The sequence below is a fragment of the Shewanella sp. BJSY2023SW005 genome, from assembly GCF_047314585.1.
Classification (GTDB): Bacteria; Pseudomonadota; Gammaproteobacteria; order Enterobacterales; family Shewanellaceae; genus Shewanella; species Shewanella algae.
Genome location: NZ_JBKORJ010000012.1, coordinates 1 through 57,671, shown reverse-complemented (window position 1 = coordinate 57,671; position 57,671 = coordinate 1). Strand labels below are relative to the sequence as shown.

Below are 57,671 nucleotides of genomic sequence, written 5' to 3'. Positions count from 1 at the left end.
CAGCCTGCCGGAGATCCGCTCTTTTCTGACGGCGATGCAGAAAGATATGCTCGGTAACCTGGATATCTTCCTCGAGGAGAGTGAAGACCAACTGGCGCTGGCCTATGCCTCGCTGGAAAAGAAAATGCCCAGGCGTTATCAGGTCAACCTGCTGGTGGGTCAAGAGGAGCAGAAATTCCCTGTGGTGGTAGAGGAAAACCCCACCTATCACGGCCTATTCGGTTATGTGGAAAACGCCACTTACCGCGGCACCGTCTTTACCGACTTTTCGCTGATCCGCCCCGGCAGCCTGCACAAGGCCAATGGCGGGGTGCTGCTGATGGATGCGGTCAAGGTGCTGGAGCGGCCCTACGTTTGGGACGGGCTCAAACGGGCACTGCGTTCCCGCAGTCTGGATCTCAGCTCGCTGGAGCGTGAAGTCTCCCTGTCCGGCACAGTTTCACTGGCGCCGGAGCCTATCCCTCTGGATGTCAAAATCGTGCTCTTCGGTGACAACCAGACCTACCAGTTACTGCAGCATTATGATCCCGACTTCAGCGAGCTGTTTCGGGTGACCGCCGACTTTGAAGATGTGATGCCAAGAAGTCCGAAGGCCGAATGTTTCTATGCCAGATTTATCTCCTCGATAGTGCACGACAACCAGATGCTGCACTGCGATCGCAGCGCCATTGCGCGGATAATCGAATTCAGCTCGCGCCAGGCCGATGACCAAACCCAGCTGTCACTGCATTCGGCCAATATCGCCAATCTGCTGCGGGAGACCCACTACTGCGCCAAGGCGGCCAACGCCCGCAGTATTCGCCTCGCCCATGTAGAGCAGGCATTGGCGCAGCAGGAGCAAAGGGTATCGCGTCTCAGGGACCAACTGATGCAGAGCTTTCACAAGGGCACCACCCTCATTGATGTGCACGGCAAAGTCTGCGGCCAGGTCAACGCCCTGTCGGTCATCGCCACCACAGATCATCAGTTTGGCCTGCCCAACCGTATCAGCGCGACCACAGCTTTTGGCAAGGGCGAAGTGTTGGACATTGAACACAAGGTGCGCCTCGGCGGCCGTATTCACTCCAAGGGGGTGTGGATCCTCTCGGCCTATATCAAAACCCTGTTGGGACGCGAGGCCGATATTCCGCTGACCACCTCCCTGACCTTCGAGCAATCTTATTCCGGGGTCGATGGCGACAGTGCCTCCATGGCCGAATGCTGCGCCATTATCTCTACAATCGCCCAGGTTCCCCTGCGCCAGGATATTGCCATAACAGGTTCAATGAACCAGTTCGGTGAAGCCCAGCCCATAGGCGGGGTCAATGAAAAGATTGAAGGCTTTTTCGATGTCTGTGCCATCAAGGGGCGCAGACATACCCAAGGGGTGATCATTCCCGCGGCCAACGCCCACAACCTGATGCTGAAAAAGCCTGTGGTGGACGCCATCAGCAAGGGCAAGTTCCATATCTGGACGGTCGAGCATGTGACCGAGGCGATGGCATTGCTGTGCGATATGGAAACCGGCAAGGCCGACAAGCGCGGTCATTACCCGAATGGCAGTTTACTGGGACTGGCCTCGGCCAGGCTGTCAGCTTTAAAAGCCAAAGATAAAGCGTAATCCAACGCTAAAGTAAGCAGCGCCGCTCAAGGGCGGCGTTTGATTATCCCAAAGGGGTTGAACACCCCAACCGCTGCCGACATGTGCTGACAGAAGAACGCTCCGGGATACGTTTCACCTCTTCCAGAATAGACTGATAGATCAGCGCAGTAGATTCATGTTGCATCCGCTCGAAGGTGCTGACCAGATGATATGAAGGCGATTTGTGCTCAGGCATGCGGATCTCAAACGGGATCACCAAACGCTGTTTCTCCAGCTCCTTTTCCACCAGCAAGCGGTTGACATAGGCAATTCCCGCGCCCAAGACCGCGGCTTCTATGGCCTGAACTGAATTTTGAAATACCAGCCTCGACTGTTGTGCTCGCCGTTCAATGCCAAAGTACTGTAATACTATATCCCACTGTACCAATCTATTATTGGTATATATCAAGGTCATATTATCGACGGCATTTTGTGTTAAAGAATCATAATTAACCGCACAGTATTCAGGGTGACAAACGGCCACCATTTCCTCATCAAAGAGATGAACGGAATAATAATTATCCCAGGAGTCATAACCGTATCTAATAGCCAGATCCAGACCAGTACTTCCAAAATCAAGATATTCCAGGGTATCGATAAACTCGATACTGATCCCCTTATGATAAATATGACTCTGGCTCATTCTTGGCAATAGCCAGTTTTTCAGCAGTGACGGCGGCACAGCCAGTTTCAATGAGGGGCTATGTCCCTGCACCCCAAGGTCTATGGTGGCTTCTTCCATATTTTGTAGAATAATCGCGACTCTGGCGAAATATTTTCGGCCGCTGTGAGTGAGCTCCAATTGCCTGTGACTACGGTCAAACAATTCTTTACCGACAAAGTTTTCCAATGCGGCGATTTGGTGACTGATTGCGCCCGGCGTCACATTCAGTTCAACCGCTGCCAATTTAAAACTCTTGAGTCTTGCGGCCGCTTCAAAACAAATCACCGCCTTCATTGGTGGAATTATTCTCATATTTTCTCTTAACACTTTAGTTTTTTTAACGTCACAGACGAAAACGATTGGTTTGATAACTCACCCATGCATTAACAATATTATCAAGGCATAACAAAACCATGTGTGAGGATATTCATGAAAAGAATAATGTTATTGGCCGGTACTGCATTTCTGTATACCGGCATGGTATCTGCTGCGGGTCTGGCCGAGCACCATATCAAACAGGCCGGGGCCGATTGTCAGTCCTGCCACAGTCAGCCCATAGAGGTAAAAGACAATGAGGCTCGGGAAAACCAGGCTTGTATCAGTTGCCACGGCTCGCTGCAGGAGTTGGCTCAGCAGGCAAAACAACCGCTTTCGCCCCACCACAGTCATCTTATTGACCTGTCCTGCACCAGTTGCCACTCGGGCCACAAGGAGCCTGTGATGGTGTGTCAGACCTGCCATGACAGTTTCAAGAGCAGTTTTCATATTCCCTTCTCCGCGAGTGATAAGGTAGCGGATACCTATGTCTTCCCCGAAGTATCTCAGCAAGCCATAGACAAGGCGCTGGCCGCAGGTCCGGTGGAAAGGCATGAGCTTCTGGTCATTGGCGCCGGCGCCGCCGGACACGCCGCCGCCGTATCGGCCCGCCAGCACGGTATCAAAGATGTGGTATTACTTGAGAAACAACCCTACATAGGTGGCAATGGCATGCTGGCCGCCGGTGGCATGGCTTCGGCAGAGACCCTGACCCAGGCGTTTCGTGGTTATCAGGACAGCAAGGCGCTCTGGTATCAGGACACAATGAAGGGTGGCCACCAGCTCAATAACCCGGATCTGGTGCATACCCTGGTCAACAACGGCAGTGCCGGTATCGATTGGTTGATGGCCTTGGGCGCAGATATGACTTCCGCGGCCAGTGCCGGTGGCCACAGTGCCGAACGTCTGCACCGGCCCAGCGGCGGTGCTAAGTCCGGCCCGGAAATAATCAAGACCTTGAAAAATGCGGCCGAAAAACTCGGAGTTGAAACCCGCACCAACAGCAAGGTGATACGCTTAGTGCAAGATAAACAAGGCAAAATCACCGGAGTACTGGTGCAAGGGAAACACAGTGGGGTGAACCTGTTGGCAGCCAAGGCCGTGGTGATCGCCTCCGGCGGCTTTGCCCGCAACAATGCCTTGGTCGCCAAATACAGACCGGATCTCAAGGGCGTGGACTCTACCAATAACCCGGGCAATGTCGGCGATGCACTCACCTTTGCCACCGCCATTGGCGTGGATACTGTGGATGTCGACCAAATCCAGGCCTTCCCCACAGCAGCGGCCGGTAAAATGGTTATTTCAGGCACAGCACGCGGCGCCGGTGCCATATTGCTGAACCGCGATGGTGCCAGATTCTGTGACGAGATGGGCCCCAGGGACAAAGTCTCCGAGTGCATCTGGGCTCAACCCGGAAAAGACGCCTGGCTGGTATTTGATGAAACCGTGTTTGAACGTCTGGGGCAACTGCGGGGCATGCTGGAGCTGGGTATCATCTACAAAGCCGCCGATGCCAAAGAGCTGGCCGCCAAAACCCAAATGAATGCCGAAACGGCGGCAGCCGCCGTCAAACGCTATAACGGTTTTCAGGCCAGTGGCAAGGACAGCGATTTTGGCCGCAAGAATATGGCCGACGATCTGCATTTCCCGCTCTATGCCGTGCAGGTTAAGCCTGCGGTTCACCACACTATGGGCGGCCTTAAAATCGCCACTGATACCCGGGCATTGAATAAAGACGGCAAGCCTATTGCCGGCCTTTATGCCGCCGGTGAAGTAACAGGTGGCGTCCACGGTGCCAATCGGCTGGCGGGTAATGCGATAGCCGATACCATAGTATTTGGTCGCATAGCCGGTGAAAATGTCGCCGAATTTATCAAACAAACAGCAACCGATAACCAGTAATCTGTATCGCCCCTTGGGAAGATTCGCAAGGGGCGTTGTTTAAGCCATATTTCCAGCAGCCCCAGTTAGAATATGGCGCAGGAAAGCCTTATTGGTTCACATTTATTAAACATCCTCAGTTAAAACTCCTCGGCTTGCACTATTCTTGTTAAACAAATGTACTAGATTGTCCCGGTCGCAATGGCCGCTGGGTAGATTTATGTCTATATATTTATGGGATACGTCAACATTATCAGAGGATAAACAATGAAGTTCAGCCATAAGATTGTCGCCGCCTCCTCTGCATTGCTTTTGGTAACAGTTGCACTGCTTTCCACCAAGCAATACTTTGCGGTACAGGAACAGATGCAGGCTCAGGTAGGAGCCAGCGTGACCGAAATCATGGATGGACTCAAAAACACGGTTTCTTCTGAGCTGGACTCGCGCAAGAAACTGGCCGCTTATTCAACCAGTATGTTGGAAACCGATCTTTCGCCCGCACACATCCGCGATGTGATCACCCGTCCAGTAATAAAAAACAGCTTCCTTCTGGTCGGCTTCGGTTATGAAAGCGATGGCTCGAATATCAACAACAATCCCGCCTGGGATCCCGGAGCCGGTTGGGACCCCAGGGTGCGCCCCTGGTACAAGGACGCCAAACAAGCCGACGCTTTGATTATCACAGCGCCCTATGCCGACTCGGCGTCAGGGGAAATCCTGGTTTCCATCGCCACTCCAGTCAAAGACAGCGGCCGTTTTATCGGCGCCATTTTTTATGATGTCAGCCTAGTCGGCTTGGCCGAGTTGGTCAATCAAGTCAAACTCTTCAATGCTGGCTATGTGTTTATCGTCTCGGGCGATGGCACCACCATAGCCCACCCCAAGTCAGAGCTGAACGGCAAACCCATGAGCAACTTCCTGCCCAAGGTGTCGTTAAGTGAAGATCCGCAGCAGGTAATGCTGGACGGTAAACCTTATACCCTGGATTTTGCCAAGGTCAGTGGTGAGAACTGGTACGTCGGCGCCCTACTGGATGAAGATATCGCCTATGCCGCCGTCAGCGAACTGCGCAACAGCTCTGTCCTGTACGCCATTATCGCCGTCATAGTCAGCATCACACTGCTGCTGATGCTGATCAAGACCCTGATGCGGCCTCTGGAAACCCTCAATAAGGCGATTCAAGATGTCGCCTCGGGCGAAGGGGATCTGACCCAGAGGCTGGATACGGACACTGACGCCGAATTCTCGGCACTGGCATCTGGCTTCAACAGCTTTACCGCCAGTCTGCAACAGCTCATCACCCAGTCCAAGGCCATAGGGCAGCAGATATTGCAGAGTTCTGAAATGACCTCGGCCGAGCTGCAGCAATCCACAGACGCCATGAAATCCCAGTTGCATGAGCTGGAACAGTTGGCCACCGCCATGCACGAAATGGCCACCACCTCGTCGGATGTTGCCCGTAATGCCCAGGGCGCCGCTACCGCAGCCAAAGACGCCGATAGCGCCACCAGTGTAGGCACTCAGGTGGTCAGCGCCACTACAGATGCAATCAATGCCCTGTCAGAGCGGATTGATATGGCAGTGCAAGAGGTCAAAGAGCTGGAAACCGCCACCAGCAATATCGCGACGATTCTGAGTGTTATCAATGATATTGCCGATCAAACCAATCTGCTTGCACTCAACGCCGCCATTGAGGCCGCCAGAGCCGGTGATTCGGGCCGAGGTTTTGCCGTGGTGGCTGATGAAGTGCGCACTCTGGCACAGCGCACCCAGGAATCCACCACAGAAATTCGCGCCATGATAGAGCAGTTGCAGGCCGGATCCCGCGCCGTGGCCGACGTGATGAATCAGAGTAAGGACACCACCCAGGAAGCCGTTACCAAGGCAGAAGGTGCCAATGAGGCGCTGAACCGTATCCGCGATGCCATTCAGCAAATCACCGATATGAATCTGCAAATCGCCTCGGCCGCCGAAGAGCAGAGCCTGGTGGCCGAAGAGATCAATAACAACACGGTCAGGATCAAGGATCTGTCGGTGCAGGTATCGGATTCGGCGACTCAGGCCAACTCAGCCATGCATACCCAAACCGAACAGGTACGGCAGCAGGACGCCATACTCAACAAGTTTATTGTCTGAAACCGCCAGTGCGCCCAGGTACCAAGCCCGGGCGCACCGTATCCACAGCTACCGGAGAGTCGATATGAAAGGCAAACTCCTGATATTGAGCGCCTGTCTGCTGCCGCTGCTGGCGAATGCCGAAGACAGCAGCCAAGAGCAACGCATCAAGGCATTGGAACAAAGAGTCATGGAACTGGAGCAGCTACTGCAAGCCCAGCTGCAACAATCCGGCACTCACTCGCCAATGATGGCCCAAGACACAAGCCAAACCTCAGCATCGTCGCAACAAGCCAGCAAGCCTGAGCCTGCCGCCAGTCAAACGATGCAGGATAAGTCTCCTTCTATGACCTCCTCCCTTGGCGCTAGCCAATTCACTCTGTACGGCTCGCTGCGCCCAACACTGGAATACAGGGATCGCGGCAAAGATCAGTGGGACATAGGCGATGCGCTGTCGCGAATTGGAGTCAAGGCAGAAACCGAGTTTCTTCCCGGCTGGCGTGCTCTGGCGCAAGGGGAATGGAAAATCCGTATCGATGATAATGGCCGCTTCGGTGAGGCGAGACTGGCGTTTGCCGGAGTCGACTCGCCATACGGCAAGCTGACTCTGGGGCGGCAACGCCCGGTGCAATATACCCTGGTGGCGGAATACACTGACATTTTCAACAATGCCAACAGCCCCTTTGGCTACAATCAGGAAAGCCCCTTCTTTGTCGACAACGCTTTAATTTATCAAGTTAACATTGAGCTTTTCACCCTGATGGCTTCGGCAGTATTTGATGACAGTGAATACAATAGCGGCGCCGATATCATCAACCTGGGGGCGGGATTCGATTGGCAGCAGTTGCATCTGGGGCTGACCTGGCTGGCCCAGGATAAATATGCAGGCGATATCAAGCAGGGTGACGAGCAAGTGTGGGGCGCGGTAGCAGCCTATACCTGGCACAACGGCATCTATGCCGCCGCCAGTTACCAACGCAAGGAGTATGACTTTGTCAGTGCTAACAATCGAGATGGCGATACCTTTGATGGCGCGCTGGCACTGCCGCTTGGCAAGGACTACAAACTCAAGCTGGGTTACTTCTGGTTCAAAGATGGCATAGAAGATTTCAGCAGCCTGGACTATGACGGTTACAACCTGACACTGGAATGGCAGCCGCTGAATAATGTACGTTTGCACCTTGAATATCTGGCGCAAAACTATGACAACCGAGAGGATGAGTCGATAGTGGCTGCCGGTATCCGCTATGACTTCGATCTCAATTGGCGTCTTCCTTAGGGAAGGTGCCAATAAGTCCTCGTGGCCTTCTCTTTTGTAGAGAGAGGCTTACACAACAATTGGTGTTCAAGGCTGCTGACTGAAGGCATGCCGGGGCCTGTCGAAGTCAATCTGTATCAATCGTGATGATTAGCCCTGTAAATAACTACTTTGAATGAACCCTGGCAATAAAAATCCCCGCTGATGCAACCTGCGGGGATTTTTTTATCTGCTTTGTCAGCAGTTTTTGGCAGCTGGCCCAAGTAAGAACCCAGACTCAGGTTTGGCTTTGGATCTAGCTTTGGCTTTTGTTTAGCTCAGCCTCAGCGCTTGCGCCGCAACAAGCCAAGAGACAAGAGCGCCAGCAGACTCCAGCCGAGCGAACCACCCGAGTCTGGCTCCTCCAGCGGCGGCTCTGGAGGACTCACAGGGTCAACCCCGTCGGACTCCACCTTCAGCATAAAGCTGGTGCTAGCGGCATCGCCACTGTTGAGGCTATCACGTACAGTTACCGTGACCTGGGTTTCACCGTGGAAATCTGCCTCGGGGATCAAGTTGAAGCTGTCACCATCAATCTCGGCGCTGATGTGTTCACCACTGATCTCCAACAGATTCGGCACCTTATCGGCATCGACATAGGTCACGGCAATACCGTCTATACGGCCATTTTCGGCAACACTCATGTCACTGAGTGGCGCCAGCTGGATATTGCCTTTAACCGCAATCTGATGGCTCAAAGTGCCCGGCTCGCCGCCTTCGAGATCGTAATTAAGCGTTATGGCAAGCGCCTTCCCGGTAGCGCCGGGTTGAATCGCCGCCTTGAAGCTCAGCTCGACCCGGCTCTGCTCAGGCCCTGTGTAATCAAAGCAGATCACCAGATCGTCCTTAAGCAAGGTATCCAGGTTATCGAAGCCCAGCATCTCATAAAGATAGCCATTCTTCGGCCCCGCGCCGCTGGACCAAGTACTGTCAAAGCCTTCGACAAACACAGCCCCGTCGGCCACATCGGCCCCCAGGTTCTGGTAGGCATAGATGATCTCGTACATGCCGGGATGATCGTCGATACCGCTGCGCAGTATGGTCTGGAAGTCAAACTCCTGGCCTGTCTGGCGGTCGGTAACATTATCAAACTCGAGGAACAACAAGTCCCCCAAATCCGGACGCTCTTCCTTGTACTGAGTGGCTATGGTCAAGCCCCAAGGCTCTTCCCAATGGCGGCGGTACTTCATCTCAAAACTGCCACGCCAGAAGGGGGCCAGCGCCTCGTAGAGGAAACCAGGGCCGCGGTGCGCGCCCATATACCAGTAGGCAGTGTTAAACTGCAACGCGCCCACAGTATGCATCCGCATATAACCGGCATTGGCCTGGTTGTACACCTTGAACTCGGCGCCCTCTTTATAGAACAGCCAATCGATAGGCACATCGACACTGGCTTGAGAGTCGCCGGCCAACCAGTCGGCGTTGGGCTGCATGCCAAACTCGCCGAAGAGATCTATGTAGCCACCGGTAGAGTACTCATCAATCATAGGCGTGCGACACATGGCATCGTTGAGGTTGGTACTGACCTTGTATTGCCGCTCCACCAATCGAGTGCTGGGCTGCTGGCCTGTCAGCGTCAGGCCGCTTTCATCGGCAACAATCGCTTCGGCAACCGCAGGATTATTGCTCTTGATGGTCGCCGGTGCCAAACGCATGCCTTCGGGTAACTTGAGCTGCAACTCATAGTTACGATCGCGGGATTCCAGGTTGGCCGCCAGTTTAACGGTAACATCCACCACATCTTCGCTCAGCGCCTTGTCCTGACTGACTGACCAGCTTACGGCATCCTCGCCGCGGCGGATATTGAGGGCACTGAAACCGAAAGAACCTTCAGCGCCGGGGCCGGCACCGAGATCCATACCGCCATAGAAGACATCCCCTTGCTTGGCATCGGGAATATTCCAGTTGAGGGTCAACTGATAGTCACCATTGCCATCATGCGACGCCGGACCATCCAGGCTCAACATACCGAAATCGTCATCGGCCATGATCACCGCATGGCCGGTCACAGCTTCCACTTCCCCCTTGCCATAGGCCATGGCGGTGGCAAACCAATAGGTACCAGGGGCCGGGTTTTCCAGACTACAGAGGTTGTGCTCGGCTTGGCTGGAAGAGAAACACACCAGCTCGGCATCGTATTCTGCCTTGAGCGCCCTGTCATCCTGCTCCATCTCCTCTTGCGAAGGGATAAAGCCGTTATTGCCGTTGGCATCCCGCCCCAGGATCACAAAGGGGAACACCCCTGAATAACGGGGGTTCATCTCCTCAAGCGTGCTGGTGCGCTTGGCGCTCTGCACTTCCACCACCAAACGCTTGGCGCCTTCGGGAACCGTGACGGTTTGAATATCCCAGCCCTTCTCTATGTATTCCAGATCAAGGAATGGCGCCACGGCTTCCAGGGTGGCAGTTTTTAGCTCAGGCTGCACCGGGCCGTAGAAACGAGGCGTCAGTTGAGCATAGGCCGAGGTATTCATCTTCAGGGTTTCACTGCCCTGAGCCCGGCTGATCTCCAGGTCCATGGATACCGGCATCTGATCAGCCTTACTGGCCACGACTACCGGCATATGCAACTCAGGGGAAGTGCCTGACGCTTCAGTGAGTCTGAGCTCACCGTTGAAGAAGGCGTCCTTGTTTTGTACCTGCTGCCAAGGCGCTCCCGGCTCACCCGGATTGACGTTGGACTCAATCAACGGTGGCACTTTGGCCTTGATCACCAGAGTCTGACTTTCGCCCTTGGCCAGGGTAAAGTTCTCGGGAGAAACACTGAGCTCAAAGCCCTGCTCCTTACCCAAAGCCTCGGCACTCCAACTGCCGTCGCGGGTGGCAGTAACTGTGCGCATCCAGCTGCAACTTTGCTCACAGGCCATTTCCACCATGGAAGGCAAGTTGAGCCAATTGACTATCCCGCCGTTCTCCGGATTGGCATTGCGGTAATTTTCTATGGTCTCATCCATCACCAGGCCGGTATCGGCCGCGCGGGCAACATTGATGGCACCGGCGCCGGCCATAAAGTGATAGAAAGGCTCCAGCAACTCATAACCTGTGTTGAGATACACAGGCCCGGCTGTCATCATCAGCGCCGACTGCACTTCGGCAGGGGTCCACTCGGGATGCAGCTGCATCAGCAGTGTCATGGCACCTGTCACATGAGGCGCCGCCATTGAGGTGCCGCTCATAAAGGTCCAGTCGGAGGCATCCGGCGCGCCGGTAAAGGGTTGATCATCGGCGTTGGCAGCGTAAATCTGTACCCCGGGAGCGCTGAGATCCGGCACCAAGGTGTTGTTGGTGCGGCTCGGGCCCATTGAGCTGAAAGGCGCCAGGTTATTGGCCAGGGCATCATCAAACAGATACTCGTTGCTGAAGTCCGAGATAGTCGCTATGGCCGTGCCGGGATCACTGTATCTGACCCAGTTTTTCAGCTTGTATCTGTCGCTCTGCTTTACCTGGATCCCAGGGATCACAAAGCTATCGGCCACCAGATTGTCGACCTGATAGTCCACGTTTTGCAGAATAAAACCACCGGCGCCGCCAGCCGCCACATTCTTGGCCTTGTCCACTCTGGGAATGTCACCGCGCTCACAGATGACTATCTGGTCATCGCGGAAGGTTCCGGCGGGGAAAGGTGCGTTACAGGAAGCGGCGTTGAAATCATCGCTGGGGTCAGGGTCGGCATAGTTTTCAGCCAGCACCACTTCGCCGGTAATGCCGCCGGAGAAGCTCTTGCCCACAATAGGCTCAGACGGGCGATAGCGTTCGTTACCGCCGAAATTGTCGATATGCTTGTTACCGGCTTCCAGCACCCTGTCGTGGGTGGTGGCGCCAACTGTCGTCACCCAGGGAGAGCTGTGATCCGCACTCCAATAAGCACCGGCATTGCCGGCGGCGACAGCCACAGAAATCCCCGCCTCACGGGCGGCCAGAAACGCCAGCTCCATGGGGTCGGCCCAGGGCAAAGATTCGGCACCACCGATGGAGAAGTTTATCGCATCGACCCCGTCGGCAATGGCATCTTCAAAGGCCGCCAGAATCGCCGACTCGGGACAACCGGCATAGGGATCACCACCGTTGCCGGGCCAACACACCTGGTAAGAGATGATATGAGCCCGCGGCGCGACACCGCTGGTAGCCGGGAAGTTAAAGGGCACATTGACCCCATCACTGGTGGCATCACCGGTTGCAGCCTGCAAAGGCGTATTGTCCAGATGGTTACCTGCTACTGTGCTGGCAGTGTGGGAGCCATGGCCGTTATAGTCCTCACCATTGGCCGGGCGCAACATGACAGGTGTGCCCCAGGGGTTGGCCCGAAATTCCGGCGCCCCGTAAACATCTGTGATCTCGGGGTAGGAATGTACCCCCACCAGTTTGTTGTTACACAACTCAGGGCTGTCGACACAATCACCGGTAAACTTGTTGCTGCCGAGCGGGTTCAAACGCACATAGTCTTGATCCTCGGCAAAGGCAGGGTGATCTGTGTTAACCCCGGTATCTATGATCCCGACCAACATGCCCTCGCCCTTGGCGGCCAGGCCTGTACTCGGGTCCTGGCCGAGCCAGATCCGATCGGCGCCGATAAACTCAGGCCCTCTGTCGGTACGCAGTTGGAAAATGCGGTTGGGGGTTATCCGCTTGACGCCGCTCTGGCGGGCAAGAATTTTGGCATCTTCCTGAGTCATCTCCACCACCATGGCATTACTGGCAATGGTGAAGCGCTGTTTCAACTGCAGATTGGCACCGGCCTGACGGGCGCGGTTTACGAAACTGTCCTGACGCTTTTCCAGGAAACGGCTGTAAGCCCTGGCATCAGTCGTATTGACACTGACCCGACCTTTGGCGATCAGCGAGCGATTTTTCGGTGCCTTGGTGGCCGCCAGCCCGGAAATACTGCCGTCGTAGGTTGCCAGAGGTTCTTCGTTAAGCTGCACTATATAGCTCTGAACGCCGCTGACAGATGGATCCGGCTGAAATATCTGTTCCGGCGTCCGCTGGCGCAATAGCTGGTTGAGCACACCCGGCTGACCGGCATAGATGTCGCCTTCAAGGCTCGCCTTACGAGCCTTGTCTGCCGCCAACACCTGTTCTTTGGTAAAACTCGGCTGATAGAAATTGCCTTTGCCCACGGGTTGCATCTGAACCTGGGCGGTGGCGCTCATCATGCCCCCGAAATAGAGCGCGGTCAGACTGGCCAGCGCCGTCTGCCGGAACCGCGTTCCAAGCTGATTATTTGTTATAGTCATAGGTCCTCTTTAAGACTCTTGCTTTCAATTACGCAGAAAATCTGCACTACAGATATAACAAACAAAAACAAACAACTTCGTAGCATTTAGTAACCTTGCAATTACATGCGGATTTATGGGATGCTGATGAAACCTGCAACTTTCTTTCGCCGCTTTTGGATTACAAGCCTCTGATATGAAGGTTAAATATGAAACTGACTTGGGTAATTGCTCTGTTGTTTCTACTACAGCCATGGCCGACCAGCGCCAACTGTAATCCAGCAGCCCCTTTAACTTCTGAACCGGCATTGCAGCTGCATCTAACACTGACCAATGATCCCTGGCCCCCTTTTATTGAGGCCGATGGCAAAGCCGGTTTGGCACTGGAAATAGTTCAGAGCGCGCTGGCGGTTCACTGTTATCGCTTGCAGGTGGAGTTAAAGCCCTGGGCCAGGGCACTGAGATCGGTTAAAGAGGCCAAAACCGATCTGCTGCTGGCCACCTGGCATACACCGGAGCGAGAGCAAGTGCTGCTGTTTTCCGAGCCCTATCTGCAAAATCGCCAGCGTTTCATCAAGCGCAGTGGTGATCCCTTTGAATACACAGATCTCGACAGCCTCAAGGGGAAAAGAATCGGCGTGGTACGCGGATACAGCTATCAAACCGGTTTTCGCGCCGCGAGCGATTTTATTCGCGTGCCCAACAACAGTCTGGAGTCCAATCTGAAGATGTTGGCAGTGGGTCGTCTGGATTTGACTCTGGAGGATGAGATTGTCGCCACAGATACATTCTGGCGTCTGCAACAGGAAGATAGCTTCGACTTTACCGGTCCGCCATTGGATATCCGCAACCTGCACCTGAGCACCAGTCGCCTTCATCCCCATGGCGCTAAGTTGATAGCCGAGTTCAATCAAGGGCTGGAGACAATCAAAAAAAACGGCGAGTATGCCAAAATACTCGCCAAATATGGGGCAATTCTACAAGGACGCCAGGCACCGCCAATACTGCATCTCGATGGCGCCATGGCTAAGCGGGTTAAGGGGGCTCTGGTCGGGATGCCCTGTTTCAGTCGAGAGTGGCCAGCATCTCATCCGAGTAATCCTGCAGGCTCTCGCCGCTGCGAACCTTGGCGATATAGTCAGGGTTAGCAATAAAGGGGCGGCCTATGGCGACCAGATCAAAACGCCCGGCAGCAATCGCATCGGCAGCCGTTTCCGGGCTGTAACCACCCACACCCACCAGATTTCCCTGGTAGTGGCGGCGCATGTAGTCCGATACCCGGCCATCAAGGAAGTCAAAGCGCATGCTGTCGTCAAACATGCCCTCATGCAGATAGGCCAATCGGCGGCAGCCAAGCTCGGCGAGCAGATAATCGAACACCTGGCGGTCACGGGGATCGGCACTCATATTGAAGTATGCCCCGGGTGACAAACGCAGCGCCGTGCGATCTGCACCTATGGCGGCTATGGTGGCATCCACCACTTCCAGGGCAAAGCGGCTCATATTTTCAGGCGTTTGACCGTACTCATCTTCACGTCGGTTGCTGTCGTAATGCAGGAACTGATCGATGAGATAACCGTTGGCACCGTGGATCTCCACACCATCGAAACCGGCCTCAATTGCGTTTTCTGCCGCCTTGGCGTAATCACGCACCAGTTCAGCAATCTCGGCCTTGCTGGCCGCCTTTGGAGTTTGGTAGCTCAGCTCGCGCATTCTCGGCACTGTACCTTCAACGCCCACGGCTGATGGTGCCAACACATGTTCACCATTAAAGAAGTGCGGATGCGCGACCCTGCCTGTGTGCCACAGCTGGGCAAAAATCTTACCGCCCTTTTCATGCACGGCATCTGTCACCCGGCGCCAACCGGCAATCTGAGCCTGGGTGAAGAGCCCAGGAGTGTTGGGATAGCCCTGCCCATCCGGGCGAATGATGGTGGCTTCACTGATGATCAGCCCAGCCTCGGCGCGGCGGGCGTAGTAAGCCAACATGGCATCGGTCGGCACCAAATCGGCATCGGCCATACAACGGGTGAGCGGCGCCATCATAAAGCGGTTATTGAGTGTGATGCTGTCATTGAGACGATACTGTTCAAACAAGTTCTGGTACATGGTTCCTGCCCTTGGCGAGTTAACGGCTCAGTCACTGGCATTCGCCTTATTCAGAGCCTGAGGAGCTGAGCCCCTATTTGAATGTTCGTTCAAGATAAAGGTTGTTGAATGATCATTCAAGACTTTTTTGAACAAATATTCAAATTGCAGTAAACTCGGCGCATCAAAGTGGGAAATCATCTTATGAGAAACGCCGAATTCGATCGCGAGAAAGTGCTGCGCAGCGCCATGAATGCCTTTATGGCCAAGGGTTACAGCAAGACGAGTATGCAGGATCTGACCCGGGCAACCGGCTTGCATCCGGGGTCTATCTATTGTGCCTTCGACAATAAGCACGGGCTGTTTCTGGCGGCGATTGACCAGTACCATGCCGATCGCGAGCAGCAGCTACAGGGCTTTTTCCCGGCCGAGGGTTCACGGCTCGAATGCCTGCGGCATTATCTGGACAACATAGTCAGCGAGTGCCTCAGCTGTGATTCCAGCCAGGCCTGCCTTTTGGTCAAAGCCTTGAGCGAAGTGGGTGAGCAAGATCTGGCTGTACAACAGAGAGTGAGCCAACATCTACAGCAATGGCAAACGGCGTTGCAGCAGATACTACAGCAGGCCCAGGTGCAAGGTGAACTGGCCGCCGATAAAGATCCGGCGCAGCTGACCCGGTTTCTGATGATGGGTATTTATGGCCTGCGCACTTATGCCCACACTCACCCGAGCGCCGATGAACTCAGTGCCCTGGCCACAGAGCTGTTTGAGCACCTGAGTCTCTGAGCCGGCCGCAAGCTTTGAGCGCCCAAGGCGCCTCCGCACTGCAGCATCACTGGGCCTTGAAGCCTATCCGAAAGCCACCCCAGTGTTTGCCCTTAACATAAATGGGCACAGAGAGATCGTGCATCACCTCACCCGTGTCACGCTTGTAGGTCTGCAGCAGCACCGGCTCTGTGTGCTGGCCGCAGCGGATCCCAGTTGGGTCGTTGAACAATCTCTTGGTGCGGTTTTGCAGCATATCCCGCTCCCTATCACCGGTCAGCGGCTGGCAAAAACGCTGATTGTGAGTCGGAAAGTAGCCCTTCTTATCGACCGCACCGGCGTAAATCACCTCCCGGTGACGCTCCAGTATCGGCTCCTGCAAGGCCGGAAAGTGCTTGTCGGTAAAACCGTCAAAGGCGGTGTTGTATTTGGGTGGCTCTGTCGCTGCTATCGGCCGATATTGCGGCGAAAACAACTGCTGCTCAGTAAACTTGCCTTCCGCCAACCCTTGCTCCAACGCTTGGCCGCAAGCCTTGGCGGCCTGCTGCGCTTCTTTGAGAATAAGCTGATCGAAACTGCCGGTATCCCAATGCGAAAGCGCCCGGAACATACCCTCTGTGGTCTGCGACAGCCCAAAGGCCTGACGGGAGATCTGCTCGCTGCGATGACCTGTATCTGTCAGCGACTCGCTGATATGGGTAATGGCATTGGAAATATCCGCCGTAGTGCCGCGATATTCACGTAAAGCCGCCTCAATCTGCTCCAACGCCTGCGCCGAATCCTCGACACCCGAAGCGATACTGTCAAACCTCTGCTCCAGTGAATTCATGGCATCCACGGCGCCGGCCGTTTGGCTAACCACCTGATTCATTAGCTGTGAGGTGCCATCGGTCAGCTCTCTTATCTGGGTCAACATGGCGGCAATATTCTGGGTAGCCTCTGCGGTCTTGGCCGCCAAACTGCGCACCTCATCGGCCACCACGGCAAAGCCCCTGCCCGCCTCTCCGGCCCTGGCGGCTTCAATGGCGGCATTGAGCGCCAACAGATTGGTCTGGGCGGCAACACTGTCAATCACTTCGGTGATTTTGCCTATGGCATCGGCCTGCGCCTTGAGTTGTCCCACGCCGGAGGCGGCCTTGTCAACATCCAGGCTCAAGGCTTCAACCGCACGAAAACCACTGGCAGCATACTGACGCCCTTCCATGCTGACACTGCGCGATGCCTGTGCCTGATTGAGCACCACTTCGGCATGTTCACTCAAAGCCACGGTAGTATGACTCAGCTGATTGGCCGCCACGGCAATTTGCCCGGCTTGCTGGCCGCTGGAGTCCAGAGTGAGCTTGAGCTGGTCAACAAAGTGGGACACTTCGGCAGCGCCGATAGCAATACGACTGGCATCCCGGCCCAGTTGCTGCGCCGCCTTGTCATCACTTGCGCCCTCACTGGATGCCTGCTTGGCGCTTTGAGCCACAGGGCGGGAAGCCCAGCCCAGTGCCAATACAGGGCCAATAAGCGCAAGACACCATCCAAGCAGTGAAAGTAATAGATTGTCAGCACTTAAAGCCAGCTGAGCGCAACCCAGTGCCAGCGCCCCGAGCAGCAACCCCGCCAGCATAGGCAAAATACGGTTTTTCTCAGACATGCAGCCTCCCTTCCTATCCTTATTGTTGGTTTGTACCAAATAAGGGATCCTTGAGTTTTCAGCATAACCCAAAGCACGGCGCTCTGCCGAATTGGACATAAGTCTATAGCGAGGTAATGAGCTTCTGCGGCCGGAGACGGTAAGCATGATCAGGCGTGGCTTCACACTGCCGGCAGCCCGATGGGCCGACAGGTGCATTTAGTGCGGGAAAGCTGCTAGAATCTGCCACTCTTTTTCAACGCATTGATGAGACATTGCAAAGATGGGCAGAGCATATCAAAACCGCAAGGAATCCATGGCCAAAACGGCTGCACAGAAGACCAAGGTCTACTCCCGTTACGGGAAAGAGATCTACGTGTGTGCCAAGGGTGGCGGTGTCGATCCCGACGGTAACCTGGCACTGCGGCGCCTGATTGAGCGCGCCAAGAAAGATCAGGTACCGGCACACGTCATCGACCGGGCCATCGACAAGGCCAAAGGTGGTGGCGGTGAAGACTATGATACTGCCCGTTATGAAGGTTTCGGCCCGGGTAACTGCATGGTGATTGTCGACTGTCTGACCGACAACGGCAAGCGCACCTTCACCGAGGTTCGTCAGGCCTTTGTGAAGAATGATGCCAAGCTGGGTGGCCCAGGCACTGTGGCCCACATGTTCGATCACCAGGCAGTATTTGTCTTCCCCGGTGAAGACGATGAAGTGGTGCTCGAAGCCCTGATGATGGCCGATGTCGATGTTGCCGATGTCGAGTTGGAAGACGGCATGATCAGTGTCTACGCCCCCAACACCGAATTCTACAAGGCCAAGACGGCATTGCTGGAAGCCTTCCCCGAGGTCAACTTTGAGATGGAAGAGATCACTTTCGTACCACAGAACATGGTGGAAGTGTCCGGTGAAGATGTCGCCCTGTTCGACAAGTTTATTGCCGCGCTGGAAGACTGTGATGACGTGCAAAATGTCTATCACAACGCCGAGATCATCGAATAATCTCAAAGATTTAGAATATGAAAAAGGGACCAGATGGTCCCTTTTTCATTTCTGCATCAAAGTTAAGTCCTTGAATTAACGCAGTTCCATTTCCTGGATGATCTCGTGGGCTATTTCCGGGGTGGTCACCTCGGGCTTTTCATGAAGATCGGCTTTGAGCTGTCCCTTTCTGTGCTTGAGCGCCGCTTCCAGTTTTTTGCCTGCCTCGGCGATAGCCGGATACATGACTTCGTTCTTGCCGGAGGCCGCGACCGCCACCCCCTCGTAATTGGTTCGAATATCAACCTGATGTACGCCATGCTCTTTGGCAATAATGATGTCCAAGCCAATCAGGCTGGGAAAATGCTTGGCGATTTTGGAAAACTTCTCTTCGATATGGCTACGTACTGCTGCTGTAACTTCAACATGATGACCTGAAAGCTGAATTTTCATAGGTTTTCCTTTTTTCTGCTGATTCACTTATAGAGCTTGGGGCTTTCAGCGTAAAACACAAGGGCCAATGTTCAAATAAGTGTCTTATTCCGCTCTTATGTGGTCAAAATTAATCCAGAGTTCATCATACTCCCTGTTTAGTGCTGTTTTTATCGCCTGTAATTAGCTCGATTTAATTCAGTTCAATATTTTCAGCCCCTTCATTATCAAACCCTGGCCAACTTGATACAGGCATCATTTACAAGCAAAACACGAATGCCAATGTTTATCATTAAGCATTATTAAGATAGAATCAGCGCATCTGTTTCCCTTGGTGGTCAATGACTATCCGCAGCAATCATGAAATCTCTATCTCTGTTACAGTTTCCCAGGCGCTATCCCCAAGCCCTGACCATTATCAGCCGGGCGCTGGCATCTATTGTTGGCGGTTATCTTATCGCGTCTTTGGCCTGTGCCCTGTTGGCTGTGAGCCTGCCTATGAGCCGTATCGACAGTACAGTGAGTGCCATGATGCTGTCTTTTCTGATCTACGCCATGGTGGTTATCAGGGTATTTTGCGTCAAACGCAGTTTGCGGGCCTGGCAAGAACTCCTGCTGCTGGCAGCCGCCTTGTTTGGCATGCTGAAACTGCTGGGGGTTTGAGATGAAAGACAGTTTTTTCCGAACCATGACCTGGCTCCACACCTGGGTGGGCCTGCTGGTATGTTGGGTGCTGCTACTGGTGTTTTTTGCCGGAACCCTGAGCTACTATCGCCATGAAATCAGCCTGTGGAATCAGCCCGAGCTACACAAGGAGGTGTTCCAATCCTACGATAACACCCGCCTTGCTGAGCAATTGAGTCAGGGTGAGGATTATCTCAGGCAGAATGCGGTCAACGCCCAGCGCTGGCTGATTGAATTCCCCACAGAGCGCCACCCCATGTTGAGTTATGGCTGGCAACAGCCGCCGGAGCCGGGGCAGCGCCGCGGCGCCTTCAGTGAACATCTAGTCAAGGCCGATAATAGCGGCTATGTGACTGAAGTGCGGGAGAGCCGCGGCGGCAACTTCTTTTACCGCCTGCATTTCGATCTGCACTATATCTCTGCCATCACGGCACGCTGGATTGTCGGTTTCTGCACCATGTTTATGTTGCTGGCGATCATCTCAGGAATAGTGATCCATAAGCGCATCTTCAAGGACTTTTTCAGCTTCCGTCCCGGCAAGGGTAGCCGTTCCTGGCTCGATGCCCATAATGTCAGCTCGGTACTGGCGCTGCCGTTCCATCTGATGATCACTTATACCGGGCTTATCACCCTGATGATCATCTATATGCCTTGGGGCATATTGGTCAACTATGACAGTGACCGCCGGGAATTTATCAATGAAGCCCGTCCCGGCAGCAGCTTTACCCGCATAGCTGCCGCCAATGAAGCCGCGCCTCAATTGCCACTGGCAAGCTTCCTGCCCAAGGTGCAGCAAACCTTTGCCGAACTGCCGCTCAAGTCGGTGTCAGTGATCAACCCGGATGATGCCAACAGCCGGGTCATGGTCACTTTCAACACAGGCGAGCAGGTCACAGAACGGGAGCTGTTTATAGTGTTCAGCGGTACTGATGGCGAGCTTCTCTACAGCACAGACAATGACATCAGCGCCGCCAAGGCGACTCACGACGCCATGATGTCCTTGCACACAGCCCGTTTCTCCGGCCCCGCACTGCGGGGGCTCTTCTTCCTTCTGGGGCTGAGCGGCTGCGTGATGATAGCCAGCGGCACCTTGATGTGGGCGGTAAAGATTCGCCAGAAACAACAAAAAGCCATCAGTCAGGGCGCCAAGCCCAGCCTGGGTCTGCGCCTGGTGGAAACGCTGAACCTGATGTTTATCCTCGGTCTGCCCCTGGGTACAGTGGCCTTTTTTTATGCCAATCGCCTGCTGCCTGCCTCTTTGCCTGGCCGCAGTCAATGGGAGGTTCACAGCTTCTTTATTCTGCTGCTGATCAGCGGCTTGCTGGCTATCTGGCGCAGAGACAGAGCCATGTGGCGCGCTCAACTGGCGGCGCTGACAGCTGCACTCGCGTTCTTGCCGCTGCTGAACGCCCTGACCTCGCCAGCCAACCTGCTGAGCAACCTCGCGGCCGGTCAGTGGCAATTGGCGGGATTTGATCTGCTGGCGCTGGCCTTCGCAGCCCTTGGCTTATTTGCCTTCAAGCGTTTGGGGAGGCAGCCAATGAAACAAACGGCCAAGGCCCAAAAACTTCAGGCGGTGCGCGGATGATGATTGCACTTATTGCGTTGACTTATCTCGCCTTTGGCCTGCTGGCCATGTCCATGTTTGGTCATTTCCGTGAGGCCATGGGGCGCGCTCCCAAAACTCTGGAAAGCCGCCTGCTGTATGCGGGCGGTTGGTTGGCCCTGCTGGCAAGCTTTGTGCTTTGTGGCATGGGGTATGGCTGGGGTTATGGCAGCATACTGTTTTTCGGCCTGATGACGCTGGCTGCCCTACCTGTGGTTTTGCAGCTCAGCTATCTCGGTCGCAGTCTGCCTAAAGCGCTTATGTTGGCGCCGGTTGTTTTTGTTGTGGGTTGGTTTATCTAACCAATTTTGGCTCAAACTCTGCCATGAAAAAGCGCTGCAACTGCAGCGCTTTTTAGTGCGTATCTCAAAATAGATCCAGCAATCAGCGAGGATTTTTAGGGCTCTTACAGCCTTTGCCCTTACAACCACCAGTGTCACCGCCACCGCCGGTACCACCGCCTGAGCAACCGTTGGCGGTCAGGTAATCCACTGCATCCTTGGCCTGCACCAGACCATAACCTGTCTCATCATCACGGCCGACAGCACCGAGATCTTCGGCGGTGGCACGCAATGCCGCACGAATGTCACTGTTGCTGCACTGAGGGAAATGACTCCACACCAAGGCCGCAACCCCTGCCACATGAGGTGTCGCCATCGAAGTACCGTCGAAGTAAGCATAGTTACCCGCGCCGATATCAACGCTGGCATTGCTGCCAACTGCCGCCAACATGGCCGCACCATCAGTATCACTCACACCCACAGACGGAATGGCGGTAACCACCTCACCCAGAGTCCCGTTTAAGGCCCCCGGCTCATTGTTGTAGATAATGGCCGCAACACCACCGCCATTTTCGCAGGCGAGCACCTTGTCGGAGAAGGCGATATTACCGCGTTGAATTAAACACACTTTACCGGCGGCATCACACTGGCTCTCACCTGTGCCGCAGTCCGCCAGAGTACCGGCGGCACTACCTGTAGGTGAGCCTTCCATACCTATGGCTTCGTAACCATTGCCGGCCACTGAGGCCGCAGCCACCAACGCAGTGCCCATAGGCACGGAGGAAAGCACGCCAACACCCGGGCCTGAGAGTTCAACCTGACTGGTACGTTGTGAGAAATCCGCATGCTGCTTGTTGGCATCCACTGCGGCAACCGACACCACAGAGTTATAAGATGCCGGATAAGAGTGACGAGTATTACCGTCGTTACCGGCGGCGGCAATACTCAAAATGCCACGGCTGTCGGCGGCGGCAAAGGCACGGTCCTCGGTGCGGCTCTTCAAGCTGCCACCCAGACTCATGTTGATTACCTTGGCGCCCGCCTGCTCACACTTGTCCAGTGCGGCAACCAGGCTGGATGAATAACCCCAGCCATCGGCATTAAACACCTTGATAATGTGCAGGTTAAGATTGCCGTTGGGGTTTACACCAACCACACCAACCCCATTGTTAAGTGCGGCAATAGTCCCGGCCACATGGGTACCATGATGGTTTTCATCTGTATACCAGTTGCCGGTACCGGGGTCATTAGTGCCATCGACATTGTTGCCCGACAGATCTTCATGGGCCAATTGGTAACCTGAGTCTATGATACAGACCTTCATATTACCGGTCTGGGCGTCACTGAGTTGGTCGGCCTGTACCATGGGAATACCATAAGGCACTACCTGTGAAAGCGGGAAACGTTTCACATCCGCTTCGACATATTCCACGTTGGGATTGTTGGCCAGGCCCTTGAGAGCCTGAGCCGGGATGGAAAAGGCGGCGTTGTGGGCCGACAGATCCAGTTCCATTTTGGCGCCCATAGCCTTCATCTGCGCCATAGTGCCGGGGCCTTTCCCCTCCTTGAACTTAACGATGTAACGTTCGTTATCTGCAGCCTGTGCACCGACGCACAGCACCAGGGTAACCGCTGCCGCGAGGGGCTTGTAAAATGCCTGCCTAATGTTCTCCTGCAATTTGTCTTTGATCAGTATTTCGAACCATCTCGAAATATCATTTTTATCAACACTTGAAACATTGCGTTTACACACTCTGTTGTTATAGCGCCGCCAGACGACAGATGCAAGACTAAAGTAGGTGGAATGACCAAAGAGATAAGACCAAAGCATTAAAGTTAAAAAACACAAATATTCAATTTAAAACAATTAGTTAATAAAAAACAGCTCTTGGCTGTACTGAGAAAAATCGAGCAGGGTGGAATCGTGATGACCTGTGGCAGACAAGGGTTTGGCAAATAGGCTATAGTGGCCGCTACTTTGCAAACCGTCTCAAGGAGCATCCAATTGAGTTTTCATCTGACCGTATCCTGGCAAACCAGCCCGGCGCCCGAGGGAGAGTTCAATCGCGATCATCAAATAGACTTTGGTACAGGCCAACAACTGCTGGCATCAGCAGCCCCCGAATACAAAGGCAATGAAGCCAAGGTCAATCCGGAAGAGAGTCTGCTGGCGGCATTATCGTCCTGCCATATGCTGACCTTCCTGACCATAGCTCACTTGAAGCGCTTACCGGTAGAGAGCTACCGGGATAACGCCACCGCAGAAATCGGCAAGAAGGAGTCTGGTAAAATTGCCGTGACCCGCATGAGCCTCAACCCTGAAGTCACTTTTGCCGAAGGCACTGAGATAGATAGGGAAACACTGGAAAAGATCCACGAAAAGGCACATGCCAACTGCTTTATCGCCAACTCACTGGCGGCCGATACCGAAGTAGAAATTAATTTCTGAGCAATAAAAACGGGTGCTACCGGCCTGGGAACCACTTGGCCGATAACACCCTAACACCTGCACAGGGGATGCAAAATGCATCCCCTGTTTTTTATCACTGCTTACTTAATATCGTCCGCTTCACCCTTGGGAGGCATGGGGCGAGCATTCAATGCCGGTATGGGTTCGCGTACCAGTTCATCCTTGAGATAACTGATAGCCCGCTCGAGCTGGGCGTCTTTGCCTTTGAAGGTTGCCAGCGGCAGGTTGTCTACCTCGATATCCGGGCTGACACCTCGGCCTTCAAGCACCCAGCGACCATCGATGGCATACTGAGGGTACTCGGCAACCCGAGCCATGCCCCAATCGGTGAGGCTGTTGCGCCCCGAGAGCCAAACCCCGGCACCCGCCGTCTGTTTACCCACCAAGGGCGCCAGTCCCAGCGCCTTTATGCCGGCGGAGAAGGTTTCACCATCGGAATAGGTCAACTGATCCGTCAGTACCACCAGGTGGCCGCGGAACGTCTGTTGCATGTTGACATAAGGCGCGCCTGTTGTAGGTTGCCAGAAGGCCCATGCCTTACGCAGCAGCTTTTCAATGATCCAGCTGTCGATATTACCGCCACGATTGCGGCGCACATCGATAACCAGACCATCCTTGTCGTAGTTGGCGTAAAACTCGCGGGCAAAGCTCTCAATATCACCACTGCCCATGGCATACAGATGCAGATAACCTATCTTGCCGTCGCTGGCCTTGGCCACCTTATCGGCATTGGCATTGACCCAATCGAGATACCTGAGTTTGGCATTGTCACGGTTGCTGATAGCCTGCACTATTACCTTGTGCTGCTTGCTGCCGCGCTTGAGTCCCAAAAGCACCTGTTTGTCGGCCTGATTACGCAGCAGGGAGGTGAGCTGCGCCAGGGTAGCCAACTTACGGCCATTGATATGGGTGATGATGTCGCCATCACGGACATCGACCCCGGGGCGCGCCAGCGGTGAGGCCTGCATAGGCAATTCAGGGTCGGTGCGATAGATATGGCTGACCTTGACACCATCTTTCACCTGACTCAGACGTGCACCCAGCTCGGCGGCCTTGGGCATGTCGGGATCCTTGGCAAAGTCACCGCCGCGCACTTGAGAGTGCAGCGCATCCAGTTCACCCATCATCTGAGTGAAGATGTCATTCAGCTCATGTCTGTCGGTGAGCCGGTCCAGCAATGGCTGATATTTGGCCTTGGCGGCTTGCCAATCGACACCGCGCATCTTCTTGTCGAAAAAGGAGTCTCTGTGCATCAGCCAGGCATCTTCAAAGATCTGCTGCCACTCCTGACGCGGTTGAATGGCAAGTTGCCACTGGGATGTTTGCACCACGGCATTGCTGAGATCGCCCGGCAGTTTGTCACCCACTGGCACTATCACCATCTCTTTGGGATTGCTCTGCTTACGCAGCAATACCTTGCTCTGATCGGCCGAGAGTTGATAATCGCGCACATCATCAGCGAAGGTTTCCAACTTGGGGCTCAAAGGGTCAAACTTCACCAGCTTGAGCGCCGACTGTTTGCCTGTGATATCCCTATCGAGCAGATAGAGACCCGGGCCCAATACCTGCAGTTTCTGGTAGTTGCCCGCCTCGATGGGGACTTGCCACAGCCGCGACTTCAGGCCTTTCCAATCCACTTTCAGCTTATCGTCAGCGGCCTTTTCATCACCGGCAGCAACGCCTTGCAGCTCGTTGGGACGTTGGAATGGGAAACGGGCATCCTGACTCAATGCCAGGGCAAATATTTGGCTACGCTTGTCAAATACTGGGCCCATGTTGCGATCGCCCCAAGGCGAAGAAGGGGTGGCCTGGAACTCGCGGTTTGACAGGAAATAGAGCCACTGACCATCCGGGCTGAAACTGGGCGAGAAAGACTCGTATTTGTCGCTGGTCAGCATCTCGCCCTTGGCGGATTCCAGCGAGTAAAGCATCACTTGGCTTCGTTGGGCACCGACTTCCGAGCGAGTCAAAGCCAGGAAGCGGCTATCCGGCGACCAACGGATATCGGCATAGGGGCCAAGACCTTCGTTGTTGGTCACTATCTTCTTGTTACTGCCGTCTTTGAGATCCAGCAGCCATAAATTACCAGCATAATCATCATGTGCCAAATAACGCCCATTGGGCGACAGCTCCAGGCTCATTCTCAATGTGTTGCCATCTTGGGTCAGCTGCTTGGCGCCAGCGCTGCCATCGGCGGGATAACGCCAGATCTCCTGCTCACCGGAAGCATCCGAGATGGCATAGACCCAACGGCCGTCATGACTCATCAGTGCGTTGCGCATTCTATGCTTGCCGTCCGAGTCCAGCTCTACCAGGCGGGAACCATCTGTAGTCGCCAGCGCCACATGGCTGCGGGCAGTGATGACCACCTTGTCTCCTGCCGGGGCCAGCCTGGCACTGGTGGCAAAATCGAGCGGATCTTTAACCCAATGTTCACGCCGCTCGGGGAAGTCGGAGGCCAGACGCAGATCCAGCTTCTGCTCCTGCCCGGAAGCCAGGTCCCACATGTGAATATCGGCGCCCAGCTGGAACACTATGCGGCCGCCGTCCAGATAGGGGCTGCGCACTTCGAAATCACGATATTGAGTCAACTGTTTAAGATCTGAGCCATCGCTGGCCATAGACCAGATGTTGGCATTGCCATCGGCATCCGAGACAAAATAGACCCGCCCCTGCCACAGCATGGGATGACGCAGCGAGCCCTGATGATCTTTGCCCAGCCGCACGGCCTCTTTGTCCTGCCCCAGTTGATAACGCCACAGTTCGCCCATGGCACCGCCGCGGTACACCTTGGCATTATCCCCTGTGGTTTGAAGCCCAAAGCGGGTGAAGTAGACATACTCGCCTTGTGGGTCAACCACGCCTTCTATGGCATCAGCCAGCGGCAGATCACGGGTTGTCAGGGTATCCGGGTTTACCGAACGCAGCACCCAGTAATTCGCCGGCCCTTGGGCATTGTCTGTGGCATAGAGAATTTCGCCATTTGCGGTCCAGCCCTGCAGCCGCACCTGGCTGTTTTCGAAGCTGACGCGCTTGGCTATTCCGCCACTCATGGGGATCACATAGACTTCCTGGGCACCGTCATAGTTGGCGGTAAACGCCAGCGATTTTCCATCGGCAGAGATCTTGGCATTCAACTCTTCGGCCGGCAGGCTGGTCAACCGGGCGGCCTTATCCTGCCCGAGCTTCTGAGTCCAGATATCCCCTTCGGCAGTAAACACCAGGGTGTTGTCATGAATCGCGGGCGAACGGTAATAGCCCTGGCCCGCTTCTGCGGCGTAGGCGGCTGCACTGCCCAAAGTTCCCAATGCCAGCATACAGCAGGCCACGGAGTGACGAAGTTTCATGAATGCCTCTATCTCTGTTATTAGTCTGTTAGCGCGGTTTTGCGAGTCCAACAAGTTAGCAGAGAAAGCAGCTGGATTCAGCTGTTGCCGACGACAGAAGTTTTAGCAAATGTGTCGGCAGGCATACTGAAAAATCAAACTGATAGCGGCCAGCCGTGGGTAATTTTGCTCAAGGATTCATTCACATCGAACAGCCTTATGCGTATGTTGTGGGCGCCCATGGCCGCCACTCGTTGTGAGTGCATGCAGGCGTAAGCTTCGGCGCTGGCTTCATCTTCAAACAGATAAATGCCTCCGGCCTCGCCGCTGCGTGGGTTTTCGGTCCAGATTTTGGCAATGAAACCCGGCTCCCGGGTAATGGACTCGGCCAGAGGTTTGGCTTGCTCAGTCAGGGCATCGCCCATCATTTCGGCGGGAAATTCAAAATCGATTTGCAATAGAGTGGTCATTCAACCCTCCCCTTGGTTTACGGATTAATGTCATGGAAGATGCAAACAAGTCATAGGCCTTTAACGCCTGTCACTGTTATAGCAGCTCTCTTTCAAGAGAGCGCCATGAGGATCTTCCCGATAAAATCATAAAACTGCAGCGCGTTCGCTACAAGGAGGCACAAATTGGTGGCATAGTTACCCCAAAGTAACTTGCGCCCAGCCTTATGACACTCAATCAGCAAGCCCCTCTCTGCCCGGCCTATCAGGTTCTGCGGCTGATCTGCGGCAAATGGAAGCCCGCCATCCTGTTCTTGCTGCAACAGCAGCCACAGCGCTTCAGCTACCTAAAACGGCATCTACCCGGTGTCAGTCAAAAAGTGCTGACCGCTCAGCTAACGGAGCTGGAGCAAGACGGCGTACTTACCCGTACTCTTTACCCTGAAGTGCCACCCAGAGTCGACTATCGTCTCAGCGCGCTTGGAATGGCACTGTTGCCGCTGCTGGAGCAGATGCACCTTTTTGCCGAGCAAAACGCCGACTTGCTGACGGGAGAGCTCCAATGAAACCTGTGCCCTGGTTCGATGGTTTGAAGCGCTGGCATTTTGCCTTGGCCACGGTTTTATTGTTCGGTATTGAAGTATTGATAGCCCGCTACGCCCCGCCCGGCTTCATCCGCGGGTTTATCGGCGATCTGCTGGTAGTGATATTGATGTTTTGCGCCCTTAAAACCGTGAGCCCCTGGGCAAGTCGGCTGCTGCTTCCCTTGGTACTGGCATTTGCCTTCGCCATAGAGTTTGGCCAGGCCTTTGGCTTAGTGGATAAGCTGGGACTGGGCCATATTCGCCTGGCACGAATCGTTATCGGCAGCCACTTCGACTGGCTGGATCTGCTTGCATACAGCCTGGGTTGTTTGCTGTTACTCCCGGGTTCCATTGCGCTGTCTTTTCCGGGAAGAGCCAAGATCAAGGGGCCCGGGGATAATCCCCAAAATGAAGATCGCTCTCGACGCTCGGCGTCAGGCTGAGTCTGGCGTAGGAGATCTGCTGCCACTTACGCCGCAGCGCCGGCAGAGAGCCATCGGCCTCCAGTGCCTCAATGGCCAGATTGAAACGCTCGAGCAAGGTTTCATCAACCGAGACCTTGCTCAACATTAGATGGATCCCGTCCTGCGCCAACACAGGTTGCAGCGCCTCCAACCGCAGTTTTTCCTGCTCACCGGCAATAAAAGGCACTGAGAGGGAGTCACCCACTACTGCATCGCCCCTGTCGTAGGCCAACATCTGTACCGCCTGGGAAGCGTTGGGGCTGATGATTAACAGCGAAGCCTGACTCAAACGTTGCTTGGATGCCTGATAGTCGGCGCCATACCAGCCGTTACCGGGCAGAATAAGCCTGAGCCTTTGTGAGAATACGTCCTGCCATTGCCGCACCTGGGTGACGGCTTGGTGCCCCTGTTTGACGAAGATACGCACCTCTTCACTGCGATAAGCCAGGCTGAAGTGAGCATAAAGCTGCCGCTGTGGCAATTTGGTGGCCCCGGCAAGCAGATCAATACGGCCGGATTTCAACATCTGATGTGCCCGCTTGGCCGGTATCGCCTCTATACTCAGCGGACACCCCACCTTGCCGCTGATCAAACGGCTGGCCTCAATGTCCAGTCCCTGCGGCTGGCCAAAAGCGTCTGTCCAGGCGTAAGGAGGCCAATCATTGTAGGCCAGTGTCAGGCCTTGCTGGCACTCTTTAGCCCATGTCGGGAGGGCAAACAGCAACAACAGCAGACAACACAGACAGCGCACGCAGACCCCCTTCGGACAATCCAAGCACTTGAGTCGGTCCAAGCCTTTGAGCCGAACAGTGACGACCGTAGATACAAGTGATGACCATAGATACATAGGTTTGAGTCAGCACCTATGCAATGGGCATGTAGCACTTATGCTGCAACTCATGTTTCAAGTATAGGCGCAAGATGACAGGGAGCAGGTTGACACCTGCCCCAGGGGATTTGGCGGTTTAAAAATAGCGGTTTAAAAGTGACGGCTCAAAATAAGCTTAACCTTGTAACGCCCGCTAGCGGGTCAGGCGGTTTATCAACGCCTGATGCTCAGGGAAACGCTCAAGCAGTTCATCACGGCCGAACAGCTTGAAGTCATCGAAGGTAAAGCCAGGTGCCACCATACAACCTACCAGCGAATAGCCCGGGTTATTCATTGCCGAACCAAAAATAGTGCCTTTGGGCACCAAGACCTGTGGCCGCTCACCTTTGGCCAAGTCCATCCCGAGTTGCGCCTCGGTCAGTTCACCCTGCTCGGAGATCATATAGATGGTCAGCGACTCACCGCTGTGGAAATACCACATCTCATCGGCTGTCAGTTGATGCAGGTGGGACACTTCACCCGTCTTGAGCATAAAGTAGATGCTGGTCCACAGGTTACGGCTGTCATCAAACCGGCTGTCCGAGACGAATGAACGACCGAAATACCCGCCCTCAACATGGGGCTCAAGCTCGAGTGCCTGGATAACATCATCGGCGGTCAACATAAAAACTCCTGTTATTAAAATGAGGGCAGGCTCCCTGCCCCGTGATGGATTGAAACTGATGGGCTTCCCGATAACTCTTTTAAGCTCAGTCCTTAGTCTCAGTGATTCTCTTTGGCTTCGAGACTCTGCTCGAGACGCTCAAGCAAGGCTTGCCAGCGCTCGCTCTGCTCCTTATTAAGCACTTGCGCATTCTCGGGCGCCGTATCCTGATGGATAAAGGACTGTTGCTTCAGTTGCAGCTGGGCCGATTCGTTTGGGCTCAAGCTCTTGGCCAAGGTATCCGGCAGCGTCAGTTGATAATCTGCGGCTATGCCTCGCACCAGCACTGCCGCCTGCTCAAGTTCACCGACTTCGATGGCACTTGTCAGCAGATCCAAACGGCCGTCGATATCCCTTGGCAACGCAGTCAGAGCTTGTTGCTGCCTGGGGGCCATTCTCGCTCTTTGCTGCACAGTGTCCTCTGCCACGGCGCGATTCTTTGCAGCACTTTCTTGAGGAGGCATATCCTGTTGCTGAACAGCTTGTTCCTGAGGTGCCGCTCGCTTGGCAGCCATGGGCTGCGGCGCCGCCATAGGTTGCAGCCTGGCGGGCTGCGCCGCATCTTCAGCGCTATCGACCTGCGGGCTGATTTCCAAACTGGCTGGAGCACTAAGCTGCGGCGTCGATGAGTTTCGCAGTTCGGGATTCAGAATAAACAGCCCTGCCACCAGCATCACAGAAGCCGCGGCGGATAGGCCATATCTGTGCTTTTGCCAGAATCCGGGCGCCGGACGGATCACCTCTGGTGCTTGGCGGCAGTTGTCCCTCGCCTGCTGCAGAATTTGCTGATCCAAGGTCTGTGGCGGCTGCTCGACAGCACCTTCACGATAGAGCGCATCTATCTGCGACTCTGGCGTGGCAGCATCATCGCGTTTGTTCTCTGTCATTCAATGCTCTCCTGGGTCTTGCGCCCCAAACAGTCACGCAGGCTCTGATAGGCATAACGTATCCGGCTCTTGGTGGCCTCCAGCGTCGCCCCGGCCACTTCGCTGATCAGTTGCGCCGTCAGCCCGGACTCCTGATTCAGCAAGAAGGCTTCCTTCTGCACCTGGGGCAAGAGGCCGATGCACTCCTTGAGCCAGGCGACCTGACGACTTCGCAGCAGCTCGCTATCCGGCTCGGCGGTTTGTGGGCCCAGCAGATTGGCCTGCGCATCAGGCTCATCCCCATCTATGCTGAGACTGTCGACCGGTTTGACCGCCCGCACATGGTCAATCAGCAGGTTGTGGGCTATCCGGTACAACCAGGTGGTAAACTTGGCGCTGGGTTGATAACTCTGCGCCGCCTTGATCACCCGGCTCCAGGTTTCCTGATACAAGTCTTCAGCCAAGGTCATATCGCTTAACTGGCGGACAAAATACCGATAGAGTCCGCCCTTGTGTTTAAGATAGAGGCGCTCAAAGGCCTGGGCATCTCCGGCGGCATAAGCCAGCATCCAGGTCTCATCCTCTCCACTTGGCAATCCCGTTTGCCTTTGCTGTTCCAAATTCTCTCTCCCCTGGCCGGGCCTATATATTGGCTATTGGGATGAGAGTTTGCCCCCACGCCATTGGACTGTAAACCCCAATGGCGTGACTCTGGGTCTCAGTTTTGCCTATGCCCCTATTCCAGCGGCTTAAATCCGGCGGCTGGCATAAGTTCAAGCATGGGTTCGGACATAGGTTCGGCGCTGAGTTTATCTGCCACGGTTTTGCGTCCGGGTTTAAGCGCGCCTTGCTCGGCCAAGAGTGCAGCGCTGCGAGCCAGGCTGACAAACTCATGTCGATAACCGTATGGGTCCTCGCCCTTGGCCGAATCGGCAAGCTCGGCGACCCGGCGCCAGTCAAAGCCATGCAGATACACTGAGCCGTTAAGCAGTTGCCCAAGCCCGGCTACCGCCGCGGCAAAGCGCAGATCATCACTGGCGAGCGCAAGCGACTTTTGGGCCGAGTCCAGGCGAATGGCATGAGTATAAAGCTGACTCTTGCTGTCTTTGCTGCTGTCACTCAAGGGTGGTTTAGCTCGCAGTTTCAGATAGCCAAGCTCTTCACGGCTATATTTTTCCTTGCCGCTGACAGGGTCGCGACCATAGCGCAATGCATCGTTGGCCAGATTATTTGAATTCGTAAGGCTGAGCTCATACAGGGCCGTCACCACATGCCCTGCGCCCATTTCGGCGGCGTCGACCTTATCGTTGTTGAAATCCTCCCGCTTGAGGGCGCGGTTTTCATAGCCGATGAGGCGATACTCGGCCACCAGCGCCGGGTTGAACTCGAGCTGCACTTTGACATCCGACGCTATGGTCAGCAGGGTGCCGCTACGCTGCTCCACCAGGATTTTACGAGCCTCGTTCAGGGTATCGATATAAGCGTATTGGCCATTACCCTTATCCGCCAACTGCTCCAACATACTGTCGCGGTAGTTGCCTAGGCCAAACCCCAGAGTCGTCAGGCCAATCCCCTGCTGCTTTTGTTGTTCAACCAGCGCCAGCAGCTCCTGCTTGCTGGTAAGGCCCACATTGAAGTCGCCGTCGGTGGCCAGCAGAACCCGATTTACCCCGCCACTGATAAAGTGCTTGCGGGCCAAACGGTAAGCTGTTTGGATGCCTTCACCGCCGTTGGTGCCACCGGCGGCCTTAAGCTCAGCCAAAGCGGCGTCTAAGCTCTCGCTATCGGCGCCATTGATACCGTCCAGTACTACGCCGGCCTCACCGGCGTAGACGACTATCGACACCTTGTCCTGTGAGGTGAGCGTATCGCAGAGCATTTTGATGGCCGATTTCAGCAGCGGCAACTTGTCCTGCGATGACATGGAGCCGGAAACATCCAGCAAGAACACCAGGTTGGCGGCGCCTATCTGACTGGCCGGCACTTCATAGCCCTTAAGCCCGATACGCAGCAGCATCTTGCCTTCATTGTAAGGTGACGGTGCCAGCTCAGTACTGACGGAGAAAGGCTCGCCTTTGTCCGGCTGTGGGTAGTTGTAGTCGAAATAGTTAATCAACTCCTCGACTCTCACCGTGCCTTTGGGGGGCAATGTTCCCAGGTTGATACTGCGCCGCATCAGGCTGTAACTGCCGCTGTCCACGTCGACGGAAAAGGTCGATAACGGCGTTTCGCCCGCCACCATGATGCCGTTGGCGATATACACCTCCGAGCCATTGGCAAGCACTGTGGCGCTGGGATAATTCACATCCGCCAGAGTCAATTCAGAGGGCACGCTCAAGCTTCTTGGCTGGACACTCGGCTTGTACAAAGCCCGCGGCGATGCAGCGGCGCTGATGGCTAACTTCTGGGCTTGCGCATGGGTGACAGCGTTCGCCATATCCTGCCCGGGGTCTTTGCTTGGCAGTACCTCTGTTTCAACCTCAGGGAATTGAGCCTCGCTCGCTTGATTGGCGACCTTGGGTGGCTCATGGGACTGCTGTGGCTGGCAAGCGGCCACCCCCAAACTGCCAACTAAGATGGCCAACAGGCTAAGATGATACCGGCGCCCGGCAATGGCGGCGCTTTGATTTATCCTTATCTTCCCTTTCTGATTTACCTTGCACTTGCCAGGCAACATTATCGCCTTCATAACATTTCTCCATATTCGGCTGTTGTTATTGCAAACGGGCAGCAGAAGCAAAAGGGTTATTGAGCCCCCAATAAATCTTGCCAATAAGCCAAAGCGCTGTTGGATGATGGCGGAGAAACACCAAGCGACCAAGGCAGAGAAAAAGAGACGGGGAAACGTGAGAAGCACAACCTCTTCGACCAAACACACTTTTAACTCAAAAAAAAGCTTAAAATTTAGCTTTTGAGCTACACATCACACAAGGCGGATTTGTAGAAGCCTAAAATAGCGGCTCTTTTTTCCCGGTCACAATCCGGTTCGATTTTCTGGAGCCCTGTCGACGTGCCTCACATAAGCAATTTCAGAACCCAACTCTTTTCTTTGCGCCTGGGCCATGCCCTGCGTGAAGTCATCGCCAAGGAAGGCTATAGTGGAAAGCACTTTGGCCAGGATCTGATGGCCGGGGTCACTGTGGGGATTATCGCCATTCCGTTGGCCATGGCATTGGCTATCGCCAGTGGCGTAGCCCCTCAATATGGTCTCTACACCGCTATCATAGCCGGCTTTATCATCGCCATCACCGGCGGCTCACGCTACTCAATCTCTGGCCCGACCGCCGCCTTTGTGGTGCTGCTCTATCCCATAGCCCAGGAGTTTGGCCTCGCCGGCCTGTTGATGGCGGGGATGATGTCAGGCGTTATCCTGATAGCCATGGCGCTGCTGCGCCTTGGTCGCCTGATCCAATATATTCCCCAGTCGGTGACGCTGGGCTTTACCGCCGGGATAGGTGTGGTCATCGCAGTTTTGCAGCTGAAAGACTTCTTCGGTCTGCCCATAGACAGCATGCCGGAGCAGTTCGGTGAAAAACTGCAGGTGCTGGCACTGGCGCTGCCACAAACCGATTTTCCCAGCTTAGTGGTGGCATTGGTCACTCTGGCTGTCATGCTGCTGTGGCCAAAACTGAAATTGCCGGTGCCGGCGCATCTGCCGGCTATCATTGTCGGCAGTCTACTGGCTTTGCTGCTCGGCAGTTTGGGGCTTGAAGTAGAAACCATAGGCAGCCGCTTCCATTATCTGTTGCCAGATGGTAGCCAGGGCAATGGTATTCCCCCCTTCCTGCCGAGCTTTGAGTGGCCTTGGTTGCAGCCTGGGCCGGATGGCGAACCTCTGGGGCTTTCCTGGCAGATGATTAAAGCCTTGGCTCCGGCTGCCTTTGCCATCGCCATGTTGGGCGCCATCGAATCCCTGCTTTGCGCCGTAGTGCTCGATGGCATGACAGGCAAGCGTCACAGCGCCAACAGCGAACTGCTTGGCCAGGGGATAGGTAATATAGTGGCCCCATTCTTTGGCGGTATCACGGCTACAGCTGCCATTGCCCGCAGCGCGGCCAACGTCAAGGCCGGTGCCTTTAGCCCGGTATCGGCGATTATCCACTCCCTGGTGGTACTCCTGGGGCTGGTGGCACTGGCCGGCTTACTGTCCTTCCTGCCGATGGCTGCCATGGCGGCCTTGCTGCTGGTTGTAGCCTGGAACATGAGCGAAGCCCCCAAGGCCTGGCAACTGCTGAAAACCGCGCCGCGCAGCGATATCTGGGTATTCTTAAGCTGCTTTTTCCTGACAGTGGTGTTCGATATGGTGATCGCCATCTCCTTCGGGATCATGCTGGCGGCCCTACTGTTTATGAAAGAGATCGCCGAGATGACCCGTCTCTACGATATCAGCAACAATAAGCGCTACATCGACCGGCCACTACCGGACGACTGGGTAGTACTGAAGATCAACGGGCCACTGTTTTTTGCCGCCGCTGAGCGCATTTTCGCCGAAATCGCGCAGATGACCCAGGATAAGCAAGTCATAGTGCTCTATATGGATGGGGTGTCCATTCTCGATGCCGGTGGTATGGCTGCGTTGAACAAATTGATACGCAAATGCCAGAGCAACAATACCCGTCTGCTGGTTGCCGATCTGCAGTTCCAGCCCATTAGAACACTGGCCAAGGCCAAGGTTCAGCCTATCGAAGGTGTGCTCAAGTTCTATCCCACCTTGAGAGAGCTGATTGAAGAGCAGGTACCGCAGATAACCGTCGATTCCACGGCACCGGACTCAAGCGCTACCGCCAAGGAGAAACCCGCCCAATAATTTGGCAACGCCGAGCTCTTTTTCTGCCTGCGCCCGGAGTTATCCGGGCGCTTGTTTATCCCGTCAGCAGTTTCAATCACAACTGACTGACACAACTGTAAGAAATTGGCTATCCCCCCACTAAAGTTAATCTGCTAGTATGCGCGCTGATGAAAAGGGCGCTGATTAAAAAGCACAGGATAAAAAAGGCGCAATATTGAATTGCCGCCATATATTGCAAAGGACTGGGGATGCAAGCCAAACAAACAAAGCTCTGTAACCTGTTGAAGCTGGGTGCCGGGCTGGGACTGCTCTGTATGAGCCAATTAGCGCAGGCAGATGAGGGCAAAACGGAAGCGGAGATCCGCTGGCAGGCGTTGAGCCCGATAGCCAACCTGTATCTGAGTCACGCCAATGCGGAAGACTTTATCGCCAAGGGGGATGAAGAAAAAAACCGCTACGACAACTACGCTGGCGCCCTCGCCTATTACCTGATGGCCACAGAGCGCGATAGCAGCAATATCTGGGCGCCCTATCAAGCCGCCGGTACTCTGGCAATGCTGGAACTTAAAGACCAGGCAATCGAAATGCTGCAGTTGGCCGACAGCCGCGGCCTGTGGCAACAGATAATGCTTGAGGAAGACGACGAACTTGCCGGCATCAAGGACTCGGATGAATACCGCGCCGTACTGGATAAGGTTAAACGCCGTTATCCTCAGCATGCAAAAGATGCCGGTACAGCTTATATCTACCGCCCTCAGGGGGCTGCCCCTGACGGTGGCTGGCCTGTGCTGGTCTGGTTATCCGGCTATGGCACAGAAGGCAGTGACAGCGCCCATATGGCCAAACTGCTGACAAGTGAACGGGCAATATTTATCGGGATCAACGGCACGGAAAAGCTCAATGAGCACAGCTTCCGCTGGGCCAGAACCGAAACCGAGTCCAGTCACCAGGCAGTGCAGCAAGCTTTAGCCCTGGCGGCAAAGAACAGCCCTGTCAACAAGCAGAAAGTGGCACTGATGGGCTTTTCCCAGGGTGCCCTTCACAGCGCTCACCTGCTGGCCAAACACCCGAATGATTATGTCGGCGCCCTGCTGCTGTCTGCAGGCGGTATGCAAACCGAAATCAAGGCTTCGGCGCCCGCCGGTAAGCGACTGGTTATCTCATACGGCGAACAGGAGCACAGCAGTAATCTGGCGCTGGATAAACAGCTGGAACAATTTTTTAGCCCGGGTAATCAACTGCAGCTCAAACCGCATCAGGGCGGGCATTTCTTTGATGATGCCTGGCAGCAGAAATACCCGGATTATGTCAATTTCGTATTGGAACTCAATTAAGGAAGATTAGATGGAACTGAAAAGTGCCTCAGGTTTTAAATCCTATTTTACCCCCAAGCGCATTCTGATTGGGGTGGGCGTTTTGGCCGCCCTGGGTATTGCCCAAAGCTCAGTATTGATGACAGATGCCGGTTACACCTATGTGCATCAAAACAATGTTACCGGCTCTTTGGATGTGTTCACCGAGCCCGGCATCCACTTTCGCATGCCGTTTCTGTCGAAAATAACCCGCTATGATCAGGTCGTTACCGTCTCCTTTGGCAACAACCAGGGCGAGGTATTCTACCAACGTCTGCCGGCGCTGCAGGTACGTTTTGCCGATACCTACACAGGCCAGGTACCGGCCACTTTCCGCTTCAAGCTGTCTTATGATCCCGAGCAGCTCAAGACGATGCATCGGGAGTTTCGCTCCAACGACAACCTGATTGACACCATGTTGATCAAGAACGCCCGCAACGTCACTGTGATCACCTCGACCCAATATACCGGCGAAGAGTTTTTCCAGGGCGGCCTCAATCAGTTCAAGGCACAATTGTCAGATCAGCTCAGCAACGGTATCTATACCACTGAGCGGCGCCAGGTTGAAGTCGAGCAGGTGGATCTGGTGCCGGTTGGCTTCGATCAGGAAGATTCCAACAAGCTGCAAGCCACCAAACAATTGGTGTGGAAGACAGTACCTATTACCGACAAGAGCGGTAATCCGGTACGTCAGGACAACCCGCTCAAACATTATGGCATCACGGTCACCCAGGTCACCATTGGCGATCCCAAGCCGGAAGATCAGCTTGACAAGCTATTGACTGATAAGAAAAAACTGGTTGCCGAGCGGATCCGCACCATTCAGGAGCAGGAAACGTCCAAGGCCCAGGCCAAGACAGAGCAGCTGCGCAAAGAGATCCAGCGTACCCGCGAAGTACAGGATGCCCAACGTGCCAAGGAGCTGGCGGTTATTGCCCAGCAAAAAGAGGTTGAAGTGGCGCGGCAAATCGCCGAGCGTGAACTGGTGGAAGAACGCAAGAAGAAAGATATCGCCACCCTGAGCAAGGCCAAGGAGCTGGAAATCGCCCAGGCCAACCTGGAGATCCAGAAAGCCAACTCGGCCTCGGCCATGTTTGAGGCCAAGGCGATCCGTGAAAAAGGGATAGCCGAAGCCGATGTACTGGCGGCGAAATACAAGGCCCTGGGTGCCCATGAGAAGGTGTATCTGGCCGAGCTGAACCGGGATGTGGCCAACTCCCTGTATCAGAACCTGCCCAACTTCAAGGTGGATATGCCGAAGAACTATATCAACGGCAGTGGCGGCAACGGCATGACCTCCAATTTGGACGTGATCACCGGCTTGTCGGCGTTGGGGCTGATGGAAAAAAGCACCGCCCTTGGCAGCAAAGCATCCGCCAAATAACGGGCTGGTTAGAAAGTAAATTGAAGGGAGGCTTAGCCTCCCTTTTTATTCGCCTTCATTTCAGGTCATACTGATATGCCCAACTGCAAGGAGGCCTTATGTCTAAGCATTCATCCGTTTCACTGCGCCCGCTGCACCGCGCTATTTCGCTTGCAGCGGCTCTCTCTATGGCGGCTTTGCTGGCAGCTATTGTGAGTGGCTCTGCACTTGCTGAAAATTCAGCGCCATCGGAACTGAAGGATATCCGCCTGCCCCAGGGCTTTGAGATAGAAGTCTATCTGGATAATGTCGCCAATGCCCGCCAGATGGCGCTTGGCAGCCAGGGCACACTCTTTATCGGCAGTCGCGGCGAAGGTAAAGTCTATGCGGCAATCGATACAGATGCCGATGGCCGCCACGACAAGGTCAAAGTGATCGCCTCCGGGCTCAATATGCCTTCCGGGCTAGCCTTTCGGGACCAGACTCTCTATGTGGGCGCCGTGAGCCAAATTCTCGCCTTTGACAATATCGAGCAGCAGCTGAGCCAGAGTGCTTCCCCGAGTTATCGAATCTTTTATGATGACTTACCCACAGATAAGCATCACGGCTGGAAATACCTCAAGTTTGCCGCCGACGGTCGCCTGTATATACCCATAGGCGCGCCTTGCAATATCTGTGATGCCGGCAGCGACTACAGCAAAATAATCAGCCTGGATCTCCAAAGCAAACAACCAAGGCTCGAAGCCGCCGGTGTGCGCAACAGTGTCGGTTTCGACTTCGACCCTGTCAGTGGCCAGCTGTGGTTTACCGACAATGGCCGCGACATGATGGGAGACGATATGCCAGCCGATGAACTCAATCATTTGAGTCAGCGCGGCCAACATTTTGGTTATCCCTACGTTCATCAAGGGGATACCCTGGATCCTGAATTCGGCAAAGGTAAGCAGCCTGCCGATTTCAGCCCTCCTGAAGTCAAGCTGGGCGCCCATGTAGCGGCGCTGGGGATGACCTTCTATCGCGGCGACAGCTTCCCCAAGGCCTATCACGGCGGCATTTTTATTGCCGAGCACGGCTCCTGGAACCGGTCCAGCAAGGTGGGATATCGAGTGCGTTTCGTGCCGTTAAAACAGGGCAAGGCCGGTGAACCTCAGGTGTTTGCCGAAGGCTGGCTCAAGGGCGAAACCGTATCCGGACGCCCCGCCGATGTGCTGCAGTTACCGGATGGTTCCTTGCTGATAGCCGATGATGCCCAAGGCCGCCTCTATCGCATCTTTTACTCGGGCTGATTTTTGTCCGAAACACAGTGTTCAAGGGCAGCGCGCGCCGTCCTGTCATGATATTATCTGCAGCCATTATCGCCCGGCCTTGGGAACAACGCCGGGTTAAGGAAGCTGCGAACCACGCCTTGCATCCAGGTCTGTAAGCCAACGCAGAGCACGCATGGGACTGGTTTGCACCTTCCGTTACTGTACCCGACCTGGAAACAGGCAAAATATTATAAATAAAATCAGTAGTTAAGGAGTTATCATGCAAGCCCTCGTTGCTGTTGTAATGGGTTCCAAGAGTGATTGGCCCACCATGGAAGCGGCCGCAGAGATCATGGATTCTCTCAAGGTGCCTTACCATGTCGAAGTGGTTTCGGCCCATAGAACCCCAGACAAATTGATGGAATTTGCCGCATCAGCAGCAGACAAAGGATACAAGGTCATCATAGGTGGTGCCGGCGGTGCCGCTCACCTGCCGGGTATGATAGCTTCCAAGACCCGCTTGCCAGTACTGGGCGTGCCGGTACAAAGCAAGGCTCTCAGCGGCATGGACAGCCTGTTGTCGATAGTGCAGATGCCCAAGGGTATTGCCGTGGGAACGCTGGCCATAGGTACAGCCGGGGCATTCAACGCCGGGCTGCTGGCCTGCCAGATGCTGGCAACTCAGGACTCTCAACTGGCCGAGCGCCTTGAAGCCTTCCGCGAAGCTCAAACCCGCGCGGTACTCGATAATCCGGATCCGAGGGAAGACTGAGATGGCTGACAAGAGAGTTTGGGTACTGGGCGATGGCCAACTGGGTGCCATGTTGCGTCATGCCGGCCAACCGCTGGCCATAGATGTCCGCCCCGTGGATATCATGGCACCAAGCGATGAAAAGTTGCCGCTGACAGACACAGATATTATTACCGCCGAGCGTGAGCAGTGGCCGGAGTCCCCTCTGAGCCTGCAGTTGTCGCAGCACTGTCATTTCATCAATGGCCCGGTATTTGGCCGCCTCGCCGACAGATACACCCAAAAATCCCTGCTGGATCAGCTCAAGGTGGCCACTGCGCCTTGGGAACTGCTGGACGATAACACCCAAGCCAATGATCTTTATCACAAATATGGTGAAAGAGTTCTACTGAAACGCCGCACCGGCGGCTATGATGGCAAGGGTCAGCACTGGCTGAAACAAGCCGAGTCGACCACTATCCCGGCCGATTGGCGCAATCAAGCGATTGCCGAACAGGCGATCCCCTTCGATGAAGAGGTGTCTCTGGTTGGGGTTCGCAGCCGCAGCGGCGAGTGCTTCTTTTATCCCTTGACACTCAATCTGCATCAGGATGGCATTCTGATGGCATCAATAGCCCCCCTGGCGCGTCTGCAGCCACTGCAGGCCGAGGCCGAGACTATGCTCAGCAGCATAATGCATGAGCTTGAGTATGTGGGGGTGATGGCGATGGAATGTTTCCGGGTGGGCGATCACCTGCTGGTCAATGAGCTGGCGCCCAGAGTGCACAACTCAGGGCACTGGACTCAGGCAGGCACCCATATGGATCAGTTCCAGTTGCACCTGCGGGCCCTGTGCGATTTGCCACTGATGACGCCTCAGGTTAACTTCCAATGTGTGATGGTCAACCTGATAGGCATAGATAAGGACGACCGTTGGCTGAGCCTGGCCAATGCCGAGCTATTCTGGTACGACAAAGAGGTGCGCCCCGGCCGCAAGGTAGGCCACCTGAACCTGTCGGTACTGGATAAAAACGCGTTGGCCGACAGCATTGCCAGGCTTCAGCAGTGGATGCCGGCGCAATATCAGGCGCCACTTATGTGGATACTGGCGGAGTTTGGCTGACAAACGGGCGGGCACCCTCGCTCACCTCTGACCTTGATTCAAGGTATAACTTTAGGATTCTCAGGATTTGTTGGATCAGAACGGACTCAGAAAGCAGAAGATAGACACATTGGATCTGCGCTATCATCTGCTGCTTCTGTTACTGCCTCTGCTGCTGATAGCCTTACTGTTCTGGGTCACCAGCCCGGCCGGTGAGCTTCCCTGGCTGCAGTGGGGCGGGGTTTCTATCATCTATTTCCTGGCCTACAGCCTGGGCTATTTTGTCCATCAAGGGCGATTGGGCCGACTGTGGCAACACCTGGAGCAGGTGCTGGGGATCAACGAAGCCACCTTCGAATTAGTGCACCTTTCCAGTCAATACGAAACCGAACATGCCTTTCTCAACGCCCTGCTCGGCAAGGCAGTCGCCATGGTTGATGGCGCCGAAATGGGCTCCATCATACTGGTGGAACCCGGCAGCAATAAGCTGCATTTTGAATCTGCACTCGGGCTGGATCTGGCCAAGCTGCAACAGCTGAATATGACCCTGGAGCAGTCTTTCGAATACAGGTTGACCGATGGCCGCTGCAACCGGGTAGTCGTGGTCAACGATATGCGCAAAATCAACGCCCAGAGTAGCCTGAGCGCCGAAGAACAGGCCCTGCTGCTGAGTGCCGCCAGCATTCCCATTCGGGCCACCCTGTCCAGCCCAATCCATATCGATGGTCAGCTCTATGCCATGCTCAACCTCGATAGCTCACTGCTGGCCTGTTTCAGCACCTATGACAGGGATCTGGTGGCTATTTTGACCCGTGAAGCTGCCAATGCCATTGCCCTGTATCAAAAGTCCCGCCAGATCCACCAGTTGGCTAATTTTGACTGCCTGACCGGACTGGCCAATCGCAAGTATTTTGAAGAACAGGCGCAAAAATGGCAGCCCAAGACCAAGCTGGAAAGCATGCTGGTGCTGCTGGATATGGATAACCTGAAAAAGATCAACGACAACCTGGGGCACGGTGCCGGTGACTTTGCCCTCAAGCGTCTGGCAACCGAGCTGAAACGCAGCTGCCCGCCACCGGCCCTGGTGAGCCGATTTGGCGGCGACGAATTTGTGCTGCTCTGCTACGGCAGTGAAAGCTGGCTCAGAGAACGTTTACAGCAGGCCGAGGCCAGACTTGCTGCCGATGAGGTTGCTGTTTATTTCAGTGCCGGCATCGCGCCTTTCAACGGCGATATGGAGTACAGCCTGAAACTGGCAGACAGCCAGATGTACCGGCAGAAAAGAGCCCGCAAGGGTGGGCACGAATAAAGAAACCTGGCTCCCAATGACGGGATTGCTGCAGTAGGTGACAAGGAGAACCGATGCACAAACAGCTCATAATTATGGCGGCGCTGGCCGCAAGCACTCTACCCGTGCTGCAACAGGCGCAGGCGGCACAAAACCTCTCTTCCTTAATGGTGGAAGTTCGCCAGCAGGATGGTATCCCCCATTATTACAATCTGGCCAGTGGCATGCCCCTCAATGGTGAAATATCCATCGTCCGGGACAATCAAGGCTATACCCTGGCGGAGTTCTCCCAGGGCTTGCCCAATGGGCGCTGGCAGGTATTTCACTCCAACAATGCCAAATTGATTGAGGGCCAATATTTCCAGGGCTATCAAAATGGCAGTTGGCGCATGTATGACATCAGCGGCCAGATGAGCGAATTGCAGGTGTTCAACAAGGGCGTGCCGGAAGGGGAATGGCAAACCTTCGACACTAAAGGCCGTCTCAGTGAAAGCGTCTTCTACCGCGACGGTAACAAAGAGCAGGTCAAGCGTTTCTACGCCAGTGGTAAACTCAAGGCCAGCGAAACCTATACCGACAACCTGCGCCATGGTCAGTGGCAGAGCTTCTATGAAAACGGCACCCTGGCCCAAAGCCAGCAATACGCCAACAACCAACTGTCAGGCGACTATCTGGAGCAAAACGCCCAGGGGGTTATCAAGGTCAAGGGCAAATTCGATGCCAATGGCCAACGTCAGGGCGTCTGGCAGAGCTTTTTTGATGATGGCAGCAAAGAGAGTGAGATAAGCTTCAGTGCCGGCGAGCGGGACGGCGAAAGCCTGAAATATCACCCAAGCGGCGAACTGGCAGTCAAATGTGCTTACCGCGCGGGTAAGCGCCAGGGCCAATGTCAGACGTTTGACGACAAAGGGATACTGCTGGGCAATGAGCATTTCAGTGACGGCGAAAGAGATGGCACCCAGGAGTACTTCAACAGTGAAGGCAAACTGGTCATAGAGCAGCACTACAAAAACGGCCTGCAAACCGGTGTACAGAAGCGTTTTCACCCCAATGGCCAGTTGGCTGAGCTGGAATCCTTCCACGACAGCCAATTGAGCGACAACGGTCAATATCCCCGCCATGGCAAGTATGAGCGTTTCGATATCGACGGCAAGCCCCTAGAAAAGTCCCAGTTTGCCATGGGCTTGCTGGATGGGTTGCATCAGCGTTTCAGCGCCGGCGTCCTGCAGGAGTCCAGCCAATGGCAGCAGGGTGAGCGTCACGGCGACTTTATCCGTTACTTCCCGAACGGTAAAAAACGCAGCCTGAACCAATACCAGCACGACAAGCAAACCGGAAAATCCATCCGCTACTTTGAAGATGGCACTGTGCAGGAGCAGGGCGATGTCATTGAAGGCAAGTGGGTCGGCAAATATGAGAGCTTCTACGACAATGGCAAGCCCAGGGAGTTGGCCCACTATGCCAAAGACAAGGCCGCCAAGGATTATCGTTATCCGCTCGATGGTGCCTTCAAGCGCTGGTACGCCAACGGCGATCCCAATGAGGAAGGCGCATATCTCAACGGCGACAAGGACGGGCTCTGGATTCAGTATCGCGAAGGGGTCAAGAGCCGGGAGCAGACCTTTGTCAAAGGCAAACTCAATGGCAAATATGCCGAGTATTACCATGGCCGCCGCCGGGTTACTGGGGAATACCTGGACAATAAGAAGACAGGTACCTGGATAGACTACCGCTACGAAGAGGACGATCCTACCTTCGGCACCATCCCAGAAGGCAATATCAGGATCAAGAGCCTGTGGCAACAGGGTAAGTTACATGGTGCACGCGAGCACTACAGCTTCAAGGGCATCCTTTATCGCAAGGAAACCTATGACAATGGCGATAAGACCGGCAGCTATAGCGAATACTATGTCGACAATGGGCAGCAGAAACTGGCCGGTGAGTTGTTAAAAGGGGCCAAAACCGGCCAGTGGCAAAGCTGGTTTGAAGATGGCATGCTCGCCGCCAGTCAGGAATTCAAGGACGATGTACTGCACGGCAAATCTGAGCAGTACTACAGTAACGGCCAGTTAAAACAGCAGGCCAACTACTGGCAGGGAAAACTCGATGGCAAACTGAGCCAGTACTTCCAAAATGGCAAACCACAGAGCCATGAGCAGTGGGTCAAGGGCCAGAAAGAGGGTGAAGCCAGTTACTTCCACAACAACGGCAAGCTGGCCGAGAAAGGCACCTTCCTCAGGGACAGAAAAGAGGGGCTGTGGCAGACTTTCTGGACCAATGGCGAGAAGCGTACCGAAGGCAGCTATATCAGCAATCGTGAATCCGGCGACTGGAACTTCTACGACCAGTTCGGCAAGCTGATAAAGACAGAACACCACGGCTGATAAAACGGCTGGCTCATCTGTAGAGAACCCAAAAAGCGCACCTTAAGGGTGCGCTTTTACCGAGGAACAGCTTAGTTTCCCCTTCCCTAGCCAAAGAACAAACGCCAGAGCCAAGAGGCGTCCAGGTCTTCCTTGCACTGATTATATTGCGCCGCATAACGGCGGGAACGATTGTCCACCTTGTCGGCCACCCTTACCAACCAGGCCTTGCTGCGGTAACTGCCGCGTTTGTAGCCGCCCCAGCCTTCGTGATAATTGAGATACTGGTTGCGGGCATCCCACTTGGACACACCATTGATCTTATGGCTCTTGTAGATAAACCAGCCCATAAAATCCATTGCATCATCAAAATCGCTGCGACTGGCCCAGCTGTTGCCGGTCTCACGCACATAATCATCCCAGGTCATGGTCTTGGCCTGGGCATAACCATAAGCATCACTGGCGCGTCCTATGGGAATGATCCACAAGAAATACTCCATAGGTGGCGCCGCATTATGCTTGAAGGAGCTCTCCTGATACATCATGGCCAAGGGCACATGCACGGGAACGCCCCACTTTTCACGGGCATCCTTGGCAGCGTTGTACCAAGATCTGTGCTCTTTGAAGATGGAACAGATATTGTCGGGCTCTTTGGGAGGTGAAGTGGCGCAGCCACCCAAAAACAGGGAGGCGGAAACAGCAAGCGCCGGGGCAAATTTGGATAGAAACTGTCGCTTCACGAAAATCTCACGGCTTTCAAAGGCCAGGCCTTTGGTTGAACTTGGACTCAGTGTCGCCCGAGTCAAACATCAAATGCAACCTGAGCCTCTGAAAAAGTGAGCTTTATTGCGGCTCCGGCAGCTCGCATTCATGAACTTCCTGCTGCCAGACCACAGGTTCCCAGTAACCGGTATCCTTGCCGGTATAGCGCCTGTCGGTATTGAACTTGGCCGCCAGGTGATAACGTTGCCCGGCTTCCACCAGCAACTTCAGCTCCTTGGGCGTGCGGGCCGACAATCGCACTTTGAGCTCAGGTGAATCTATCAGCTCAGAGACGGTAAAGCTGTGTTCACCCGGTGGCAACTGATAGTTGGGTTTGGAAATCACGGGTTGGCCATCGAGATGGGTGACCACCAAGCGATAAAACTGCTGCTCCCGATCCGGCTCCAGATAACCTGAAACCGTACCACATTCGCGCCCGGGCTCGGGAGCACTGGCGCAGGCCGATAGCAACAGGGCTGCGGCCGAGATTAACAACAAAGACTTCACTGACTGACTGCTTCCTTGGCTGGTTCATCGGCAAAGTACTGAACCAGAAAATCATCAAAATTCAAACGATCAGCGGCTTCCATCTGCAACTGACTCTCGATTGAGGCCTGGGCTTCGGCTTCAAAGGAAGCCAGCGCTGCGGCACTCAGCGGATAATTCAGCAGCTGCTGCTGATACTCTTTCGCCAATGCCATCACCCAGGCGCCGTGATCCAGCCCCTTGTCTGCCAGAGTCTTCATCACCTGCCCTGACAGCGTCTCATTCGGGTCGATAACGGCTTGATGCCACTTGGCCAGTGCCAGCTGATACTGGTCATCATCCTTTCCATCGAGCAGCGTGGCCAACTGCTGCAGCTCGGCAAACAGTGCCAGCATCCACTGCTCACGCGCCACAGGCTCGCCATTTTGGCTCAGCATTAAGCCGGGCTTACGCCCTTCCAACACCACGGCCTTGAGGTTGGCAGCTATCTCCTGCTCACCTGTGCTATCGGTCGTCGCCGATGGACTCAACAAACAATGAAGCAGGAACAGATCCAGGAAGCGCACCTGAGAGGCCTCTATGCCTATGGCACTGAAGGGGTTTACATCCAACGCCCGCACTTCGATATATTCCACCCCGGCGCGTGCCAGTGCCTCGGAAGGCTTTTCACCGCTGCGGGTCACCCGCTTGGCGCGAATGGGGGCATAAAACTCATTTTCTATCTGCAACACATTGGCGTTGAGCTGGCGATATTCGCCATCAACCTTCACCCCTATGTTGGCAAAGTTGTCCGAAGGCATCTTGATGGCGGCGCGGATCCCCTTGAGATAATCCGCCAGCGAGTTATAGCTGATACTGAGCCGCTCCTGCTCCTTGTTGGTGTAACCCAGGTCACTCATTCTCAGTGAGGTGGCCCAAGGCAGATACAGGGTGCCGCGGCCCATCTTTTCAAAATCCAGTTCTGTCTGCTGCTCTTTGATGAAAGAGCCGCACAGCGCCGGTGAAGCGCCAAACAGATAAGGCAACACCCACACCAAGCGGCGGTAGTTGCGGATAAGGCCAAAGTAGCGCTCGGAGATAAAGTCACAGCGGGAAACCGACTTGTCGCTCTGGGCATAGAGCAGATCCCAAAGCTCGTCAGAAACCGAGAAGTTAAAGTGCACTCCTGAGATGATCTGCATCAAAGCGCCGTATCTGTAGGTCAGGCCCTTGCGATAGAGGGTCTTCATCCGCCCTGAGTTGGAGCTGCCGTATTGGGCGATGGGAATATCCTTCTCGTCGCCAACATAACAAGGCATGCTCACGGGCCAAAGCTTTTGTCCTTTAAGCTGATTGAGGGTAAAGGCATGAGTCTCGGTGAGACCGGTCAGCAGCTCATCTATGCTGTGGGTAACAGGCGTTATGAACTCGAGCAACGCCTCACTGTAATCGGTAGTGATCCTCGAGTGGGTCAGGGCCGAGCCCAAGGTTTTGGGATGACCATCCATAGCCAGGTGCCCGCTGGCATCAATTCTCAAGGCTTCTCGCTCAATCCCACGGCGCATATCCTTGAGTGCGGCGCGTCCTTCGGCTCCTTTGAGCATTGCGACAGATTCGGTAAATGACTTCAAATTCTTTTTCTCTGCTTGGCGGCCTAGGCCTTTATCTGGCCAATAGACCCGGGCATACCTGCTCCGCTTTCATCTCTTGGTGATTCATCACCAAAAGGCACAGGACTGCTCTGTGTGACTGCTGCCCAAAATAAAGCCTAAGCGGCCTTTCAGGCAAGTGTAATTTAAAAGAGACAGGCGGTGATGCTCCTTGAAGCATCACCGCCTTGCATAGTGGCAAGCGAGTCGTAACCCGCCGCGGTTAAGATCAATATGGGGTCAAAGTGGCCGTTTTACAAGGGCAGATTGATCACTGAATAACCCATTGCCTTAATCCCGGGCTCGATAAGATTTTTATCCCCGACCACCAATATTTGCATGCTGGCAGGATCCAACCACTCTTTAGCCAGTTCATTTAGCGTATCAATACTGGTTTGGTTGATAATCTCATCCTGACGGGCAGTAAAATCATCGCTCAGACCGTACTTCTGGATCATTCGGATAAAGCCGGCCTTTTGGTAAGGCGTTTCATAATCCAGTGCTTTACCCTGCGAAATTGAGGCCCGCATAAAGCTAAGCTCTTGTGTCGTCATCCCCTTATCATGATAAGCCTTGAGCTCCTTGATAAACTCGGCCAGCGCCTTGGCGGTGACATCACTGCGAACGCTGGCGCCCGCCTTGAAGTACCCCTGCTCAATACCACCACTGAAGAAGCTGCGGGCACCATAGGTGTAGCCCTTGTCTTCCCTGAGATTAAGGTTGATGCGGCTGTTGAAGGCGCCGCCCAAGGGATAGTTCATCAGGTAAGCCTTGAAGAAGTCGCCCGTGGCATCGTAAGGCAGGGCGCGCTTGCCTATGCTGATAACCGACTGGGCCGCTCCCGGCTTATCGATAAGGAACACCACACCGGGTTTACCCTCGGGCATCTCACCCAAGGTCGGCAGAGACACAGCCTGGCCGCCCCAAGGCTCCAATCCTTTTAGCTTGCCGATTAGCTGATCGCGGGGCAGATCGGTTACCGCCACCAGTTGGGCGTTGCCGGCGCGATACTGCTCCTTATAGAAAGCCTTGATATCATCGAGCGTCAGTTGGCTGACACTCTCAAGCGTACCGTTATCATTGACACCGAGACTGGTTTGGCTGCCAAACAGCAACTTGCTGAAACCCTCTTCGGCCAGATAGTTGGGATCCGAGGCCAGATGTTGCAGGCTTTGCAACTGCTGCTGTTTTACCCGCTCGAAATCGGTTTCCTTGAAGCCTGGCTCAAACAGCCTTTCTTCGACTATTGCCAGGGTCTTATCCAGGTTTTCGGTCAAGGCCGAGATCCGGATGCTGCTTTGATAGCCGCTGCTGTCGAACACCACGGAAGATCCCAGCAGCTCCAGCGCCTGGGCTAGTTCTTCACTGCTGCGTTTGGCGCTGGACTCATTGAGCATGGCCGCCGTCAAACCGGCGAGCCCGGCCTTTTCCACCGGCACCAGTCTGTGACCGCCGTTGAGGTAGATGACCAGCTCGGTAGTAGGCGTTTCATGGCTTTCAGTGCCCATGACACTGATACCGTTGTTCAGTTGGGCAGACCAAAGCTTGGGCACCTGCATGGAGGGCGCCTTGCCGGCAGCGGGGATCTTACTGCGATCGAAACTGCTGTTGGCACTTACGGCCTGCTGCAACCCGGCAACGGCGTTGGCGGCAACCCTTGGTTCAGGCGGGGTAAAGTTATCGGCCTTGGCCACCAGCGCCTTGGCGCCCATGGGCACCACACTCATCACCACGCTGGGTTTATCCTTGATGTAGCGCTTGAATACCCGCATCACATCTTCTTTGGTCACAGCATCATAGCGGGCCAAATCTTTGGCTATCTGATTGGGATCACCGGCGAATGTCTGGTTATAGGCCAGGTTGGACACCTTGCCCGACACACTCTGCAGCGAGAAGATACTGTCGGCGCGGAACTGCACCTTGACCTTCTGCAGATCTTCATTTGTGACGCCCCGCTGTTCAAATTCGGCAATCGATTCGCGGATCTTGGCCTCTATCGGCGCCAGTGCTCCGCCCTTGGCCGGATTGGCCAAGGCGTAGATGGACATTTGACAGGCCAGCTCCTGGCAAGGATGACTGACCCCGGCCTGCACCGCATAACCATCTTTCACCAGATTCTTGTAAACCAGCGAGGTCTTGCCGCCGCCGAGAATATTGGCCAGCAGATCCAGCGCGGCCTCATCCTGGTGACGGGCATAAACGGTTGGGAAAGCAATACGGATGAGTGGCAGATGGACATTGTCTTCCATCGAGATATAGCGGCTCTTGTCCAGCGTTACCAAAGGTTTGGCATCGGTCGCCACCTCAGGCCCCTTGGGAATATCGCCAAAGTACTTGCTGACCCAGGCCAATGTCTGCGCGGTATCTATATCACCGCCTATGGTCAGGGTCGCATTGTTGGGGCCGTACCAGCGTTGGAAGAAGTGTCTTACATCGTCGGGCGTGGCGCGATCGAGATCCTCGGGCCAACCGATAACAGGCCAGGAATAAGGATGACCGGCGGGATAAAACGCCTGATTGAAGCGTTCATTCATCCGCCCATAAGGACGGTTATCGATACGCTGGGCCCGTTCGTTTTTCACGGTTTCCCGCTGCACTTCAAATTTCTTGTCGGTCAGGGCCGGGAGCAGGTAACCCATACGGTCCGACTCCAGCCAAAGCATTTTTTCCAACTGATTACTGGGAACAGTTTCGAAATAGTTGGTGCGATCAGTGTTGGTGGTGCCATTCAAGGTGCCACCGGCTTCGGTGACTATCTTGAAATGCTGTTCATCAGCCACATGCTCGGAGCCCTGGAACATCATATGTTCAAACAGATGGGCAAAACCACTGCGCCCCGCCTGCTCTCTGGCCGAGCCCACATGATAGGTTACATCCACATGCACCAGAGGATCAGAATTGTCCTGATGCAGTATCACTGTCAGGCCGTTGGCCAAGCGATACTTGCTGTAAGGGATACCGACTTCACCGGCCTTGGGGGTGACCGACTCGATGAGAGTCACGCCTGCCGGCAGTTGTACCGAGGAAACCTCAGCCAATCCTGTGTCGGTCTGCACTGAGCAACCCGCCAATGCGGCTGAAATTGCCGCCGCCAATAACCATTTCTTCAAAACGTTACTCCTTCAACCAGAGACTGAAACCCAATAACTCATTGCAGCCACTCTAAAGCCAACAACACAATAATCAAATAGCGCAGGCCCTTGCCTGTCAAAATCATCAGAGTGGATTTTGTAAGAGGAAGTTTCATCCAACCTGCTAAAAGGCACAGAATATCGCCGATCAGCGGCACCCAGGAAAGTAACAAGGCCCAATAACCGTAGCGGTTGAGCAGCGCCAGCGCATGCTTGTGGCGACCGCTGTCGAGTTGCTCGGGCGTGACCGCCTTGCGCCCCAATAGCCCAAGTAGATAACTGCTCAAGGCCCCCAAGGTGTTACCTATAGTGGCGCTAAGCAGCAGCGACAATGCCATCTCCGGCTGCTTGTCCAGCAAAGCCAGCAACAAGACTTCCGAGCCTCCAGGCAGCAATGTCGCCGCCAAAAAAGCGCCGCTGAACATCAGCCAGAGTTCCCACATAAGATACCTTCCTGCATACTGCCTGAATCAAAGGCCCGTCCAGGCAAGTTCAAAGATAAATAGTTTTTAGCGCTGAAAGATATAAGAAAACAATGTCATTGCCCAGCTAAGTCTCAAGAGTTTAAATCATACAATCGCGATAGAAAGCCACAAAACCAGGGGTTAAAACCAGCCCTTAAATGGACAAGGAAAGGAGTCATAAATGCAGGAGCTGAACTTTATTCAATCTGTTCAGGAGCGGGATATTGATTTGATGTTGCTGGAGGAGTGCCACACTTCAATGGCCTTCTGCAATTGGTTGGTTTCCCGGGTATATGAATTCCCCCACTCCGTAGAGTTTATCGGCGCCTGGCATTCTGTCATTCACAATCAATACGGTGAGTCGGATCTCGTGGTGATTTTCAAGGCCAATGACGGCTCCCATCAAGCCATTCTTATCGAAAACAAGATAGATGCAACGCCACAACAGCAACAAGGGTTAAGGTATCGCTACCGCGGCGAACATGGGATAGAACAGGGCTATTGGGTCGATTTTCGCACCTGTCTGTTGGCTCCGCAAAAATACCTGGCATCCAACAATGAGCCCTATGATAAAACCATCGCCTATGAGGAACTCATGGCGTACTTTGTCGCCCAAGGGGCATGGTACCGGGCACGGCTTATGGCCGAGAGCATCAACAAGCAAAGACGTGGATACCTTCCCAGCATTAGCCCCGAAGTCACAGAGTTTGCCAGGTGTTATCTTGAGTTTGCGAAAAGACATCACCCGGAGTTGAACCCGGAAACACCCAAAAACCGCGCCGCCGGACATTCCTGGCTGCATTTCTACCCGCTACTGCCCAATAAGCAAATCCGCATCGTTCATCAATTGGCAGGAAGCCTGGTCAAAATCATGTTTCTGGGAGCAGCCGAGCAGCTTGATATACTCACGCAAGCCTTCGGTGCTTATGCAAGCACAGGACTCATGATCAAACGCTCCGGCAAGTCTGTCGTGATGGAACTGCCTACGCCGCCCATTGACCCTTTTAAAGACAAATTCGAAGATGTCCAACCGCAAGTGCAACAATCCATTGCCCAAGCCAAGAAACTGAGACAGATGTTAATTCAGGTGCTGGCGGATAAAGGAATTGCAGCGAGCAATATTCAAGCATCTGACTGGTACTCTTGAAGAACCCCGGTCTATGATTAAGCCATATCTCTTTGAATAGTGAGCAATCATGGCCCGTCTTTTGTTTCTACCTATTATCCTTTCCCTGTTCTGGATAGCGTTTTTACACTTCAACAATGTCCCTTTGGCGCAGGGGAAACGCGGTTTTATTTGGATAATAGGCGTCAGTGGTGCCTTGATTGCCCTGCTGTCACTGGCCATCTGGCTGACGGCCTAAGCTTTTGATATGAGCCTTTGAAATGAATGCTTGAATCGACTCAGAGTGTACCAAAACCCGCGCGTTGCAGATTGCCCTCCAGCAAACCTTAAAACCGATAACCGGCGCGGCACACTGGCTACGCCGGTTATTTTTGAACGTCATGGCTCTCAGCGATTCAGCGCGCAAAGCGCTCAGTTCCCCAATACCGCCAGCAGAATACCGGCAGCGACCGCACTGCCCAGCACCCCGGCCACATTGGGGCCCATGGCGTGCATCAACAGGAAGTTTTGCTGATTGGCCTCTAGCCCCACCTTATTCACCACCCTGGCGGCCATGGGAACGGCCGAGACCCCGGCGGCACCAATCAAGGGGTTGACCTTGCCACCACTGAGTTTACACATGAGCTTGGCCATCAAGACCCCGGCAGCGGTGCCAATGCTGAAAGCCACCGCCCCGAGCAGCAAGATCCCCAATGTCTCGACCCGAAGAAACTGCTCGGCCGAGAGCTTGGAACCAACCGCCAATCCGAGGAAGATAGTGACGATATTGATAAGTTCGTTCTGCGCCGTGTTGGAAAGTCTATCCACCACCCCGGATTCGCGCATCAGGTTTCCGAGACAGAACATGCCCACCAAGGGGGTCGCCGTCGGCAAAAACAATATGGTCATTCCCAGCACCATAAGGGGGAAGATGATCTTCTCCTTCTTGCTGACTTCCCGCAGCTGTTCCATCTTGATCTGCCGCTCGGCTTCCGTGGTCAAGGCCCGCATGATGGGAGGCTGAATGAGCGGCACCAAGGCCATGTAGGAGTACGCGGCCACCGCAATGGCTCCCAGCAAATCAGGCGCCAGTTTGGAGGCGAGGAAAATGGCCGTCGGACCATCGGCGCCGCCTATGATGGCGATGGCACCGGCATCTTGCATACTGAACTCAAACCCGGGTACAAGGTTCAAGGCTATCGCACCAATCAGGGTGGCAAAAATCCCGAACTGAGCAGCCGCGCCCAGCAATAGCGTCTTGGGGTTGGCTATCAGGGCACCGAAATCTGTCATGGCGCCGACCCCCATAAAGATCAGCAGCGGAAAAACCCCGGTATCTATCCCCACGTGATAAACATAGTAGAGCAGCCCATTTTCCTCGGTAAAACCTGCATTGGGGATATTGGCCAGAATGGCGCCGAAGCCGATGGGAAGCAGCAGCAAAGGCTCAAACTTGCGTATTATTGCCAGATACAACAGCAAGGCACCGACCAACATCATCAAGGCCTGTGGCCAGGTAAAATGCGCTATTCCCGTCTCAGACCAAAAAGCGAGTAAACCGTCCATCATCGCTCCTTAGGCCAGTGCCAGCAACTTGGTACCGACGCTGACGGCATCACCTTCCTTGACCAGGATGCGGCTGACTACACCATCGGCCTGAGCCCGGATCTCAGTTTCCATCTTCATCGCCTCGAGTATGATAACGACATCACCGGCGCGAACGCTGTCTCCGGCAGCCACCTGTACCTTGAAGATATTGCCGGAAAGCGGCGCACTCATCTCCAGTTCAGGCCCAGAGGCAACAGCAGGAGCCTGCACAGGAGCAGCCTGCGGCTCTGCCACCGGCAAAGGCGCTACCTGACTGATATCACCGCCCTCACTGACCTGCACCACAAAGCGCTGGCCCTGCACATCCACGGTATAAACCTCCGGCTGACGCCCACCGGTGGCAGCCTTGGTTTGAGTTGTTTGTAACAGAGGAGCTTCCAATTCTGGCTTGGGTTCAAATGCCGCTGGATTGCCACGGTTCTTAATAAACTGCAGGCCGATTTGCGGGAACAGCGCATAAGTCAGCACATCATCGTCGCGCTCTTCGCTGAGGCTCAAACCTTGTGCCAACGCTTTTTCGGCCAGTTCGGCCCGCAGATGTTCAAGCTCAGGCGCGAGCAGATCGGCCGGGCGACAACTCACAGGCTCGGCCCCCTGCAACACCCGCTGTTGCAATTCACTGTTCACCTTGGCCGGGGTGGCACCATATTCGCCCTTGAGTACACCTTCCGTCTCCTTGGTCAGCGACTTATAGCGCTCGCCCATCAGCACATTGATTACCGCCTGGGTACCGACAATCTGGGAGGTGGGGGTCACCAGAGGAATAAAACCCAGATCTTCCCGCACTCTTGGGATCTCCTCGAGCACCAGATCCAGCTTGTCCTCGGCGCCCTGCTCTCTGAGCTGGTTTTCCATATTGGTCAGCATGCCACCCGGCACCTGAGCCCGCAGGATACGTGAATCTATACCTTTTAGTGCCCCTTCAAAACGGGCATATTTTTTTCTGACTTCGCGGAAATAGGCAGCAATCTCCTCCAGCAGCGTCAAGTCATAGCCTGTCGCCCTATCGGTATCTTCAACCATGGCAACCAGGGTTTCGGTGGCACTGTGACCATAGGTTTGGCTCATGGAAGAGATGGCAGTATCCAGCACATCAATGCCTGCCTCAATCGCCTTTTGATAGGTTGCGGTTGATAACCCTGTAGTGGCATGGCACTGCATGGTGATCAAGAGATCGGTTTCCGACTTCAAGCGGCTTATTAGCTCAAATGCCTCCATCGGCTTGAGCAAACCGGCCATATCCTTGATACAGAGTGAATGGCAGCCCATATCTTCCAGCTGTTTGGCCATGGTCAACCAGGTTTGCAGTGTATGTACGGGGCTTGTGGTGTAAGAAATTGTGCCCTGGGCATGAGCGCCAACATCAATCACGGCTTTCAGCGCGGCTTGCAAGTTGCGCACATCATTCATGGCATCGAACACCCGGAATACATCGACCCCGCTGTCATGGGCGCGCTCCACAAACCGGGTCACCAAGTCGTCACTGTAATGGCGATAACCCAGCAGATTTTGCCCTCTCAATAACATCTGCTGCGGGGTGTTGCGCATGGCTTGTTTCAGCGCCCGGATCCGCTCCCAGGGATCTTCACCCAGATAACGGATACAGGCATCAAAGGTTGCACCGCCCCAGGACTCCAGGGACCAAAAGCCGACACTGTCCAACTTGGATGCTATCGGCAACATATCTTCGATACGCATTCTGGTTGCCAACAATGACTGGTGGGCATCCCGCAGGACAACGTCGGTTAATGCTAAAGCTTTACTCATCTTTTTTATCCATCAGATTGCGGCAATTAAGCCTGTTTGCGGTATTGGTGAATGGCACAACTAATGGCTGCCAACTGTTGCGGCGTTGGTGCACCTGCCTGGGCGACGACTGCAGATTGTGCCTTGGCCCTTTCCTGAGTTTGGTTCTTATCCTCCAAGCTGGGTTTAGGTGCCAGATAATGGGCCGATACCCGGATCCCCAAGATCAGCAGCCCCAAGAACAGATAAACCAGCCCCATACCAAGCAGCATAATCCCCACAGCTTCCACGAGTTGCTCAGAAAGCGACATCATATCTTCCTCATTTTGTTAATGGCGCGGCAGGCCTTTCCATGTCTAAGTCTGGTCTGAGATGACAGAACATGGCACCCCAGCCGGACAATAATGGTAAATATGCGAAAAAAGGCGATTTTCAATCACTGCTTGTTTTAGCCTAACAGGCCAAGTTGCACCTAACCATGTGACTTAGGTCAAAAGCGATAACCAATCTATAACAAAAAAACCTCCCCAATGTAAATTGGTCATACCAAAACAAATCAATAAAACCTCATAGGGAATAATGATTCATAAATATTCATTTAAGATTTTTGATGAAAAACCAAAACTCAAACCAGAACGAAGGGAAGATGATATCGCGAATACCGGCAAGGGCGGCAAGTTTCAACATAGGGGACTTGTGAATACAAATGGTTTTAAAGCCTTTCCCGGATGTGTTCGCCATAAGCGATAAAACTGTCTGTGATGAGTTTGCCTAGAAACCAAGCGACTCAGCGGCTCTGCTTTAAGCAATGGCGGTACGAATTTCGACGGTATGAAGAACAAAGCATGGTACTTGATGATGAAAATAGGTTCTCTATCCAGAACTTGTTACATCCCGGACTTTCAGTGGGCCTGTGTCTCTGTATCAAGCTTGCTGATAAGGGGCACGGTGGATAGCTAGGAAATTGCAGGCGAGTAAGAAACAGATAGCAAAACGCCCCGCTATTGCGGGGCGTCTTACTTCTTTGCTATTTGGCGCGCATGGAAGGAGTCGAACCTCCGACCGCCTGGTTCGTAGCCAGGTACTCTATCCAGCTGAGCTACATGCGCTTAATCCGGAACTCAGAAAGCTTGGCTCTCAGAGTATAGTAAAGAATGGCGGAGAAGGAGGGATTCGAACCCTCGATGGGAGATAAAGCCCATACTCCCTTAGCAGGGGAGCGCCTTCGGCCACTCGGCCACCTCTCCG

Annotated in this window: 44 protein-coding genes and 2 tRNA genes (1 of these 46 running past the window's edge); 23 read left to right on the top strand and 23 right to left on the bottom strand. The window is 54.4% G+C overall.

The features are described 5' to 3' along the window. A protein-coding gene (locus ACMHXI_RS01685; RefSeq protein ID WP_208123565.1) for a Lon protease family protein crosses the window boundary here: on the top strand, positions 1–1,600 show its 3' portion. It extends 779 nt beyond the left edge of the window; the window shows 1,600 of its 2,379 coding nt (coding positions 780–2,379); the start codon falls outside the window, past its left edge; the stop codon is at positions 1,598–1,600. A gap of 43 nt (positions 1,601–1,643) precedes the next feature. Here the strand turns inward: ACMHXI_RS01685 and ACMHXI_RS01680 are convergent, their stop codons facing one another. Further along, on the bottom strand, positions 1,644–2,597 hold the full coding sequence (locus tag ACMHXI_RS01680; RefSeq protein ID WP_208184909.1) for a LysR substrate-binding domain-containing protein: 954 nt from the start codon (positions 2,595–2,597) through the stop codon (positions 1,644–1,646). A 117-nt stretch (positions 2,598–2,714) separates the two neighbouring features. Here ACMHXI_RS01680 and ACMHXI_RS01675 point away from each other — a divergent pair, with 117 nt between their 5' ends. From ACMHXI_RS01675 to ACMHXI_RS01665, 3 genes are all read left to right on the top strand, one after another. Further along, a complete protein-coding gene (locus tag ACMHXI_RS01675) occupies positions 2,715–4,502 on the top strand; it encodes a flavocytochrome c (protein WP_096142710.1) in 1,788 nt (595 codons plus the stop codon). A gap of 246 nt (positions 4,503–4,748) precedes the next feature. Beyond that, positions 4,749–6,617 (top strand): methyl-accepting chemotaxis protein, encoded by a 1,869-nt coding sequence (locus ACMHXI_RS01670; RefSeq protein ID WP_044734824.1) that lies wholly within the window; start codon positions 4,749–4,751, stop codon positions 6,615–6,617. Between the two features lie 64 nt (positions 6,618–6,681). Next, on the top strand, positions 6,682–7,875 hold the full coding sequence (locus ACMHXI_RS01665) for a porin (RefSeq protein WP_107353386.1): 1,194 nt from the start codon (positions 6,682–6,684) through the stop codon (positions 7,873–7,875). 302 nt (positions 7,876–8,177) lie between these two features. On the opposite strand, the gene ACMHXI_RS01660 is transcribed toward ACMHXI_RS01665, so the two are convergent. Then, a complete protein-coding gene (locus tag ACMHXI_RS01660; protein WP_208184910.1) occupies positions 8,178–13,127 on the bottom strand; it encodes a S8 family serine peptidase in 4,950 nt (1,649 codons plus the stop codon). 188 nt (positions 13,128–13,315) lie between these two features. On the opposite strand from ACMHXI_RS01660, the gene ACMHXI_RS01655 reads away from it, so the two are divergent. Next, entirely contained in the window at positions 13,316–14,254 is a 939-nt protein-coding gene (locus tag ACMHXI_RS01655; protein ID WP_413733838.1) for a substrate-binding periplasmic protein, read from the top strand. Here the strand turns inward: ACMHXI_RS01655 and ACMHXI_RS01650 are convergent. Beyond that, entirely contained in the window at positions 14,172–15,215 is a 1,044-nt protein-coding gene (locus tag ACMHXI_RS01650) for an alkene reductase (RefSeq protein WP_144133683.1), read from the bottom strand. The genes ACMHXI_RS01655 and ACMHXI_RS01650 overlap by 83 nt on opposite strands. A gap of 183 nt (positions 15,216–15,398) precedes the next feature. Between ACMHXI_RS01650 and ACMHXI_RS01645 the strand changes: the two genes are divergently transcribed. After that, entirely contained in the window at positions 15,399–15,980 is a 582-nt protein-coding gene (locus ACMHXI_RS01645; RefSeq protein WP_144133682.1) for a TetR/AcrR family transcriptional regulator, read from the top strand. Positions 15,981–16,026: 46 nt separating this feature from the next. Here ACMHXI_RS01645 and ACMHXI_RS01640 read toward each other — a convergent pair whose 3' ends face one another. Then, positions 16,027–17,601 (bottom strand): methyl-accepting chemotaxis protein, encoded by a 1,575-nt coding sequence (locus tag ACMHXI_RS01640; RefSeq protein ID WP_413733835.1) that lies wholly within the window; start codon positions 17,599–17,601, stop codon positions 16,027–16,029. Between the two features lie 262 nt (positions 17,602–17,863). On the opposite strand from ACMHXI_RS01640, the gene ACMHXI_RS01635 reads away from it, so the two are divergent. After that, complete coding sequence (locus ACMHXI_RS01635) at positions 17,864–18,586, top strand: YebC/PmpR family DNA-binding transcriptional regulator (RefSeq protein WP_101056645.1); 723 nt, start codon at positions 17,864–17,866, stop codon at positions 18,584–18,586. Between the two features lie 75 nt (positions 18,587–18,661). Here ACMHXI_RS01635 and hpf read toward each other — a convergent pair whose 3' ends face one another. Continuing rightward, the gene (gene hpf / locus ACMHXI_RS01630) at positions 18,662–19,018 is read right to left on the bottom strand and encodes a ribosome hibernation-promoting factor, HPF/YfiA family (protein WP_039033763.1); all 357 of its coding nucleotides are present in this window, start codon (positions 19,016–19,018) and stop codon (positions 18,662–18,664) included. A gap of 339 nt (positions 19,019–19,357) precedes the next feature. Here hpf and ACMHXI_RS01625 point away from each other — a divergent pair, with 339 nt between their 5' ends. Genes ACMHXI_RS01625 through ACMHXI_RS01615 form a run of 3 tightly spaced genes read left to right on the top strand, consistent with a single transcriptional unit; the run spans position 19,358 to position 21,589 of the window. Beyond that, positions 19,358–19,660 (top strand): DUF3649 domain-containing protein, encoded by a 303-nt coding sequence (locus ACMHXI_RS01625; RefSeq protein ID WP_025010929.1) that lies wholly within the window; start codon positions 19,358–19,360, stop codon positions 19,658–19,660. A 1-nt stretch (position 19,661) separates the two neighbouring features. Further along, positions 19,662–21,269, top strand: a complete 1,608-nt coding sequence (locus tag ACMHXI_RS01620; protein WP_208184911.1) for a PepSY-associated TM helix domain-containing protein — start codon at positions 19,662–19,664, stop codon at positions 21,267–21,269. Beyond that, positions 21,266–21,589: a DUF3325 domain-containing protein gene (locus ACMHXI_RS01615; protein WP_044734831.1), complete on the top strand. Its 324-nt coding sequence runs from the start codon at positions 21,266–21,268 to the stop codon at positions 21,587–21,589. The genes ACMHXI_RS01620 and ACMHXI_RS01615 overlap by 4 nt, the downstream gene beginning before the upstream one ends. Before the next feature lie 82 nt (positions 21,590–21,671). On the opposite strand, the gene ACMHXI_RS01610 is transcribed toward ACMHXI_RS01615, so the two are convergent. Next, entirely contained in the window at positions 21,672–23,246 is a 1,575-nt protein-coding gene (locus ACMHXI_RS01610) for a S8 family serine peptidase (protein WP_243891921.1), read from the bottom strand. A gap of 327 nt (positions 23,247–23,573) precedes the next feature. Between ACMHXI_RS01610 and ACMHXI_RS01605 the strand changes: the two genes are divergently transcribed. Then, positions 23,574–24,017, top strand: coding sequence for an OsmC family protein (locus tag ACMHXI_RS01605; protein WP_028781544.1), 444 nt, complete (start codon positions 23,574–23,576; stop codon positions 24,015–24,017). A 101-nt stretch (positions 24,018–24,118) separates the two neighbouring features. On the opposite strand, the gene ACMHXI_RS01600 is transcribed toward ACMHXI_RS01605, so the two are convergent. Both ACMHXI_RS01600 and ACMHXI_RS01595 read right to left on the bottom strand, forming a co-directional pair. Next, entirely contained in the window at positions 24,119–27,385 is a 3,267-nt protein-coding gene (locus ACMHXI_RS01600; RefSeq protein ID WP_101059786.1) for a S41 family peptidase, read from the bottom strand. 134 nt (positions 27,386–27,519) lie between these two features. After that, positions 27,520–27,834 carry a monooxygenase gene (locus ACMHXI_RS01595; protein WP_025010933.1) on the bottom strand — a complete coding sequence of 105 codons (315 nt, stop codon included), beginning with the start codon at positions 27,832–27,834 and terminating at the stop codon, positions 27,520–27,522. Positions 27,835–28,040: 206 nt separating this feature from the next. Between ACMHXI_RS01595 and ACMHXI_RS01590 the strand changes: the two genes are divergently transcribed. Beyond that, positions 28,041–28,379, top strand: a complete 339-nt coding sequence (locus ACMHXI_RS01590; protein WP_208184913.1) for a winged helix-turn-helix transcriptional regulator — start codon at positions 28,041–28,043, stop codon at positions 28,377–28,379. After that, a complete protein-coding gene (locus ACMHXI_RS01585; RefSeq protein WP_045282624.1) occupies positions 28,376–28,840 on the top strand; it encodes a DUF2809 domain-containing protein in 465 nt (154 codons plus the stop codon). Before ACMHXI_RS01590 ends, ACMHXI_RS01585 begins: the two co-directional genes overlap by 4 nt. Here ACMHXI_RS01585 and ACMHXI_RS01580 read toward each other — a convergent pair. The 5 genes from ACMHXI_RS01580 to ACMHXI_RS01560 all read right to left on the bottom strand — a co-directional run bounded on the left by ACMHXI_RS01580 (position 28,779) and on the right by ACMHXI_RS01560 (position 33,948). Continuing rightward, positions 28,779–29,612 carry a substrate-binding periplasmic protein gene (locus ACMHXI_RS01580; protein WP_157824673.1) on the bottom strand — a complete coding sequence of 278 codons (834 nt, stop codon included), beginning with the start codon at positions 29,610–29,612 and terminating at the stop codon, positions 28,779–28,781. The two genes, ACMHXI_RS01585 and ACMHXI_RS01580, sit on opposite strands and share 62 nt — an antisense overlap. Before the next feature lie 271 nt (positions 29,613–29,883). After that, positions 29,884–30,354, bottom strand: coding sequence for a cupin domain-containing protein (locus ACMHXI_RS01575; RefSeq protein ID WP_025010937.1), 471 nt, complete (start codon positions 30,352–30,354; stop codon positions 29,884–29,886). A gap of 98 nt (positions 30,355–30,452) precedes the next feature. Beyond that, complete coding sequence (locus ACMHXI_RS01570; protein WP_208135943.1) at positions 30,453–31,280, bottom strand: hypothetical protein; 828 nt, start codon at positions 31,278–31,280, stop codon at positions 30,453–30,455. Next, on the bottom strand, positions 31,277–31,828 hold the full coding sequence (locus ACMHXI_RS01565; protein ID WP_096142720.1) for a sigma-70 family RNA polymerase sigma factor: 552 nt from the start codon (positions 31,826–31,828) through the stop codon (positions 31,277–31,279). Before ACMHXI_RS01565 ends, ACMHXI_RS01570 begins: the two co-directional genes overlap by 4 nt. Positions 31,829–31,995: 167 nt before the next feature. After that, positions 31,996–33,948 (bottom strand): vWA domain-containing protein, encoded by a 1,953-nt coding sequence (locus ACMHXI_RS01560; protein WP_243891922.1) that lies wholly within the window; start codon positions 33,946–33,948, stop codon positions 31,996–31,998. 321 nt (positions 33,949–34,269) lie between these two features. On the opposite strand from ACMHXI_RS01560, the gene dauA reads away from it, so the two are divergent. From dauA to ACMHXI_RS01520, 8 genes are all read left to right on the top strand, one after another. After that, on the top strand, positions 34,270–36,066 hold the full coding sequence (gene dauA / locus ACMHXI_RS01555; protein ID WP_208135945.1) for a C4-dicarboxylic acid transporter DauA: 1,797 nt from the start codon (positions 34,270–34,272) through the stop codon (positions 36,064–36,066). A 230-nt stretch (positions 36,067–36,296) separates the two neighbouring features. Beyond that, positions 36,297–37,382, top strand: coding sequence for an alpha/beta hydrolase (locus ACMHXI_RS01550; RefSeq protein ID WP_109248123.1), 1,086 nt, complete (start codon positions 36,297–36,299; stop codon positions 37,380–37,382). A gap of 10 nt (positions 37,383–37,392) precedes the next feature. Next, entirely contained in the window at positions 37,393–38,784 is a 1,392-nt protein-coding gene (locus ACMHXI_RS01545; protein ID WP_025010940.1) for an SPFH domain-containing protein, read from the top strand. Positions 38,785–38,882: 98 nt separating this feature from the next. Beyond that, on the top strand, positions 38,883–40,049 hold the full coding sequence (locus ACMHXI_RS01540; protein WP_243880757.1) for a PQQ-dependent sugar dehydrogenase: 1,167 nt from the start codon (positions 38,883–38,885) through the stop codon (positions 40,047–40,049). A gap of 241 nt (positions 40,050–40,290) precedes the next feature. Beyond that, positions 40,291–40,782 carry a 5-(carboxyamino)imidazole ribonucleotide mutase gene (purE, locus tag ACMHXI_RS01535; RefSeq protein WP_025010942.1) on the top strand — a complete coding sequence of 164 codons (492 nt, stop codon included), beginning with the start codon at positions 40,291–40,293 and terminating at the stop codon, positions 40,780–40,782. Between the two features lies 1 nt (position 40,783). Further along, positions 40,784–41,863 (top strand): 5-(carboxyamino)imidazole ribonucleotide synthase, encoded by a 1,080-nt coding sequence (gene purK, locus ACMHXI_RS01530; protein ID WP_071239233.1) that lies wholly within the window; start codon positions 40,784–40,786, stop codon positions 41,861–41,863. A 67-nt stretch (positions 41,864–41,930) separates the two neighbouring features. Continuing rightward, positions 41,931–43,151, top strand: a complete 1,221-nt coding sequence (locus tag ACMHXI_RS01525; protein ID WP_107005318.1) for a sensor domain-containing diguanylate cyclase — start codon at positions 41,931–41,933, stop codon at positions 43,149–43,151. Between the two features lie 53 nt (positions 43,152–43,204). Next, positions 43,205–45,514 (top strand): toxin-antitoxin system YwqK family antitoxin, encoded by a 2,310-nt coding sequence (locus ACMHXI_RS01520; RefSeq protein ID WP_208184914.1) that lies wholly within the window; start codon positions 43,205–43,207, stop codon positions 45,512–45,514. Between the two features lie 86 nt (positions 45,515–45,600). Here ACMHXI_RS01520 and ACMHXI_RS01515 read toward each other — a convergent pair whose 3' ends face one another. The 5 genes from ACMHXI_RS01515 to ACMHXI_RS01495 form a co-directional block, all read right to left on the bottom strand. Beyond that, the gene (locus tag ACMHXI_RS01515) at positions 45,601–46,233 is read right to left on the bottom strand and encodes a hypothetical protein (protein ID WP_028781530.1); all 633 of its coding nucleotides are present in this window, start codon (positions 46,231–46,233) and stop codon (positions 45,601–45,603) included. A gap of 103 nt (positions 46,234–46,336) precedes the next feature. Next, a complete protein-coding gene (locus ACMHXI_RS01510) occupies positions 46,337–46,762 on the bottom strand; it encodes a hypothetical protein (RefSeq protein WP_044734843.1) in 426 nt (141 codons plus the stop codon). Then, positions 46,759–48,324 (bottom strand): glutamate--cysteine ligase, encoded by a 1,566-nt coding sequence (gene gshA / locus ACMHXI_RS01505; RefSeq protein WP_083390399.1) that lies wholly within the window; start codon positions 48,322–48,324, stop codon positions 46,759–46,761. The genes ACMHXI_RS01510 and gshA overlap by 4 nt, the downstream gene beginning before the upstream one ends. A gap of 299 nt (positions 48,325–48,623) precedes the next feature. Continuing rightward, on the bottom strand, positions 48,624–51,479 hold the full coding sequence (locus tag ACMHXI_RS01500; protein WP_208184915.1) for a M16 family metallopeptidase: 2,856 nt from the start codon (positions 51,477–51,479) through the stop codon (positions 48,624–48,626). A gap of 38 nt (positions 51,480–51,517) precedes the next feature. After that, a complete protein-coding gene (locus ACMHXI_RS01495; RefSeq protein ID WP_025888301.1) occupies positions 51,518–51,943 on the bottom strand; it encodes a YqaA family protein in 426 nt (141 codons plus the stop codon). 202 nt (positions 51,944–52,145) lie between these two features. Here ACMHXI_RS01495 and ACMHXI_RS01490 point away from each other — a divergent pair, with 202 nt between their 5' ends. Together ACMHXI_RS01490 and ACMHXI_RS01485 are read left to right on the top strand one after the other, a co-directional pair. Then, positions 52,146–53,111, top strand: coding sequence for a PD-(D/E)XK nuclease superfamily protein (locus tag ACMHXI_RS01490; protein WP_174840027.1), 966 nt, complete (start codon positions 52,146–52,148; stop codon positions 53,109–53,111). A 49-nt stretch (positions 53,112–53,160) separates the two neighbouring features. Then, positions 53,161–53,328 (top strand): hypothetical protein, encoded by a 168-nt coding sequence (locus ACMHXI_RS01485; protein WP_025010950.1) that lies wholly within the window; start codon positions 53,161–53,163, stop codon positions 53,326–53,328. 173 nt (positions 53,329–53,501) lie between these two features. Here ACMHXI_RS01485 and ACMHXI_RS01480 read toward each other — a convergent pair whose 3' ends face one another. From ACMHXI_RS01480 to ACMHXI_RS01460, 5 genes are all read right to left on the bottom strand, one after another. Beyond that, entirely contained in the window at positions 53,502–54,635 is a 1,134-nt protein-coding gene (locus ACMHXI_RS01480; protein WP_208129509.1) for a sodium ion-translocating decarboxylase subunit beta, read from the bottom strand. A 9-nt stretch (positions 54,636–54,644) separates the two neighbouring features. Next, complete coding sequence (gene oadA, locus ACMHXI_RS01475) at positions 54,645–56,444, bottom strand: sodium-extruding oxaloacetate decarboxylase subunit alpha (protein WP_208184916.1); 1,800 nt, start codon at positions 56,442–56,444, stop codon at positions 54,645–54,647. 26 nt (positions 56,445–56,470) lie between these two features. Next, entirely contained in the window at positions 56,471–56,737 is a 267-nt protein-coding gene (locus tag ACMHXI_RS01470) for an OadG family transporter subunit (protein ID WP_096142730.1), read from the bottom strand. A gap of 718 nt (positions 56,738–57,455) precedes the next feature. Further along, positions 57,456–57,532: transfer RNA gene (locus ACMHXI_RS01465), tRNA-Arg, on the bottom strand. A gap of 46 nt (positions 57,533–57,578) precedes the next feature. Next, positions 57,579–57,670: transfer RNA gene (locus ACMHXI_RS01460), tRNA-Ser, on the bottom strand. Between the last annotated feature and the right edge of the window lies 1 nt (position 57,671).

Excerpts from the sequence above, each read along its gene's own strand:
- ACMHXI_RS01660 (WP_208184910.1), bottom strand. The coding sequence starts at position 13,127 with ATGACTATAACAAATAATCAGCTTGGAACGCGGTTCCGGCAGACGGCG.
- ACMHXI_RS01620 (WP_208184911.1), top strand. The coding sequence starts at position 19,662 with ATGAAAGACAGTTTTTTCCGAACCATGACCTGGCTCCACACCTGGGTG.
- oadA (WP_208184916.1), bottom strand. The coding sequence starts at position 56,444 with ATGAGTAAAGCTTTAGCATTAACCGACGTTGTCCTGCGGGATGCCCAC.
- ACMHXI_RS01665 (WP_107353386.1), top strand. The coding sequence starts at position 6,682 with ATGAAAGGCAAACTCCTGATATTGAGCGCCTGTCTGCTGCCGCTGCTG.
- ACMHXI_RS01495 (WP_025888301.1), bottom strand. The coding sequence starts at position 51,943 with ATGTGGGAACTCTGGCTGATGTTCAGCGGCGCTTTTTTGGCGGCGACA.
- ACMHXI_RS01540 (WP_243880757.1), top strand. The coding sequence starts at position 38,883 with ATGTCTAAGCATTCATCCGTTTCACTGCGCCCGCTGCACCGCGCTATT.
- ACMHXI_RS01585 (WP_045282624.1), top strand. The coding sequence starts at position 28,376 with ATGAAACCTGTGCCCTGGTTCGATGGTTTGAAGCGCTGGCATTTTGCC.
- ACMHXI_RS01470 (WP_096142730.1), bottom strand. The coding sequence starts at position 56,737 with ATGATGTCGCTTTCTGAGCAACTCGTGGAAGCTGTGGGGATTATGCTG.
- ACMHXI_RS01545 (WP_025010940.1), top strand. The coding sequence starts at position 37,393 with ATGGAACTGAAAAGTGCCTCAGGTTTTAAATCCTATTTTACCCCCAAG.
- ACMHXI_RS01670 (WP_044734824.1), top strand. The coding sequence starts at position 4,749 with ATGAAGTTCAGCCATAAGATTGTCGCCGCCTCCTCTGCATTGCTTTTG.
- ACMHXI_RS01655 (WP_413733838.1), top strand. The coding sequence starts at position 13,316 with ATGAAACTGACTTGGGTAATTGCTCTGTTGTTTCTACTACAGCCATGG.
- ACMHXI_RS01575 (WP_025010937.1), bottom strand. The coding sequence starts at position 30,354 with ATGTTGACCGCCGATGATGTTATCCAGGCACTCGAGCTTGAGCCCCAT.
- ACMHXI_RS01645 (WP_144133682.1), top strand. The coding sequence starts at position 15,399 with ATGAGAAACGCCGAATTCGATCGCGAGAAAGTGCTGCGCAGCGCCATG.
- ACMHXI_RS01635 (WP_101056645.1), top strand. The coding sequence starts at position 17,864 with ATGGGCAGAGCATATCAAAACCGCAAGGAATCCATGGCCAAAACGGCT.
- ACMHXI_RS01520 (WP_208184914.1), top strand. The coding sequence starts at position 43,205 with ATGCACAAACAGCTCATAATTATGGCGGCGCTGGCCGCAAGCACTCTA.
- purE (WP_025010942.1), top strand. The coding sequence starts at position 40,291 with ATGCAAGCCCTCGTTGCTGTTGTAATGGGTTCCAAGAGTGATTGGCCC.
- ACMHXI_RS01640 (WP_413733835.1), bottom strand. The coding sequence starts at position 17,601 with ATGTCTGAGAAAAACCGTATTTTGCCTATGCTGGCGGGGTTGCTGCTC.
- ACMHXI_RS01675 (WP_096142710.1), top strand. The coding sequence starts at position 2,715 with ATGAAAAGAATAATGTTATTGGCCGGTACTGCATTTCTGTATACCGGC.
- hpf (WP_039033763.1), bottom strand. The coding sequence starts at position 19,018 with ATGAAAATTCAGCTTTCAGGTCATCATGTTGAAGTTACAGCAGCAGTA.
- ACMHXI_RS01560 (WP_243891922.1), bottom strand. The coding sequence starts at position 33,948 with ATGAAGGCGATAATGTTGCCTGGCAAGTGCAAGGTAAATCAGAAAGGG.
- ACMHXI_RS01590 (WP_208184913.1), top strand. The coding sequence starts at position 28,041 with ATGACACTCAATCAGCAAGCCCCTCTCTGCCCGGCCTATCAGGTTCTG.
- ACMHXI_RS01490 (WP_174840027.1), top strand. The coding sequence starts at position 52,146 with ATGCAGGAGCTGAACTTTATTCAATCTGTTCAGGAGCGGGATATTGAT.
- ACMHXI_RS01550 (WP_109248123.1), top strand. The coding sequence starts at position 36,297 with ATGCAAGCCAAACAAACAAAGCTCTGTAACCTGTTGAAGCTGGGTGCC.
- ACMHXI_RS01595 (WP_025010933.1), bottom strand. The coding sequence starts at position 27,834 with ATGACCACTCTATTGCAAATCGATTTTGAATTTCCCGCCGAAATGATG.
- ACMHXI_RS01615 (WP_044734831.1), top strand. The coding sequence starts at position 21,266 with ATGATGATTGCACTTATTGCGTTGACTTATCTCGCCTTTGGCCTGCTG.
- ACMHXI_RS01565 (WP_096142720.1), bottom strand. The coding sequence starts at position 31,828 with ATGCTGGCTTATGCCGCCGGAGATGCCCAGGCCTTTGAGCGCCTCTAT.
- purK (WP_071239233.1), top strand. The coding sequence starts at position 40,784 with ATGGCTGACAAGAGAGTTTGGGTACTGGGCGATGGCCAACTGGGTGCC.
- ACMHXI_RS01625 (WP_025010929.1), top strand. The coding sequence starts at position 19,358 with ATGAAATCTCTATCTCTGTTACAGTTTCCCAGGCGCTATCCCCAAGCC.
- ACMHXI_RS01480 (WP_208129509.1), bottom strand. The coding sequence starts at position 54,635 with ATGGACGGTTTACTCGCTTTTTGGTCTGAGACGGGAATAGCGCATTTT.
- ACMHXI_RS01600 (WP_101059786.1), bottom strand. The coding sequence starts at position 27,385 with ATGAAACTTCGTCACTCCGTGGCCTGCTGTATGCTGGCATTGGGAACT.
- ACMHXI_RS01650 (WP_144133683.1), bottom strand. The coding sequence starts at position 15,215 with ATGTACCAGAACTTGTTTGAACAGTATCGTCTCAATGACAGCATCACA.
- gshA (WP_083390399.1), bottom strand. The coding sequence starts at position 48,324 with ATGCTCAAAGGAGCCGAAGGACGCGCCGCACTCAAGGATATGCGCCGT.
- ACMHXI_RS01485 (WP_025010950.1), top strand. The coding sequence starts at position 53,161 with ATGGCCCGTCTTTTGTTTCTACCTATTATCCTTTCCCTGTTCTGGATA.
- ACMHXI_RS01570 (WP_208135943.1), bottom strand. The coding sequence starts at position 31,280 with ATGACAGAGAACAAACGCGATGATGCTGCCACGCCAGAGTCGCAGATA.
- ACMHXI_RS01680 (WP_208184909.1), bottom strand. The coding sequence starts at position 2,597 with ATGAGAATAATTCCACCAATGAAGGCGGTGATTTGTTTTGAAGCGGCC.